The organism is Paludibacterium yongneupense DSM 18731 (assembly GCF_000422925.1).
In the GTDB taxonomy this organism is placed as follows: Bacteria; Pseudomonadota; Gammaproteobacteria; order Burkholderiales; family Chromobacteriaceae; genus Paludibacterium; species Paludibacterium yongneupense.
The window spans coordinates 57672-114285 of sequence record NZ_KE383958.1 but is presented as its reverse complement, the minus strand read 5'-3'; the positions used below and the strand labels follow the sequence as shown (position 1 = coordinate 114285).

Genomic DNA, 56614 nt, shown 5'->3' with positions numbered 1-56614 from the left:
GGTGCCTACGTCGGCGCCAGCCGCTGATCGTCAGCGGCGGCGCGGGCGGTCAGACCAACCCCGGTCTCATCCGCGTCGCCGACCTCACCCAGGTCACCCAGGACCCGCTGCTCGCGAACATGCGCTACCGCCTGCGCCGCCACTACGGCTTCAGCCGCGACGGCAGCAAGAAAATGGGGGTGAGCTGCGTTTATTCGACCGAGACTCTCATCTATCCGCAGGGCGGAGAACACTGCGACACCGCAGATCGCGGCCCGCAGGGGCTGTCGTGCGCCGGCTTCGGCGCAAGCATGGTCGTGACGGCGAGCTTCGGTCTGTTCGCCGTGGCGGAAATTCTGAAGAAACTGCTGAAAAACGCCTGACGCCCGGGCCTGGCCGGGCGTCAGGCGTCGTTCTCACACCAGCAGGCAGGACGACTGGGTATCGTCGTCGACGCGGTGCAGGGCGATGCTTTCCTGCGCGCAACGCGGCTCGGCCAGCGGGCAGCGGGTACGGAATACGCAGCCCGACGGCGGGTCGATCGGCGAAGGCAGATCCCCGGTCAGAATCTGTATCACCTTGTTGCGCTCCAGCTCCGGATCCGGAATCGGAATCGCCGACAGCAACGCGCGCGTATACGGATGCGACGGCTTGTCGTACAAGGCCTTCTTCTGCGCGAGTTCCATCTCGCGCCCCAGATACATCACCAGGATGCGGTCGGAAATATGCTTGACCACCGCCAGATCGTGCGCGATGAAGATCAGCGCCAGATTCATCTCTCGCTGCAGCTCCTTCAGCAGATTGATGATCTGGGCCTGGATCGAGACGTCGAGTGCGGACACCGGTTCGTCGCAGATCACCAGCTTGGGCTCCAGAATCAGCGCACGGGCAATGCCGATGCGCTGGCACTGACCGCCGGAAAATTCATGCGGATAGCGGTTGATCTGCTGTTCGGTCAAGCCCACCCGCCGCATCATCTTGCGCACGCGATCTTTCACCTCTGCCGCCGACATGCCGGGACGGTGCGTCTTCAGCGGCTCGGCGATGATCTGGGCGATGGTCATGCGCGGATTGAGCGATGCCAGCGGATCCTGGAAGATCATCTGAATATCGCTGCGCACCTTGTGCCAGTCGCTTTCCGAGCCTTTGCGCAGATCCTTGCCCATCCAGACGATCTCGCCCTCGGTCGCCGGGATCAAATTGAGAATGCCGCGCGACAGCGTCGACTTGCCACAGCCGGACTCGCCGACGATGCCAAGCGTTTCGCCGGGATAGAGGTCGAAGGATACGCCATCGACCGCCTTGAGGACTTTCTTCGGCGTCCACGGCCACTGCGGGCCGTGCCCGTCCACCTGAAAGTGAACCTTGATATTGCGTACGGACAGAATCGCTTGTTCAGACATGATGAATCTCCGCCTCGTTCAGCGCGATGAGTTCTTGCGAGGGCATGTGACAGGCGCGTAATACCTGCCCATCGTGGCTGGCGGGGTGCAGCAAGGGCAATTCGGACTGGCAGCGATCCTTGCGATGCGTGCAGCGCTCGGCAAACGGGCAGCCGGCCGGCATATGCGCCATATTCGGCGGATTGCCGGGAATGCTGACCAGTTCGGAACCGTCGTGGTCCAGCCGCGGCAAGGCCCCGAGCAGACCGATGGTATAGGGATGCGACGGCTGATAGAAAATGCGATCGGCGGCAGCGTACTCCATCACCCGTCCGCCATACATCACCATCACCTTGTTGCACAGCCCGGCGACGACGCCGAGATCGTGAGTGATCATGATGATGGCGGTGCCGAAATCGCGTTGCAGCTCTTTGAGCAGGGTCAGTATCTGCGCCTGCACCGTCACATCGAGCGCGGTGGTCGGCTCGTCGGCGATCAACACTTCCGGCTCGCACAACAGCGCCATCGCAATCATCACCCGCTGACGCATGCCGCCCGAGAATTCGTGCGGATACATCGTGATGCGGCGCGCGGCATCGGGAATGCGCACGGCTTCCAGCAAGTCGAGCGCGCGCTTCTTGGCCTGGCCGCGACTCATGTTCTTGTGAAGTTCCAGCACCTCGGTCATTTGCCGCTCGACCGTCAGGTAGGGATTCAGCGAGGTCATCGGATCCTGGAAGATCATCGACAGACGATCGCCGCGGATGCGATTGAGCTCGTGCGCGTCCATGGCCAGCAGGTTGCGGCCCTGGAACAGCGCTTCGCCGGTCGTACTGCCGTTTTTCGCCAGCAGGCCCATCATCGCCAGCACCGACTGGCTCTTGCCGGAGCCGGACTCGCCGACGATGCCCAGGGTCTGGCCCGGGTCCAATTCGAAATTCACGCCGTTCACGGCGGTAACAACACCATCATGGGTCGCAAACTGCACCCCGAGGTTTTTCACTTGCAGCAGAGACATCGTGTCCTCTCCCCGGTTAGCGGTCTTTCGGGTCCAGCGCATCGCGCAGCCCGTCGCCCACGTAATTGGCACAATACAGCGTCAGCGACAGCATGAAGCCCGGAATCAGCAGCAGCCACGGCATCGCTTCCATCTTGGACTGGCCCTCATCCACCAATACGCCCCAGCTCGTCATCGGCTCCTGCACCCCCATGCCGAGGAAGGACAGTACCGACTCGGTCAAGATCACATTGGGTATGGTCACCGTGGCGTACACCACGACGATGCCCAGCAGGTTGGGCACGATATGACGGAAGATGATGTGCCGACGCGGCACGCCGATGGCATGCGCGGCTTCGACGAACTCCTTGGACTTCAGCGACAGCGTCTGCCCGCGCACGATACGCGCCATGTCGAGCCAGGAAATCGCACCCAGCGCGACAAACATCAGCACCAGATTGCGGCCGAAGAAGGTCATCAACAGAATGGCAAACAGCATGAAGGGCAGCGCATACATCACGTCGACGAAGCGCATCATCAGCGCGTCGATCCTGCCGCCGAAGAAACCGGCGACCGCGCCCCATGACACGCCGATCACGACCGAGACCACCGTCCCGAGAATGCCGACCATGAAGGAGATGCGTCCGCCGATCAGCGTGCGCACCAACAGATCGCGCCCGAGGTCATCGGTGCCGAACAGGTGGAAACCCTGCAGCGTCGGTGCGAAATTCATCGCATCCATATCGGTATCGTCGAAGGCGTGCGGCAACACCCACGGGCCGGCCACGATCAGGATGCCGATCACGAGCAACACGATCAGGCTGGCCACGGCGGCCTTGTTCTTCAGGAAGCGGCGGCGTGCATCGGCCCAGGGGCTGCGGCCTTCGATGACGGCGTCGGTCGTCGCGGACAACGATTCGGCCAGGGCCTGGCGTTTGGCTTTTTGAAACAACATAGTCGCTCCCCGGTCAGTAACGGATACGCGGATCGAGCAACGCGTAGACGACATCGACGATCAGGTTGAAAAGGACGGTCGCGATCGCCACCAGCAGCACCAGACCCAGCACCAGGGTGTAGTCGCGGTTGATGGCGCCGTTGACGAGCAGACGGCCGATGCCCGGAATCGCGAACACCGACTCGGTCACCACCGCCTGGGCGATCGTCGCTACCGCCAGTGGCCCGAGCAGGGTCACGATGGGCAGCAGGGCCGGCTTGAGCGCATGGCGCAGCACGATGGTCCGCAAGGGCAGGCCCTTGGCGCGCGCCGTGCGGATATAGTTGCTGTTGAGCACCTCGATGAGGCTGCCGCGCATCACGCGACCGAGCGTCGACACATTGATCAGTGTCAGCAGGGCCACCGGCAGCAGGATGTACGCGGGTGTCAGACGGAATTCGCCGAAAGGCAGCAACGGGGTCCACAGACAGAACACCAGCACCAGCACCGGTCCGATGACGAACGAGGGCACGGCGCTGCCGAAGTTGCTGAGAAACATCACGAAATAATCGACCAGGCTGTTCTGTTTCAGTGCGGCAACGATGCCGAGCAGAACGCCGAAAAACAGCGCCAGCACCATGGACGTGCAGCCTATGGTCAGCGAAATCGGCAAGGCATTGCCGACCAGGCTGTTGACCGACCAGTCGGCATAGCGGAAGGACGCGCCCAGATCGCCGTGCAGCAGGTTGTTCAGGTAATAGCCATACTGTTTGTAGATCGGCTCGTTGAGGTGATATTTGGCCTGCAGATTGGCCAGCACCTCGGGCGAGACCTTGCGTTCGCTATCGAACGGCCCGCCCGGCGTCAGTTGCAGCATGGTAAAGCACACTGTCACCACGACGAGAATAGTGGGAACGGCGCCGCACAGGCGCCGAAAAATATAAGACAACATGAATTGGCACTCCAGAGGATCTGCCGTCGTTACCATCGTTATGGACGGTCGACCACAAACGGACCCGGCAGCACATGGCCGTCGGGCATCGGGCGGCAGGGCCGCGGTACTTCCGGTACACCCATCAACACCGAACCCGCCTCGAGAACGGGGCGGGTCCGGGTGTCGCGGCACTAGGCGCGAGGCTTAGTGCTTAACGATGTACAGCTCTTGGGTTTTGTAGATATCCATCGGGTTGGTCGTCGTCCAGCCGCCGACCCAGGTCTTGGTCATGCGCGGCTGCACGTATTGGAACAACGGAATGATCGGATAGTCTTCCATGGCCAGCTTGGTCGCGGAAGTCAGCAGCGCCTTGCGCTTGGCAGCGTCCACGGTCAGATTGCCCTTGGCGATCTCGGCGTCGACAGCCTTGTTGCAGTACTTGCTATCGTTCTGATCGCTGCCGCAACGCACGAGGTCCAGGAAGCTGTTGGCATCGTTGTAGTCGACGCTCCAGCCATTACGCGCAACCTGATAGTTGCCGTCGTGGCGGGTCTTCAGGAAGACCTTGAACTCCTGGTTTTCCATGCCGGTCACGATGCCGAGCTTCGTTTTCCATTCGGAGATCACGAACAGGCCGACCTTCTTGTGCACTTCCGAAGTGTTATACGAGAACTTCAGGTGCAGCGGCTTGTTCGGGCCATAGCCGGCGGCGGCCAGCAGTTTCTTGGCTTCTTCCACGCGCTTGGCCATCGGCAGTTTCTGCCAATCGTAGCCGGTCACGCTGGCGCCGGCGGTGCCGGCTACGATCAGGCTGTAGGCCTGCGCTTCGCCGTTGCCCATCACCTTGTTGACCAGCACATCGCGGTCGATGACCATGGACAGGGCCTGACGTACGCGCTTGTCCTTCAACACCGGGTCATTGCAGTTCAGGCCATAGTAGTAGAGGCCGAGAATCTTGTTCGGCTTCATTTCCTTCGGCAGCTGCGCCTTCATTTGCTGGAAGGTGCCGGCCGGCAGGCGGTCGATGGTGTCGGCCTCGCCAGCGCGGTAGATCTTCAATTCGGTCGCTTCGTCCTCAACCGGCAAGTAGGTCACCTTGGTGATCTTGGTGTCCTTGGCATCCCAGTAATTGGCGTTCTTGACCAGCACCAGGCGGTTGTTGACGACCCAGTCGGACAGCGTGTAGGCGCCATTGCTGACCAGCTTGCCCGGCTTGGTGTAGTCCTTGCCGAATTTTTCGTAGGACGCCTTGTGCAGCGGGGCCATCTGCGGGTTGGTCAGCAGATCGGGCAGGAAGGCGGTCGGAACATCGGTCGTCACTTCCAGCGTGTGCGCATCGACAGCCTTGACGCCGAGGGCGCTTACCGGCTTCTTGCCGGCCAGCACGTCTTTGCCGTTTTTCAGGAATTCAAAGAAAATACCGTATTTGGTCGCCGTTTTCGGGTCGGCGGTACGCTGCCAGGAGAAGACGAAATCTTGAGCGGTGAGTGCGTCGCCATTGGACCACTTGGCATCCTTGCGCAAGTGGAAGACCCAGGTCGTCGGCGAGGTTTGCTTCCAGCTTTCGGCAACCCCCGGCAGGATCTTGCTGTTGTTGTCGCGACGGGTCAGTCCTTCATACAAATCGCTGGTCACGCTGATGGCGGGGTAGGATTCAACCTGGGAAATATCCAGGGATTCGACTTCGGATCCATTGTTGCGGATCAGTTCCTGCTTGGCATCGAGCTGGACGCCAGCCGGAACCTTGGCTGCCGTGGCCACACCGGATGCGCCGGCCAGGGCCAGGGCGACAGAGGCCGCCAGAACGCTAAGCGATTTCACTTGTTTCATTTCGCCTACTCTCCTGTTTTCTATTGTCAGTCCGCGGATGCGCGGTTTTCTTATGAATAAACCCACTTGGGGGTAAAGTGGGTATGCTGGCATTATGCTCTTGCTGTTTTGGCTACTTCAAGAGGGAGTCTGGGCAGGCCACAGAATTTTCGGTCATTGGGTAAGGCTTATTGGCTAATTAATGACGTTCATATACCACTAATAGCCCCTTTTTTTAACGTCCCACATCCGTTGCGCGCTCGCGCGCGATCCGCGTTCGATGACTCCGCCCGCGACGCACCATCACACCCTCCGGCCTGAGAAGCCCGGATTTCCAGCCTGTGACAGCAAGCGGACAGTATTCTTCGCCTGCCATGGTTTCGCTTTTAGCGCACGATATTTCGTTGGCATGGGACGCCTTTACCGCGATGGCGCCGACTTGCAAACCGTCGCCCGCCACGCTGTCCGACAATCGCGATTCTGTTGCAGCTTTGTCGTGTCTATGGTCTACCACTAGCAGTCATACACACATTGACCCCAATTGCGTAGTCAATGCGCGTTAAAAGCAAAAAACAGGCCCGCTAGCGGGCCTGTTTTGCCGGGAGGGGTATCAGCCCGCCATCAAAGCACGGTCGCGATGTGCAACAGATTGGTCGCCCCCAGGGTGCCGAACGGCAGCCCGGCCGCGATCACCAGCGAATCGCCGGACTTGGCGAAACCCTCGCTTCGGGCCAGACGGGTCGCATCGGCCGTCATGCCGTCGACCGAATCGGCATCGCGGGTCACGACAGAATGCACCCCCCAGACCAGCGCCAGACGGCGCGCGGTATTGATGCGGGGCGTTACGCACAGAATCGGTGCTTCCGGACGCTGGCGCGCGACGCGCAAGGCGGTACGGCCCGAGTTGCTGTACGTCACCATCACCGGCAGCGACAGCGTGTGGGTGATCTGGCTGAGGGCCGCACTGATCGCATCCGCCGGGGTGCACGACGGTTCGCTGTGCTGAGCATTCATCATATTGCGATGCAAAGGATCCTGCTCCACTTCGACGATGATGCGGTCCATGATGGACACCGCTTCGAGCGGAAACTGGCCGGAAGCCGATTCAGCCGACAGCATGACGGCATCCGCGCCATCATAGATCGCCGTGGCGACGTCCGAGGCCTCGGCACGGGTTGGCACCGGCGCCGTCACCATGGACTCCAGCATCTGGGTTGCGACAATGACCGGAATGCCGCGGCTGCGGCAGGCGCGCACGATGCTGCGCTGAATGCGCGGCACTTGTTCCGGCGGCATTTCCACGCCCAGATCGCCGCGGGCGACCATCACGCCATCGGTCAGCGCCACGATGTCTTCCAGCCTTTCGATCGCGGCCGGTTTTTCCAGCTTGGCGATGACCCAGGCCTTGTCGCCGACCAGGTCCTTCAATTCCTGGATGTCTTCCGGGCGCTGCACGAAGGACAGGGCGATCCAGTCGACGCCGAGCGTCAGGCCGAAGGCCAGATCTTCGCGATCCTTCTTGGTCAACGGCGACAAGGGCAGCACCACGCCGGGGACGTTCACGCCCTTGCGATCGGACAGTTTGCCGCCGACGATGACGCGGGTCACGGCCGAGGTGGCGTCGCAGCTTTCGACTTCAAGCCGCAAGCGTCCGTCATCGAGCAACAGTTCGCTGCCCGGCTTCAGAGCGGCGAAAATTTCGGGGTGCGGCAGGCGGGCACGCTCGGCCGTTCCCGGCGCATCGGTCAGATCGAGGCGGAATGTGGCACCGTTCTCGAGCGTGACCGGGCCGTTCGCGAACGTGCCGACACGCAGCTTGGGGCCTTGCAAGTCGAGCAGAATGGCGATCGGGCGACCGATTTCCTGCTCGATATCGCGAATGGTGTTATAGCGTTCGGCATGATCCGCATGGGTACCATGACTGAAATTCAGGCGGAAAACATCGACGCCGGCCAAAGCCAGCTTGAGGATGGTTTCCCGATCGGAACTGGAAGGGCCAAGGGTGGCAACGATTCTAGCATTTCTATGTCGACGCATATCAGTACTCAGCCAGTCCGGCTGTCCTCAGTTAATAATCGCTCGTGTGCGAAAAGTATCGCTCCGCTCGCAAGGGCTGCACAGCCTAACGCGCCTTGTTGTTGCGCCAAACCAAGCATTTTGCCTTTCGAACGGAGGAACATTCAGATCGAAAGCCTGACACTGGTCTAGTGGTCAGGCCACCTGACATTATGCGCATCACCTTAGCCGCACACCCCGGCCCAGGTCAACTTTTTGTCGATTTATTCCCCTTCCGCTTGCAAAGCCCATTCGAGCCGACCTCCGGCGCGCAAGGGCACCAGAGTCCCGTCCGCATAAGGCCGCTGCGGTGCGACCTCGCTTGGCTGCCGGCGCAAGGTGAGCTGGCGGGTATTGCGCGGCAGGCGGTAAAAATCGGGACCGTTGAAGCTGGCGAACGCTTCGAGCCGGTCGAGTCGGCCGACCGAGTCGAAGGCTTCTGCATACAATTCAAGTGCGGCATGTGCGCTATACATGCCGGCGCAACCGCAATCGCTTTCCTTCGCATGGCGCGCATGCGGCGCGCTGTCCGTGCCGAGGAAAAAACGGGTCGAGCCGGACGTGGCCGCGGCAAGCAGGGCCTGCCGGTGGCGCTCGCGCTTGAGCACGGGCAGGCAGTAGTGGTGGGGGCGCAAGCCGCCGTTGAACAAGGCATTGCGGTTCAGCAGCAGATGATGGACGGTGATTGTCGCCGCCACATCCCCCTCCGCCGCCGCCACGAACTCGGCCGCCTCGGCCGTGGTGATATGTTCGAACACCACGCGCAGTTCGGGCAGAGCCCGATGCAGCGGCGCGAACACGGTCTCCAGAAACACCGCCTCGCGATCGAACACGTCGACCGCAGGGTCGGTCACCTCGCCATGTACGAGCAGCGGCATGCCGCATGCCGCCATGGCCTCCAACGCCGGCATGGCGCGCTCGATCGAGGTCACGCCGCTGTCCGAATTGGTGGTGGCTCCCGCCGGATAGAGTTTGACCGCGTGCACGAATCCACTCGCACGCGCGCGCCGAATTTCATCGGCCGTCGTTCCATCGGTCAGATACAGCGTCATCAACGGCTCGAACTGGCTGCCGTGCGGGCGGGCTGCCAGTATGCGCTCGCGATAGCTGGCTGCCGCGTCGACAGTGGTAACCGGAGGCTTGAGGTTGGGCATGACGATCGCGCGCCCCATCTGCCGACAGGTATCGGGGAGTACCGCCGCCAGAGCGGCGCCGTCGCGCAGATGGAGGTGCCAATCGTCGGGTTGCGTCAGCGTCAGACTATCCATTCGGTGCTCGCTCATCGTCTTTGCACCACCATGCGGAATTTGCCGGCTTCCGTGGTCTCGGACTGCAACAGGGTGTTGCCGGTCTGGCGGCAGAATGCACTGAAATCGCCTGGCGCACCGGGATCGGTGGCAATCACCTCGAGCGTCGTGCCGCTCGCCATCCCGGCCAGCGCCTTTTTCGTCCGCAGAATCGGCAGCGGGCAGTTGAGGCCGGAAAGATCTAGGGTTCTGTCGGGCTGCATCTCGGTTATCCTCAACCATTCACGTTACAATAATGATGTGTAGTTTACGATGTGTGGCTCGCCACACCCAAACCAAAGTCGGCCATAATCATGTGCGTTATTGCTTTTGCCTATAAAATGCCGTCACTCGGTCAGCTGGTTCTTATCGCCAATCGCGACGAGTATTATGCCCGTCCCAGCGCGCCGCTCGACTGGTGGGAAGACCACCCCGGGACACTGGGCGGACGCGACTTGCAGGCGGGCGGCAGCTGGCTGGCGGTCGATGTGCGCGGGCGCTTTGCCGCGGTGACGAATTTCCGCGAAGGGTATGCCCGGACCGGAGAACGCTCGCGCGGCGAACTGGTCGAACGCTTCGTGACCTCGGATATGGAGCCGCTGGCCTTTGCCGGGTGGCTCAAGGAAGAATGCGCCCATTATGCCCCATTCAATCTGTTGTTCGGACAAGTCAGCGATTTGTTCCATTTTCACAGCCGGGGAGCGCGGCTGGAACGTGTGACGCCGGGGATACATACCCTGTCCAACGCAACGCTGGACACGGCGTGGCCGAAATGCGTGCGCCTGGCCGACCACCTGCGCGACTTGCGCCGACCGCCGACTGACGATCAGGCTTTTGGCTGGCTGGAGGACACCACTGCGGTGCCTGCGCATGCGCTGCCCAATACCGGCGTCGGCTCGGCGCTGGAGCGCGCGCTGGCTCCGGTATTCGTCCAGCACCGCGATTACGGCACCTGCGCCTCCATGCTGGTCACCGTATCGGCGCGAGGGGATGTCGCCTTCGCCGAACGACGCTTCGGCCTGGCCGCACGCGAAACGGGACGCCGTCGTTTTACCCTGCGCCCGGGGCAAGCCGTCCCGGCTGCGCGTTAATTCAGGAGAGAGTTTTGAAGCGATTGCTGTTTCTTGCCGCGCTGGCGCTAGCCAGTGCGGCCCAGGCTTCGTCGGACACGATGAAGCGCTTCGTCAACCCCAACTATGTCTTCGAGGAGGACAAGGTCTGGGAAGAAGCGAGCTACGAGTTGCCGGCTTACCCGACGCAAGCGAACTGGGTCGGATTTTTCGTACCGCTGGACCAGACCTTCGATTACTCCATCGATGCCAACACCCTGGCGCTGGGTAGCGACGGCGTACTGCGCATGACCGTGCGCGCCGTCAGCAAGAAAGGCGCCGTCAACCTCAGCTACGAAGGCCTGCGCTGCGACGCGCGCACACTGCGCGTGTACGCCTTCGGCGATACCATCAATCATCGCTGGATCGAATCGCGCAAGTCGGCATGGCGCCGCCTGACCCCGGATGACACCGTCCGGGTGCGCCTGCGCTCGGACATGTGTCCGGACGGGCAAGTCCCGAGCTCGACCGAACGCGCGCTCGAACTGCTGAAGAAGTCCCCCTGGCTGTAAACCCTCGCCTGGCGTCCTTCCGCTACGGCTGTTGCCGGGCGAGCGCCGCTCGTCCGGCAGCCAGGCGCCGCCCTAGCGCGTGCGCCGGTTGCTCGACCCAACGATGGAACAGTATGGCCGCGATGAAGATCAGCGGAAGCGCCAACGCCACGCACAGCCAGGTCGGCTGTCCGTTCAGCAGATGCAACATGGCGGCCAGAACCAGGATATGCACGAGGTACAGGCTGTAGGATATCTTGCCGAGGAAGACAAACAGCCTGCGGTTCAAAAATGCGGAAACGCCCGGGTGATGCACGGCCAGCGCGATAAGGACGGCTGCCGCCAGCCCCACCCCCCAGTCTTCGATGAAGCTGCCGTAATCGGTCAGGCTCTGCCATCTCATCTTCTTCGGCAGCGAGTACAGCACGTCGGAGTAGACATACAGGGTGAGCCCCGCAACCAGCAGGTAGCCGGTCTGCCGCCTGCTCAGCGCAGCCAGCAGGGGCGCGAGCGCGGGCGCATGCCGGCACAGCAGCGCGCCGACGAGGAAAAACAGCAGGTAATGCGCACTGTATAAATAGCTGTTCTTGAATCCGATAACCGGGTCCAGCCCCGCACTGCTCGCCCCTGCGGCCGCAAGCGACAGCACGCCGCAGGCCAGCAGGGCCTGGCGCCACGACAGCGTTCGCACCATCCAGATGAAAGCGGGAAAGATCAGCGCAAAGCGCATCTCGTGCACGAGCGACCAGATCACCACATCGTAGGCATCCGTATTGAAATTGCCGAGCACGATGGCATGGCTTGCCAGCAGGCTCCAATCGACCCGCTGCGGCCACAGCTTGGCAAGAAACGGCTGGGTTGCCGCCGCTGCCGGGTCGTATACCAGCCACGACAGCAGCAGAGCGCTGGCGATGGCCGCCAGATAGGGCAGATAGATACGGCTCAGCCGCGTGAGGAGAAAGCGGCCGTAGGGCACGCCGTCCTGGCTGCGGCAGTAAGGCGCGCTGAGCACGTAGCCGCTGAGCACAAAGAACAGGATGACCGACTCGCCCCCCGCCCACAGCAGGCGCATGGGGGTCAGGTCGAGCCAGATGTGGTGGACGAAAAAGACGCCATGGATATGCGAGAAGACGACGACTGTCGCCGCCAGTCCGCGCAGGGCATCCAGAGACTTGATTCTGTTCACGCCGGCTCCCGTGAATCCGCGGCAGCGCCGCCGGGCGCTGCCGTTTCATCGAATGATTTAAACAGGTTTCACAGAAGCATAAAGGAAGGTACGTGCGGGCGGAGTAAAAAGATCAGGCAAAACGCTCAGACAAAGGACTGGTTTTCCGGTTTTGCGGGCGGCCGCTTCACTCGCGGGCCCAGTGCCCCGATTTGCCGCCGCGCTTTTCCAGCAGCCGCACGCCGCCGATTTCCATTCCCCGATCCACGGCCTTGCACATATCGTAGATCGTCAGCAGGCCGACATTGACGGCGGTCAGCGCTTCCATCTCGACCCCGGTCTGGCCCACGCATTCTGCCGTCACGCGGAGTCTGACCGCCGATTCCGCAGTCAGCACCTCGAACTCGGCGGCGACGCGGGTCAGCGCGACCGGATGGCATAACGGAATCAGCTCGGCGGTACGCTTCGACGCCATGATGGCGGCGATGCGCGCGATCCCGAGCACGTCGCCTTTCTTGTGATTGCCGGCTTCGATCAGGGCCAGGGTCGGCGCCTGCATGCGAATCAGGCCTTCGGCGACCGCGACTCGCACCGTCGCCGCCTTGGCCCCGACATCGACCATATGCGCCTGACCGGCCGCGTCGAAATGGGTGAATCCGGACATGGGCTTTCTCGCTCTCGAATCGCGTCAGTGACGCAGGCGCCACAGCGTCCACAGCAGCAGTATCGCTGCCAGCGCGATGCCGCTGCGGCGGATCTGCCGCCAGGTGCGCGGCAGAATATCGCTGGATGCATCGCGGGCATGCCGGATCAGAGCGATGCCGAATGCCAGCATTGTCGCGTACAACCAGAATTTGACCAGCCAGTACATCGTCAAATCACCTCGGGCAAGCGATGAAAACTCGACGGCACCTCGGAAGGATCCCGGAAAGACACATACTCCCAGGCATCCGGCGTCGCCAGCAACTCGCGCAGCAAGCTATTGTTCATCGCATGTCCCGACTTGTGGCCGGAAAAAGCGGCGATAAGGGGATGACCGACGATATACAGGTCGCCGATGGCATCGAGTATCTTGTGGCGCACGAACTCGTCCGGGAAGCGCAAGCCTTCCGGATTGAGGACGAACTCATCGTCGATCACGATAGCATTCTCGAGATTTCCGCCTTTGCCGAGACCATGATTGCGCATGTACTCGACTTCGTGCATGAAACCGAAGGTCCGCGCGCGACTGATTTCATCGATATAGGAATGCTTGGCAAAATCCACCGTCACGTTTTGCGGCGCGAGATTGAAGGCCGGGTGATTGAATTCGATCGACAGGTTCACGATGAAACCGTCGTACGGCTCCAGCCGCACCCACTTGTCGGCGTCCCGGACTTCGACCCTGCGCTTGACCCGGATGAAGCGCTTGGGCTGGCTCTGGTCGACGATGCCGGCCGATTGCAACAAATAGATAAAGGGGGCGGCGGACCCATCCATGATCGGTATTTCCGCCGCCGTCACTTCGACGATCAGGTTGTCTATCCCCAGACCGGCCAAAGCCGACATCAGGTGCTCGATGGTGCCGACACGCACGCCGGTCGGATCGACCAGCGTGGAGGAGAGGCGTGTATCGTTCACCAGCGAAGGTTGCGCTTTTACCGATACCGGCTCGGGCAAGTCGGTACGGCGAAAGATGATCCCGGTGTCGGGGGGCGCCGGCAGCATGGCCAGGCGTACCCTTTCCCCGGAGTGCAACCCTACACCCGTGGCGCTTATCGCGTGTTCCAGCGTGCGCTGTAAAATCATGTCGTGCTTTCAGCCAGTCGGGGACGAGCCGATTCTAGCACAGCGGCAAGGTGTGCTTTATTGAATGCTCCTGCTCCCTCTATAGCCTGTCTCTATCAGTCGGCCTGCTTGCGCAAGAAGGCGGGAATATCGAACGACTCGCTGACCTCGGGGTTCGAGAAGTCCATCGACGTGTTTCCGCGCCGCCCACGCTGACGCATGATCGCCGGCGTATCGAAATCATCGTAGTTCAACACTTCGACCGGACGGTCATCGGTGCCGGTTTTGACGATCTTGATATACTCGGGCCGCTCTTCGCCGCGTCCGCTTGGTTTTTTGCCGAGGCCGGTCGCAATGAGGGTCACGCGGATCGTGTCTTCCGGAATATCCTCGACTTCGGCGGTGCCGAACTTGATCTGCGCATCTTCGTCGGCGTACTGGCGAATGATGGACATGATCTCGCGGTACTCGCTCATTTTCAGGCAACCCGGAGCGGTGGAGATATTCACCAGGACGCCGCGTGCGCCTTCGAGCGTGATGTTGTCCAGCAACGGGCTGGCAACGGCTTGTTCCGCCGCGACGCGCGCGCGGTCGATACCGGCGGCATAAGCCGAGCCCATCATCGCCAGGCCCATCTCGCCCATCACGGTGCGGACGTCGGCAAAGTCGACATTGATCAGGCCCGGGCAGGTGATGACTTCGGCGATGCCGGCCACCGCGCCCTTGAGCACGTCGTCGGCCGCGCGGAACGCTTCGCGCATGGTCACGTCGTCGCCCAGAACTTCCATCAGCTTCTCGTTCGGGATCACGATCAGGGAATCGACATGACGCTTGAGATCGTCGATGCCGGATTGCGCGACTTTCAGGCGCTTGCCTTCATGATCGAACGGGCGCGTCACCACGCCGACGGTCAGGATGCCCATTTCCTTCGCCACTTCGGCCACCACCGGCGCCGCACCGGTACCGGTGCCGCCGCCCATGCCCGCCGTCACGAACACCATGTTCGCGCCGCGCAGCGTGTCGGCGATGCGTTCGCGATCTTCCAGCGCCGCATTGCGACCGACTTCGGGATTGGCGCCGGCGCCGAGTCCCTTGGTCAGGTTCGTCCCGAGTTGCAGCTTGATCGGAGCACGATTGCGCTTCAGCGTCTGCGCATCGGTATTGGCGCAGATGAACTCGACGCCCTGGACTTTGCCATCGATCATGTTATCGATGGCATTGCAACCGCCGCCGCCAACGCCGATGACCTTGATGACGGCTTCTTGAGCCGCATCCTGCATTACTTCGAAAACCATTCCGCTCATTTTTCTCTCCTCTATCAAAGATGAGCTTCAACCGGATTCAATCACTTCGCCCGAAACGATCGACTATCAAAAATTACCTGCAAACCACGCCTTCATGCGCGACAACAGCTGGCCCACGCCCGCCGTGTCCGCCTTGCTCGACCCGCTGCCCTGCACTTGATCCTTGCCGTACAGCAGCAAGCCGACGCCGGTTGAAAACCGCGGCGTCTTCACAACCTCGGACAGGCCTCCGACATACTTGGGTACGCCAATGCGCACCGGCATGTGGAACACCTCCTCGGCCAGTTCCGCCATGCCCGGCATCAGGCTGGCGCCACCGGTCAGAACAATCCCCGAGGACAACATTTCTTCGAAACCGCTGCGGCGCAGCTCCTGCTGCACCAGCTGGAACAATTCTTCGACCCGCGGCTCGATCACTTCGGCCAGGGTGGCGCGCGACATCTGGCGCGGACCGCGTTCCCCGACGCCGGGGACTTCAATCATCTGTCCCGGATCGGCCAGGCTGACCAGGGCGACCCCATGCTGGATCTTGATGTCCTCGGCCTCCTTGGTCGGAGTGCGCAAGGCCATCGCGATATCGTTAGTGATCTGGTCACCCGCGATCGGAATCACGGCGGTATGGCGAATAGCCCCGTTGGCATAGACCGCCAGATCGGTGGTGCCACCACCGATATCGATCAGGCATACCCCCAGATCCTTTTCGTCTTCCGACAAAACCGCGATCGCCGACGCCATCGGCTGCAGCACCAGATCGGAGACTTCCAGCCCGCAGCGTCGCACGCATTTGGTCACGTTCTGTGCAGCCGATACCGCGCCGGTCACGATGTGCACCTTCGCTTCGAGGCGGACGCCGCTCATTCCCAGCGGCTCGCGCACGCCTTCCTGACCATCGATGCTGTACTCCTGGGTCAGGATGTGCAGCACCTGGTGATCGGGCGGAATCGTCACGGCGCGCGCGGTCTCGATCACGCGGTCGATATCCATCTGCGTGACCTCGCGATCCTTGATCGCCACCATGCCGTGTGAATTCACACTCTTGATATGGCTGCCGGCAATGCCGGTGAAGACCTCGTGGATCTTGCAGTCGGCCATCAGTTCGGCCTCTTCCAGCGCGCGCTGGATGGCCTGCACCGTCGATTCGATGTTGACCACCATCCCGCGCTTGAGACCGCGCGAGGGGGCGTGCCCCATCCCGACGATATTGAGCTGACCGTCTTCGAGGACCTCCGCGACAATCGCCACGATCTTCGACGTGCCGATGTCGAGGCCAACCAGCATGTTCTTACTTTCCTTCGGTTTGCTCACCTGTCGCTCCAAAGCGATTACTTCTGACCTTGCGCCGGCGGGGCCTTGTAATCGGGCATCCGCACGGCAAATCCATTCGGGTAGCGCATATCCACGTATTCGATGTGGAAGGGCAGCGCCGCCAACTTTCCTTTCCAGTGCGTCGCGAAGCGGGTGGCGCGAAGTTCGACATTTCCGCGTCCCAGTTCGATGCGCACCCCGTTATCCAGCGCCACGCTCCACGCACGACGGTCGGACAACCAGATCGTCACCGGCTTGAGGCCGGCAACCGCAAACACCTGGCGCAGACGCGCCAGCATGTCGCTCATTTCTTTTTGTGCACCAGCCGGCCCGTACAGCAGCGGCAGCGTCTCGCCACTCGCGGCGTCGAACCACTCGCCACGTACGTCGACGAGCCCGTTTTCGCCCCAGCGCGCCAGTGCCACATGCTCATCCACCGTAATCAGCAGCGAGTCGGGCCAGCGGCGCCGGACCTGGGCTTCCCTGACCCACGGCAATTTGCCGAAAACCGCGCGGGTCTTATCTATGTCCATGGTAAAAAACGTTCCGGACAGCTCGTGCTCGGCGATGAATCTGAGCTGCTCGGGCGTTACGCGCTTCATATCTCCGCTGATCTGGATTTTCTTGACCGCAAACAGGGGCGAATGCGTGAGCCAGTACCCCGCGGAATACACCAGCATTGCCAGGGCGATGAGCAATAAAACATTCGCCACCCCCCTCAGAATTTTTGGGCTATCCCACATGCGCCATATCCAGGATGGCGAGACAGAGGTCCTCGTAGCTCATGCCTTCGGCACGCGCCGCCATGGGAACCAGACTGTGACTCGTCATACCCGGAGCCGTATTCACTTCCAGCAAATACGGCTTTCCCGCGTCATCAACCAGGAAGTCGACCCGGCCCCAGCCGGTACCGCCCAGCACGTTGAATCCGACCAGCGCTAGGCGCCGCATTTCGTCCTCTGCCTCTTTGGACAGGTCCGACGGGCAACGATATACGGTATCGTCGCGGAAATACTTGGCCTGATAGTCGTAAAACTCGGTCGCCGGCTCGATCTTGATCGTCGGCAGCGCGCGTTCGCCGATCACCGCGCAGGTATACTCGCCGCCGCCGATATAACGCTCCGCGATCACCAGCGGGTCGTAGCGACGGGCCTCGGCGAAGGCCGCCGCCAGCTCGCCCGGTGCCTTGACCTTCGTCACGCCGATACTCGAGCCCTCGGTCGCCGGCTTGACGAACAGCGGCAAGCCCAGCTCGGCCTCGATGGCGGCAAAATCGCTGTCCGCGGTCAGCAGCACGAATCCGGGTATAGGCAGGCCGGCCCCCTGCCACAGCAGCTTGCTGCGCCATTTATCCATTCCGATCGCCGAGGCCATCACGCCGCAACCGGTATACGGAATACCCATGGTTTCCAGCGCGCCCTGCAGGGTGCCATCCTCGCCGAACGGGCCATGCAGGGCGATGAATACGCGTTCGAATCCCTCCGCTTGCAACGCTGCCAGCGGTTTCTCCGACGGGTCGAAAGCATGCGCGTCGACTCCGCGGGACTGCAGCGCGCCCAGCACGCCCTGCCCGCTCATCAGCGACACTTCTCGCTCCGAGGAGCGTCCACCCATCATTACTGCGACTTTACCGTACTGCTTCATTCTTCCGTCCTTGCCCTCGGGTCAGCCCAATGCGACCACTTTGGCGGCCACGCCGCCGATCGAGCCCGCGCCCATGGTCAGTACCACGTCGCCGTCCCGCACCGTATCGATAATGCTCTGCGGCATGTCGCCGATCGCCTCGACGAATACCGGTTCCACTTTGCCGGATACCCGGATCGCCCGCGCCAGCGCGCGACTGTCGGCCGCCACGATGGGCGCTTCGCCCGCCGGATAGACTTCGCCCAGCAACAGGGCGTCGACACCGCCCAGTATTTTTACGAAATCTTCGAACAGATCCCGGGTCCGGGTGTAACGGTGCGGCTGAAAAGCCAGCACCAGCCGCCGCCCCGGAAACGCGCCGCGCGTCGCCGCCAGCGTCGCCGCCATCTCCACCGGGTGATGGCCGTAATCGTCGATCAGAGTGAAATGCCCGCCCCCCTTGACCGGAACCTCGCCGTAGCGCTGGAAACGGCGGCCGACGCCGGCGAACTGCGCCAGGCCCTGCTGGATGGCGGGCACGTCGCAACCGCACTCCAGGCCCATGGCGATGGCCGACAGGGCATTGAGCACGTTGTGCCGCCCCGGCAGGTTGAGCACCACCGGGAAGCGCTCGCCCCCCGCACGTTTCAGCACCACATCGAAGTGCATCTGCCCGGCCACCGCACGCAGATCGTCGGCGTAGATATCGGCCGAATCGTCCAGTCCGTAGGTCGTGACCGGCTTGGTGATCGCCGGCAATATTGCCCGCACGTTCGGATCGTCGACGCACAAGGCGGCACAACCGTAGAACGGCAAGCGCTGCAGGAAGTCGACAAAGGCCTGCTTCAGTTTTTCGAAATCATGACCATAGGTATCCATATGGTCGGCGTCGATATTGGTCACCACCGCCATCACCGGCGTCAGGTACAGAAACGACGCATCCGATTCGTCGGCCTCGGCCACCAGAAAGTCGCCGCGCCCGAGACGGGCATTGGTTCCCGCTGCGGTCAGACGCCCGCCGATGACGAAGGTCGGGTCCAGCCCCGCCGCAGCCAGAATCGAGGCCACCAGACTCGTGGTCGTCGTCTTGCCGTGGGTGCCGGCAATGGCGATGCCTTGCTTGAAGCGCATCAACTCGGCCAGCATCATCGCGCGCGGGATCACGGGAACATGGCGTGCCTTGGCGGCCAGCACCTCGGGGTTGTCCGCTTTCACGGCGGTCGAGGTCACCACCACATCGGCGTTTTCGATATAGGTCGCGTCATGCCCGAAATGCACGTCGGCGCCCTGCTCGACCAGACGCTTGGTCGCCACGTTATCGGCCATGTCCGAGCCCGACACACGATAGCCGAGGTTGAGCAGGACTTCAGCGATGCCGCACATGCCGACACCACCGATTCCAACAAAATGAATATGCTTGACTCTGTTTTTCATTACCGTTCACTTGGCTGGGCCACCCACCGGGCGGCCATTTCAATACTGCGTCAGCGACTCGCACACATCGGCGACGCGACTGGCGGCATCGATGATGGCGAGACTCCGTGCGCTGCGTGCCATCTGCAGGCACTCGTCGCGCGTCAAATTCAGGATCAGCTGCGCCAGGCCTTCCACCTCGAAAGCATCCTGGGCGATCAGTTTCGCCGCACCGGCATCGGCCAGATAGCGCGCATTGCCGGTCTGATGGTCGTCCACCGCGTGCGGGAACGGCACCAGAAGGCTGCCGACGCCGACGGCGGCCAGCTCCGCCACCGTCAGGGCGCCCGCGCGGCAGATCACCAGATCGGCCCGCCCGTACTCGGCGGCCATATCGTCGATGAAGGCGCGGCAATCGGCATCCACTCCCGCCGCCGCATAGTTCTCGCGCAAGGCGTCGATCTGCTTCACTCCGGCCTGGTGCACCACCAGTGGCCGCAGGTCAGGCGCTATCCGCGCCAGCGCCGCCGGCACCCTCTCGTTGAAGACTTTCGCGCCGAGACTGCCGCCGACGACCAGCAGGCGCAGGCGACCTTCGCGTCCCGCAAAGCGCTGCTCGGGCGCGGCGACGGCGGCGATTTCCGGTCGCACCGGATTGCCGACCAGGCCCTCGCGTCCGGGAAACGCGCCGGGAAAGGCAAACAGGGTCCGGCTGGCGATACGCGACATCAGGCGATTGGTCAGCCCGGCCACCGAATTTTGTTCATGCACGACCAGGGGACGGCCGAGCACGCGGCTCATCAGCCCGCCGGGAAAGCCGGTATAGCCGCCAAAACCGATCGCCACATTCGGACGATGACGCAGGATCACCGCCGTCGTGGCGCACAAGGCCCCGGTCAGCATGAACGGCAGCGACAGCCAGCGCTTGATGCCATTGCCGCGCATCCCGGCGATTTTCACGGTCTCGATGGCGTAACCATGCTGCGGCACCAGCCGGGTTTCCATGCCGCCGGCGGCGCCGAGCCAGATCACCTGCCAGCCGCGCCGGCTCAGTTCTCCGGCCACGGCGAGGCCCGGGAATATATGCCCGCCGGTACCGCCCGCCATGATCATCACCGTTTTGTTCGCCATGTCTTTCATCCTGGCGCGGAACACGCCCGCCGCCCTATCCTTCTCAGTTTTTGTAACCGCGCATGATGCGCCGGTTCTCGTAATCGACGCGCAATAACACGGCGACCGAAATCAGATTGAACATCATGGCCGAACCGCCGAACGACATCAGCGGCAGGGTCAGGCCCTTGGTCGGCAGCAAGCCCATATTCACCCCGATGTTGAAGAAGGTCTGGATACCGAGCCAGATGCCTATCCCCTGCGCCACCAGCGCCTGGTAGTAGCGCTCGAGCTTCTTCGACTCCACGCCGATATGGAACGCGCGCCGCACGATCCAGGCATACAAGCCGATCAGGATGCAGATCCCGACGAAACCGAATTCCTCGGCGATCACCGCCAGAATGAAGTCGGTATGCGCCTCGGGCAGGTAAAACAATTTTTCCACGCTCGCGCCGAGTCCGACGCCAAACCACTCGCCGCGCCCGATGGCGATCAGCGAATGCGACAGCTGGTAACCTTTGCCGTAGGGATCGTCCCACGGGTCCATGAAGCCGAGCACCCGCTTGAGCCGGTACGGCGACGATACGATCAGCAGGGCGATCGCCACGACCGCCATCGCGGCCAGGCCGGAGAAGATCCGCATATTGATGCCGCCCAGAAACAGCAAGCCCATGGCGATGCTCATCACGACCATCAGCGCGCCGAAGTCCGGTTCGCGCAGCAGCAGGAAGGCCACCACCACCATGGCGGCGAACATCGGCAAAAAGCCCTCCTTCAGGCTGTGCAGCTTATGCGTCTTGCGCACCGTGTAATCCGCCGCGTACAGCACCGTGGCCAGCTTGACGACTTCCGAGGGCTGCAAATTGATCACCACCAGCGAGATCCAGCGCCGCGAGCCGTTGACCACACGCCCGATGCCGGGAACCAACACCAGCACCAGCAATACAATGCCGAGCAGGAATACCTTGCTCGAATACTTCTGCCAGAACGCGGTCGGGATCTGGAAAGCGACATACCCGCCGCTCAGACCGATCACCAGAAACACGAGGTGGCGGATCAGATAGTAGTAACGGTTCTGCGTCGACGCATCGCCCTCGGCATAGGCGATGGACGCCGAATACACCATGACCAGGCTGATCGACAACAGCAGGGCGATGGCCCAGGCCAGCGCCTCGTCGATCGGCTTGGTCGGCGCATAGCGCTTCACGCCCGCCATATTCATTTCCCCGACTCCGCGGCCAGGGCCTTGACCGTTGCAATAAACACGTCGGCCCGCTCCTTGTAGTTGCGGAACATGTCGAGACTCGCGCACGCGGGCGACAGCAGGACGACGTCGCCTGCCTGCGCATAAGCCGCCGCCGCGCGCGTGGCCGCAGGCAGGTCGGCGCAATCGCACAGTTCGACCCCGCTATCCGCCAGCGCCGCGCGAATCTTGCCGGCGTCGCGTCCGATCAGGACCACTGCGCGCGCGATGCGGCGACAGGCCGGCGCGAGCGGAGCAAAATCCTGTCCCTTGCCGTCGCCGCCGGCGATCAGGACCACCGGCCGCGTCATGCCGTACAGCGCCGCCTCGGTCGCGCCGACATTGGTTCCCTTCGAGTCATCGATATAACGCACACCGCCGACGTCGGCGACAAATTCGACCCGGTGCGGCAAGCCGGTAAATGTTTCCAGCGCAGCCAGCAAGGTCGCCCGCTCGAGGCCGATCGCCTCGCACAACGCGAGAGCCGCCAGTGCGTTGGCGGCGTTATGCAGGCCCTGCAAGCTCATGCGGCGGATATCGAAGACCGGCTCGCCGGCTATCGTCAACCAGTGGCTGCCATCGCTCTCGACCAGGCTGTATTCGGCCGCCGCATTCAACGCAAAGCCCGTTACCGTACGGCCGGCGCGCTGCATCGCGCGCACCAGCGTGTCGTCCAGATTCAGCACTTGCACGCCGCTGCCGTTGAATACCGCGCTCTTGCTATGCGCGTAGTCCAGCAGATCCTGGTAGCGGTCGAGGTGGTCCTCTGAAATATTCAGGACCGTTGCCGCCGCCGCGTTCAGGCTGCTCGTGGTTTCCAGCTGGAAGCTGGACAATTCGAGCACCCATACGTCGGGTCGGCTGGCAGCGGCTTCGCGCAGGGACAAGGCCTCCAGCACCGGCAGGCCGATATTGCCGGCGACTTCGACGTCCAGTCCGGCGGCCGCGCACAAATGACCGACCAGCGTGGTCACGGTACTTTTGCCATTGGAACCGGAAATCGCGATCACGCGACTTCCGTCCCCCGCGATCGCTCGTGCGAGCAATTCGATATCGCCCACGACTTCCCCGCCGCGGCGACGGTAAGCCGCGATCTCGGGTGTGGCCAGCGGCACGCCCGGGCTGGTCACCAGCAGGTCGGCGTCGGCGAAGCTGGTCTCGTCGAACGGGCCTGCACGCAAGACGACACCCGGCAGCTCGCGCGCAAGCGCGTCCGCGTTTGGCGGCGACGTGCGGCTGTCGGCGACCGTGACTCGTGCCCCATGCGCCAGCAACCAGCGCGCGGCAGACAGTCCGGTGTCGCCGAGACCGACAACGACGATGTGAGCTTTATCGAATCGCATCATTTCCTCAACGCAGCTTGATGGTGGACAGGCCGGCCAGCACCAGCATCATGGTGATGATCCAGAAACGCACCACCACTTGCGTTTCCTTCCAGCCTTTCAATTCATAGTGGTGATGCAAAGGCGCCATGCGGAACACGCGCTTGCCGGTCAGCTTGAACGATGCGACCTGAATCATCACCGACAGCGCTTCCATCACGAACAGCCCACCCATGACGAACAACACGATTTCCTGGCGCACGATGACGGCCACCGCCCCCATCGATGCCCCCAGGGCCAGCGCCCCGACATCGCCCATGAACACCTGGGCCGGATAGGCGTTGAACCACAAAAAGCCGAGGCAGGAACCGCAAATCGCCGCACAGAACACCGCCACCTCGTGCGCGCCGGGAATGAACGGCAGGCCGAGGTAATGCGAGAACACCGAGTGGCCGGCGATGTAGGCGAAAATCGCCAGCGCGCCCGACACCATGACCACAGGCAGCGCCGCCAGCCCGTCCAGGCCATCGGTCAGGTTGACCGCATTGGACGTGCCGACAATGACCAGATACGTAAGCACGCAAAACCCGACAGCACCGAACGGATACACCACATGCTTGAAAAAGGGCACGATGAAGTCGGTCGATGCCGGCAGGCTGGCGGTCCCCACCAGAAACACGCCGGCGGCAATGGCGATGAAGGACTGCCAGAATATCTTCATCCGCGCCGAAATCCCCTTGGGGTCGCGATAGACCACCTTGCGCCAGTCGTCGTAAAAGCCGAGCGCACCGGTACCGAACATGACCGCCAGCAACAGCCAGATATATTTGTTGTGCAAGTCGGTCCACAGCACGGTGGTGATGCCGACCGACATCAAGATCAGGGTCCCGCCCATGGTCGGCGTCCCCGCCTTGACCAGATGAGTCTGTGGTCCATCCGAGCGAACCGCCTGTCCGACCTTCAGCTGCGTCAGCTTGCGGATGACCCATGGCCCCATGCACAGGGAGATCGCCAACGATGTCAGCGATGCCAGCACCGCGCGCAGCGTTACATAATTGAAAACATTAAAAGCGCGGACATAATGCGCAATCCACTCCGCCAACCAGACCAGCACGTCAGACTCCCTCTTTATGGCGCGTGCCAAGGTGCTCGATCACGCGCTCCATGCGCATGAAGCGCGAGCCCTTGACCAATACCGTGGCCGTTGCCGGCAAATGACCGTCCAGATAGGCGGTCAACTCTTCAATCGTCGCGAAATGCTCGGCCCCGGCTCCAAAAGCCGAGACCGCGTGCCGGCTTAGCTCGCCCAGCGCCAGCAGGCGTTCCACACCGCAGATGCGTGCGTGGGCGCCGACTTCGGCGTGCAGCGCGGGAGCCGTCTCGCCCAGCTCCCCGATATCTCCCATGACAAACCAGCGCGGCGCAGCGGCCGAGGCCAGTACATCGAGCCCGGCTTTCATCGAGTCCGGGTTGGCGTTATAGCTATCGTCGATCAACACGGCGCCGTTGGCGGCATGCGAATACTGAAGTCGTCCCTTGACCCCCTTGATCGCGGCCAGGCCGCGCGCGATGGTCGCGGCGTCGATGCCGACGGCGTGGGCGAGCGCGCTGGCGGCCAGCGCGTTGCGCACGTTGTGCACGCCCGGAGCCGGCAGCCGCACCGCGACACCGCCTGCGGGCGTCACCACGTCGAACGTGCTCTCGCGCGGGCTCAGCGTGATATCGCGGGCGTGGACATCGCCGCTGTCCAGACCGAAGGCGAGCTGGCGCTTGCCGGCGGCCAAATCGCAGAACAGCGCGTAGTTGTCATCGTCGCGGTTCAGTACCGCCACGCCGGAGGCGGACAGGTCCTCGAAAATTTCGGCCTTCGCGCGGGCGATGCCTTCGACACCGTCGAAACCGCCCAGATGGGCGCGCAGGGCATTGTTCACCACCACCGCATCGGGGCGGGCGATGCCTCCCAGATAACGGATCTCGCCGGGGTGGTTCATTCCCATTTCGATCACCGCGAAGCGATGGCGCGAGTTCAGCCGCAGCAGCGTCAGCGGCAGCCCGATATCGTTGTTGAAATTGCCCTGCGTCGCCAGCACCGCCTCGTCGCCGACGGCGGCGCGCAAAATGGCGGCCAGCATTTCCTTGACCGAGGTCTTGCCGTTGGAACCGGTCACGCCGATCAGCGGCAGGCTGAAGCGGGCGCGCCAGCCGGCGGCCAGGCGGCCGAGCGCCAGCCGCGTGTCCTCGACGCAAATCACGGATGCCCCTTCGCAAGCCGGCGAAACGGTGCTCACCATGACCGCCGCGCCGCGCGCGACGACATCGGCGACAAAATCATGGGCGTCGAAGCGTTCGCCCTTGAGGGCGACAAACAGATCGCCCGCCGCGGCGACACGGCTGTCGGTCACCACGCGCCGCAGCGCGAGGTCGGGGCCGTGTGCTTGACCGCCGGCGAGGCGGGCCGCTTCAATCAGGCTGAACATCATGTGCCTTTCCCCAATCGATCAGGGCCTGTTCGGCGACGCGGAAGTCCGAGAACGGGCGCTTCACCCCATTGATCTCCTGGTATTCCTCATGTCCCTTGCCGGCGATCAGCACGATGTCGCGCGCGCCGGCCTCGCCTATCGCCCATTGGATCGCGCGCGCGCGGTCGATTTCCACGTGCCCGGGATGGCTCATTCCTGCCAGCACATCGTCGATGATCGCTCGCGGATCTTCCGTGCGCGGGTTGTCGCTGGTCAGTACCGCTACGTCGGCGATGCGCTCGGCAATGCCGCCCATCAGCGGGCGCTTGCCGCGATCGCGGTCGCCGCCGCAACCGAATACGCAGAACAGCCGTGATTCGGCAGTGCGGATTTCGGACAGCGTGCTCAGCGCTTTCTCCAGCGAATCGGGCGTATGCGAGTAATCGATGACGATCAGCGGCTCGTGCACGCAACCGAGCTGCTGCATGCGGCCGCGCGCCGGCTGGATCTGGCCGAGCACCCGTGCGGCATCGGCCAGTGTCACGCCGTTCGCGCACAGGGTCGCCAGGCAGGCCAGCAAGTTGGACGCATTGAAACGGCCGAGCAAAGGGCTGCGCACGTCGACATCGCCCCATGGCGTCGTCACCCGCATCGCCAGCCCTTCCAGCGAAGCCGTCAGGGTCAGCGGCCGGATATCGCCCTGAAACAGGCCGTAGGCAAAAACCTGGGTTTCGCTGGTATCGATGCCAGCGGCCAGACTGCGGCCGAAGGCGTCGTCGACGTTGATTACCGCATTCTTCAGACCTTCCCAGTGGAACAGGCGGGCCTTGGCGGCGCCGTAGGCATCCATCGTCTGGTGATAGTCGAGGTGATCGCGCGTCAGATTGGTAAACAGGGCCGTCGAGAAGGAGACGCCATTGACCCGCCCCTGGTCGAGGCTGTGCGACGAGACTTCCATCGTCACCGTATAAGCGCCCTGGCGACGGTATTCGGCCAGCTTGTGCTGTATGGTCACCGGATCGGGTGTGGTATGCGAGGTCGACTTCAATTCACCGTAGAAACCGTTACCGACAGTTCCGATCAGGGCGGCCTTGCGGCCGAGCAGGGTATAGGCCTGCGCGAGCCAGTGCGAAATCGACGTCTTGCCATTGGTGCCGGTGATGCCGATGGTCAGCAATTCCTGGCTGGGATGGCCGTAGACATGGCTGGCGATCAGACCGGCGCGGTCATGCAATTGCGCCACCGCCAGATTGGGGACCTTCCAGCCATCGTTCCACACGAAGCCGCCGGCCGGATCCCACAGTACCGCCACCGCGCCATTGGCCAGCGCCATCGGAATATAGTCGCGACCATCCGCGCCAAGGCCCGGACAGGCGAGAAACACATCGCCCGCCAGCACGCGCCGGCTGTCGGACTCGACGCGCTTGATGGCGACGCCCAGTTGTTCGAGTTGCACCGGATCCCAGTCCGGCAGCGGAGTCATGCGGCTTTTCATTTCCCTGATCTTTAAAAGTCCGCTGGTACCGGCGTGGATTCCGGTAGCAAGGTGTTGTTAAAAGGTTCGTCGGGCTGCACATTCAAAATGCGCAAGGCGCCGCCGGCAACCTTGGAAAAGACGGGGGCCGCCACCGCGCCGCCGTAATACTTGCCGGCGGTAGGTTCGTCGATCATGACGGTCACAACCAGTCTGGGTGCCTTGCCCGGGGCGAAGCCCATGAACAAGGCACGGTGTTTGTCGGCGACATAGGTCCGGCCTTCGAGCTTGCGCGCGGTTCCGCTCTTGGCGCCGATGCTATAACCGATGATGCGGCCGCCGACGGCGCCGCCGCCGGGCTGGCTGTTCGCGATCAGCAGGTCGCGCATTTCGTCGGCGGTCTTTTCGCTCAGCACGCGCCGGCCGGGCATCGGGTTATTGGTCTTGTACAGCGACACCGGCAGCAGAACGCCGCCGGTCGTGAAAATGGTGTAGGCGCGCGCCATCTGCAGCAGGCTGACCGACAGACCGTAGCCAAAGGACATGGTGGCCTGCTCGATCGGCCGCCAGCTCTTCCAGTCGCGCAGGCGGCCGGCGGCTTCGCCAGGGAAGCCGGTGTCCGGGCCTCGGCCGAAGCCGAGCGAATCGAGATAGTTCCAGTAATTCTGCGGCGAAACCATGAGCGCCAGTTTGCTGGCGCCGACGTTGCTCGACTTCTGGATCACACCGAGAATGTCGAGGTGGTCGGAGTCGGCGACATCGTGAATCCGCGCCGGGCCGATGAAGTAGGGATGCGTGTCGAGCACGGTATGCGGCGTCGCCTTGCCTTCTTCCAGCGTCAGCGATATCGACAGCGGCTTCATGGTCGAACCGGGTTCGAACAGATCGATCACGCCGCGATTGCGCAACATTTCCGGCGTGGTCCCGACCCGGTTGTTCGGGTTGTACGAGGGATAGTTGGCCAGTGCCAGCAACTCGCCGCTCTTGGCGTCCAGTACGATCACGCTGCCGGCCTTGGCCTTGTTTTCTTCGACCGCCGCTTTGAGTTCGCGGTAGGCCAGATACTGTATGCGGTGATCGATGGCCAGCATCAGGGTCTGGCCATCGTGTGGCGGTTCGATGGCGCCGACGTCTTCGATGATCTGGCCGCGGCGATCCTTCAGGACCACGCGCCGGCCCTTGGACCCCGCCAGCATCTTCTCGCGCGCGAGCTCCACCCCTTCCTGTCCCTTGCCGTCGACCCCGGTGAAACCGATTATCTGCGCCACAATTTCGCCGGCCGGGTAGAAGCGCCGGTATTCCTGCTGTTTGGCAATCCCCGGGATGCCGAGCGCCATGACCTTGTCGGCGATTTCAGGATTGATCTGACGCTTGATATAGACGAATTCGCGCTTGCGCTCCGACAGCTTGCTGTCGAGCTCCTCCGGCGACATATCGAGCAGGCGCGCCAGTTCGCGCTGCTTGGCCGGCGGCACCGGATCCATATCGGCCGGGCTGGCCCAGATGGTCTGCACGGGGGTGCTGATCGCCAGCGGCTCGCCATTGCGGTCCGAGATCACGCCGCGGTTGGCTTCCAGCACCATCGCGCGGCGAAAGCGGGCATCGCCCTGATTGACGAGGAAATCCTGTTGCACGACCTGGAGATAGACGGCCCGTCCGATCAGCGCGGCAAACAGCGCGCCTATCGCTCCCAGCACCACGCGCACGCGCACCGGCGTCATGCGCAGCGCCGGGCTCGCCTGGGCGAGAGTGGAGCGACGGACCCCCGAATGGCCTCGCATCACGCACCGCCTCCGGGGCTGATCACCTGAACCTGGCGCGGATCGGGAGTGTGCATGTCGAGCCGGGTTTCCGCGGCGTGCTGGATCAGCGCATGCGCGCCCCAGGTGCTTTGCTCGAGCATCAACTGGCCGTACTCGACGTCCAGCTGCTGCTCCGATTTCTGTTCTTTCTGCAGATCGCTGTACAGCTTGCGCGAGACGTACTGCGAGGTCACCACCGACCAGGAGGCGACCACGAGAATGGCGAGCAGTACCGCGTTGAGCCGATTCATGCGGCCACCTCGCGCCACGGTCCCGGCGTACGCCGGGCCACCCGCATGATCGCGCTGCGCGCGCGCGGATTGGCGCCGAGCTCTTCGTCCCCGGCCCGCACCGGCTTGCCGACTACGGCCAGCGGGGCTTCGTCGAGATCGCTCGCCCGCACGACCACCCATGCCGGCAGCGTATCCGCCGTGCTGGCCGCGCGCAGATACTGCTTCACGATGCGGTCTTCGAGAGAATGAAAACTGATTACCGCCAGCCGCCCGTCCGTCGTCAGCCGTCGCGCCGCCTGGGGCAGTACCGCCTTCAGCTCTTCCAGTTCGCGGTTAATGAAAATACGGACGGCCTGGAAGGTCCGCGTCGCGGGGTCCTGACCTGGTTCGCGAGTACGGACGTTTTGCCCAACGAGCAGGGCGAGCTCGCGTGTGGTCGTGAGGGGAGCGAGCTCCCGTTGCGCAACAATGGCTGCTGCGATCTTGCGAGCAAACCGCTCTTCACCATAAGTCTTGATGACCTCCCTGATTTCGGCCTCGTCCGCACTGGCGAGCCATTGTGCGGCCGTGATTCCGCGCGTCGTGTCCATCCGCATGTCCAAGGGCGCGTCGAAGCGGAAGCTGAAGCCGCGACTGCCGTCGTCGATCTGCGGCGAGGACACGCCCAGATCCATCAATACACCGTCCACCCGGTCGATGCCGAGGCGGTCCAGTTCCTGGTCGAAGGTTTCGAAACCATTGTGAACCAGGGTAAAACGCGCATCTTCGCTCGCCAGGGCGCGGGCCGAGGCGATCGCTTGCGGATCCTTGTCGAAGGCGATGAGACGGCCCTGCGGGCCGAGCTCCGACAGAATGAGTCGGCTATGGCCGCCGCGTCCGAAGGTGCAGTCGACGTACACGCCATCGGACTTGATGGCGAGCGCCGCTACCGCTTCGGGCAATAGCACCGTATGGTGCACAAAGGCTGTCACAGCGTGAAATCTCCAAGGTGCGAGGCCAGATCGGCCGGATCGAGGGCGAGGGCCTCGTTGGTAACGTCGTCCCACTGCGCGGCATTCCACAACTCGAAACGGTTGCCCATGCCGACCAGCGCGACTTCATGGTCGAGCTTGACCAGTTCGCGCAGGCGGGCCGGCAGCAGAATGCGGCCGGCGGAGTCCATTTCCAGCGTATCGGCATGACCGAGCACCAGACGTTGATACCTTTTAAGCACGGGGTTGCCGCTGGGCAGTGCGAGAAGCCGGGCTTCCACCGGACGCCAGTTCGGCTCCGGATACAGCAGCAAATGATCAGGCGACTCGAGGGTGGCGACCAGCTTGTGGCCAAACGCAGACAACAGCGTCTCCCGGTGCCGGGCCGGAATGGCCAGGCGCCCCTTGCTGTCGAGAGACACGATGCTGACACCACCAATCATGATTTCCGTGCGTCGTCCTGGTTAGCGTTACTTTTCTCCACTTTCGCCCACTTTACCCCACATTCCGCCACTATAAGAAAGAAGACGAGTCGGGTCAATATCAACGACAAGCAAATCACCTTTTGCGACAAAGACTTAGGGAATGAGGGGAGGAATATTATTTCAGCCAAATCAGTGGCTTAAATTCATCACTCAAAGTGCGGTATGAATTGGGAAAAAACAGACAATTTTTCATGATGGCTTTAAAACAAAGGCGGCACTTGATAGTGCCGCCTTTGTTCATTTAAATTACAACTATCAAGCAGTTAATTTTTTCTTCAGAATCTCCAGGGCCTGAGCCGGATTGGCCTTGCCTTTGGATGCCTTCATCACCTGCCCCACCAGCGCATTGAGCGCCTTTTCCTTGCCGGCCCGGAACTCTTCCACCGAGCGCGCGTTGGCGGCAATCACTTCATCGACGATGGATTCGATCGCACCGCTGTCGGTAATCTGGCGCAAGCCCTTGGCCTCGATGATGGCATCGGCGCTGTCCGCGCTCTCCCACATCAGTTCGAACACATCCTTGGCGATCTTGCCGGAGATGGTGTTGTCGACCAGACGCGCGAGCAGGCCCGCCAGACGACCGGCATCGAGCGGGCAGGCCGCGATGGACAGGCCGGCCCGATTGAGGCGGGCGGCGATTTCGCCAGCGACCCAGTTCGCAGCCAGTTTGCCCTGCCCCGAAGCGCGGGCAACCTCCTCGAAATAGGCCGCCAGTTCGCGGCTCGAGGTCAGCAGATCGGCGTCATAGGCGGACAGGCCGTATTCGCTCATGAAGCGGCCCTTCATCGCCGACGGCAGTTCGGGCATTGCAATGCGTTCGGCCTCGATCTGCGCTTCGCTGATCCGAACCGGCAACAGATCAGGATCGGGGAAGTAGCGGTAATCGTGCGCATCTTCCTTGGAGCGCATCGAGCGCGTCTCGCCGCGATCGGGATCGTACAGGCGGGTTTCCTGCACCACGCGCCCGCCATCCTCGATCAGCTCGGTCTGACGCTGCACCTCATACTGGATGGCCGCCTCGAGGAAACGGAAGGAGTTGAGGTTCTTGATCTCGCAGCGCGTGCCGAACTCGGCCTGCCCGAACGGACGCACCGAGACATTGGCATCGACGCGAAACGACCCCTCCTGCATATTGCCATCGCAGATGCCGAGCCAGGTCACGAGCGAATGCAGGGTCCGGGCATAGGCGACGGCTTCCTCGCCGCTGCGCATGTCCGGCTCGGACACGACCTCGAGCAGGGGCGTGCCGGCGCGGTTGAGGTCGATGCCGGTCATGCCGTGAAAATCCTCGTGCAGGGATTTGCCGGCGTCTTCCTCAAGGTGGGCGCGGGTCACGCGTATCCGCTTTTCTTCATCGCCGACCTGAATGGTCAGATGGCCGCCTTCCACGATGGGCAGATCCATCTGGCTGATCTGATACCCTTTCGGCAGATCCGGATAGAAGTAATTCTTGCGCGCGAACACATTCTTGCGGTTGATATTCGACCCAAGCGCCAGCCCCAGACGGATCGCGCGGCTCACCGCCGCGCGATTGAGCACGGGCAGCACCCCCGGGTAGGCCAGTTCGACCGCCGAAGCCTGGGTATTGGGCTCGGCGCCGAACGCCGTCGACGCTCCGGAAAAAATCTTGGATACGGTGGAAAGCTGCACATGCACTTCCAGACCGATGACGACTTCCCATTTCATCGTTTGCTCACTCTCGTTCTGTTAAAGCGCCGGAACACGCCGATGCCAGTCGGTCGCCTGCTGGAAGCGATGCGCGACATTCAGCATGCGCGCTTCGTCGAAGTAGTTACCGATGATCTGCAAGCCTATCGGGCGGCCGTTGGCGGCAAAGCCGGCCGGCACACTCATGCCGGGCAGCCCGGCGAGATTGACGGACAAGGTATAGATATCGGACAGGTACATCTGCAGCGGATCGTCGGCGTTCGCCCCCAGGTCGAAGGCGGCCGTCGGCGCCACCGGGCCCAGGATGACATCGCAGGATTCGAACGCGGCCTTGAAGTCGTCCGACACCAGCCGGCGGATTTTCTGCGCTTTCAGATAATAGGCATCGTAATAGCCATGCGACAGCACATAGGTGCCGACCATGATGCGGCGCTTCACCTCGCGGCCGAAGCCCTCGGCCCGCGTGCGTTCGTACATGTCGACCAGATCCCGATACTCGGCCGCGCGGTGGCCATAGCGCACCCCGTCGTAGCGGCTGAGGTTGGTCGACGCTTCGGCCGGCGCAATCACATAGTAGGCCGGGATAGACAATTCGGTGTTCGGCAGGCTGATATCGACGACTTCGGCGCCCAGCTTTTTCAACTCGGCGACAGCCGCTTCGACGACGCGCGCCACATCGGCCGACAGTCCGTCCGCGAAGTATTCGCGCGGCAGGCCGACGCGCAGGCCGGCAAGCGAGTCGCCGAGTTTGCGGGTGTAATCCTCCCCCGTGCGCTCGACGCTGGTCGAATCGCGCTCATCGAAGCCGGCAATGGTATTGAGCATCAACGCGCAATCTTCCGCGGTCTGCGCCATCACCCCGCCCTGATCGAGCGAAGAGGCAAAAGCGACCATGCCATAGCGACTGACCACGCCGTAGGTCGGCTTGAGGCCGGTGATGCCGCAGTGCGATGCCGGCTGCCGTATCGACCCCCCCGTGTCGGTCGCGGTTGCGGCCGGTGCGAGGCGGGCCGCTACCGCGACTGCCGAACCGCCGGACGAACCGCCGGGAATGGCGTTGCGATCCCAGGGGTTGCGCGCCGGACCGTACCACGAATTTTCGGTGGACGAGCCCATGGCAAACTCGTCCATATTCGTCCGCCCCAGCGTCACCAGGCCCGCCTGTGCGCAACGCTCGATGACATGCGCGTCGTAAGGGGAAATGAAGTTGTCGAGCATGCGGGACCCGCAGGAGGTCTTCCAGCCCTGCTGGCAGAAGATATCCTTGTGCGCGACCGGCACCCCGGTCAGGAGCCCCGCTTCGCCGCGCGCGCGCACGGCATCGGCAGCGCGCGCCAGTTGCAGGCTGCGCTCGCGGTCGACGGTGATGAATGCGTTGAGCAGCGGGTTGGCCGCCTCGATGCGGTCAAGGTAGAGGCCTGCGAGCTCTTCGCTGGAAATGGCTTTGGCCGCAAGCTGCTGCGACAGCGCCTTGAGCGTGGAGTTAATCATGTCGTAATCAATTTCCGGGTAAATACGGGGACGGGATCCAACGACGCGCACCCGTCTATTCGATAACCTTGGGAACCAGGAACAGCCCGGCCTCGGCTTGCGGCGCGATGGCCATGAAGGCATCGCGACGGTCCGGTTCGGTCACGATGTCCTCGCGCAGGCGCAAGGCGCTGTCCTGCGGGTGCGTCATCGGCTCCACCCCATCGGTGTCGATGGCCTGCATTTTGGCGATCATGTCGAAGATGGTATTGAGTTGGGCACCCACGGCATCGATTTCATCGTCGGAGACATTGATTCGAGCAAGTTTGGCGATGCGCGCGACATCCTGATGCGTCAGTGACATGGCGATCTCTCTAAAACCTTTAATATTTCAAGTTTTATAGGGTATCATAGCCCGTTTGATTCACCCAAGATCGACACGCCATAACGACGGAAAATTTGCAGGGTCCGCGCCGCTAACGTTTTTAACGGCGCGCACTCGATATTATCGCGCCGGGATGGTAAAACACTGTTCACTCGGGTTTTGCGGGCCAAGGCCCGGGGATTTACGGGCTCGTGCCCGGCGCCCGAATAATGGAAACTGACCAGGATCGCCCAATGTTTCGTTCGCTAACCGGATATTTTTCGAATGACCTCGCCATTGACCTTGGCACCGCCAACACGCTGATCTACATGCGCGGCAAAGGCATCGTACTTGATGAACCCTCGGTGGTTGCCATCCACAACGATGCGCCCACCAACAAGAAGTCGATCCTCGCCGTCGGACTGGAAGCCAAGAAGATGCTGGGTCGCACCCCGGGGTCGATCCAAGCCATCCGGCCGATGAAGGATGGCGTGATCGCCGACTTCACCGTCACCGAGCAGATGCTCAAGCAGTTCATCAAGAAAGTCACCCCCAGCCGTTTCTTCTCCGCCAGCCCCCGTATCGTCATCTGCGTCCCCTGCGGTTCGACCCAGGTTGAACGTCGTGCGATCAAGGATTCGGCCCTGGCCGCCGGCGCACGCCGCGTCGAGCTGATCGAAGAACCGATGGCGGCAGCGATCGGCGCTGGCCTGCCGGTGGAAGAACCGACCGGCTCCATGGTCGTGGACATCGGCGGCGGCACGACCGAAGTCGGCGTGATCTCGCTGGGCGGCGTCGTGTATTCCAACTCGGTCCGCGTCGGTGGCGACAAGTTCGACGAAGCCATCATCAACTACATCCGTCGCAACTACGGCATGTTGATCGGCGAGACCACCGCCGAAGAGATCAAGAAGACGATAGGCTCCGCCTTTCCGGGCGCCGAAGTCCGCGAAATGGAAGTCAAGGGCCGCAATCTGGCCGAGGGCATCCCGCGCGCGTTCACCGTTTCGTCCAACGAGATCCTCGAAGCGCTGACCGAGCCGTTGAACCAGATCGTATCCGCCGTCAAGATCGCACTGGAACAGACCCCGCCGGAACTGGGCGCCGATATCGCGGAAAAGGGCATGGTCCTGACCGGTGGTGGCGCCCTGCTGAAAGATATCGATCGCCTGCTGGCCGAAGAAACCGGCCTGCCGGTCTTCGTCGGCGAAGAGCCGCTGACCTGCGTCGTACGCGGCTCGGGCAAAGCACTGGAAAAAATGGACAAGATCGGTACCATTTTCACCAACGTACCGTAATCAAACCGGATCTGGCGCCGCCCTGACAAGGGGCGGCGTATGTGTCGATGGATTTCGCCAACAATCCCAGCTTCATCCGGCAGGGGCCACGACCTGGCACCCGCCTGGCAGCCGCCGTGCTGACCTCCGTCCTGCTCCTGATCGGCGACAGCCAGTACGGACTGATGGACAAGGCGCGCGAAGCGTTGTCCGTGGTGTTCTACCCGCTGCAGCGTGCGGTCAATCTCCCGATTACCGCTGCGCGGCACGTCGACGACTTTTTCACCACTCAGACCAATCTGAAGGCGGAAAACGAAGCGATGCGCAGCCAGCATCTGGCGATGGCGGCCCGGCTGGCGCGGCTGGAAACACTGGAGCAGGACTACGCCGCGCTGCGCAGGCTGAACCAGCTCAAGTCCATGCGCCAGGATGCCGGCGGACTGGCAGAAATCCTCTACACCGGACGCGATCCCTTTTCCTATAAGATCATCATCGACAAGGGCGAGGATGCGCATTTGCGCGCCGGCCAGCCGGTGGTGGACGACCAGGGCCTGATCGGCCAGATCACGCGCGTGCAGCCGCTGACGGCCGAAGTGACGCTGGTCATAGACAAGACGCTGATGGTGCCGGTCATGGTGCAGCGCAACGGGATCCGGGCCGTGCTGTACGGCTACGGCGGAGGGGTCGAGGCCCGCTACCTGCCGGTCCATTCCGATGTGCGCACCGGCGATCTCCTCGTCACGTCCGGCATCGACGGGCTGTACCCGGCCGGTATTCCGGTAGCCCAGGTTGGCCGCGTCGAGCGCAATCCCGATGCCGCCTTCATCCGGCTCAACAGCATGCCGGTAGCCGGCGTCCAGCATGGCCGCTATGTGCTGGTGCTCAACGAAAAGACCAATGTTCCCGCCCGCCCCCCCGAACCGGTCGTGCCCGTCAAACCCAAGAGCAAGCCGTCTTCTGACGATTCGGAGTAAGCCATGTCGTTCGAACGACCGAAAGAACTGCTGAAGCCGGTTCGGCGACGTTTCATCTACACCACCTTCGCGCTGGCGGTGCTGCTGGAACTGATCCCCCTGCCCGATTTCATCGTCGGCTGGCTGCCCGACTTCATCGGCATGCTGATCCTGTACTGGGTCATCAACCAGCCGCGCCGCATCAGTGTCGGCGCCGCCTTCGCCTTCGGCCTGATCGCCGACATGGCCACTGCCGGCCTGTTCGGCCAGCACGCGCTCGCGTATTCGATCACGGCCTACCTGGCCCTGTTGCGCCAGCGCCAGCTGGTCATGTTCAACCTCGGCCAGCAGGCGCTGAGCGTGCTCGGCCTGATGATGGCCAACCAGATCATCATGGTCGTGGCGCGCATGATGACCGGCTCGGCCTTCGCCGGCTGGAGCTATTTCCTGCCCCCGCTCACCAGTGCGATTTTGTGGCCCCTGCTGACCAAGCTCCTGCTGCTGCCCTACCGCCACCACAACGTATAAGTGAACATGGACCGTCCCACCCGCCTGAAAAACGTGCAAGCCGAGGAAAGCCAGTTCCAGGTGCGACTGCTGGCGGCCTACTCGGTGATGATCATCCTGTTCGTGCTGTTGATCACGCGGTTTGTCTGGCTGCAGGTATTTCAATATCAGCACTTCTCGACGCTGGCACAGAACAACCGTATCTCGCTGGTCCCGATCCTGCCCAACCGCGGACTGATCGTCGACCGCAACGGCGTGGTGCTCGCGCAGAATTTCGCCTCCTATACGCTTGAGCTGACGCCGAGCAAGATAGAAAACCTCAACGCCACGATCGCCGAGCTGGGCAAGCTGGTCGATGTGACGGCGCGGGACATGAAACGCTTTCGCAAGCTGCTGGAAGACTCGAAGGGCTTCGAAGCCGTTCCGCTCAAGGTCAAACTCACCGACGAGGAGGCGGCGCGCGTCGCCGCCAACGGCTGGCGCTTTCCCGGAGTGGAGGTCAAGGCCCGCCTGTTCCGCGACTATCCGTACAAGGAACTGACCAGCCATGTCCTCGGCTATATCGGACGCATCAACCAGCAGGACAAGGATCAGCTCGAAGAAGACGACAAGACCACCAACTATCGGGGCACCACCTATATCGGCAAGACCGGGCTGGAGGCGATCTACGAAGACCAGCTGCACGGCAAAGTCGGCTTCGAGGAGGTCGAGACCGACTCCGGAGGCCGCGCATTGCGCTCGCTCAAGCGCACGCCTCCGGTCAACGGCGACACGCTCAAACTCGCGCTCGATATCCGGCTCCAGGAAGTGGCGGACAAGCTGTTCGGCGACCGGCGCGGGGCGCTGGTCGCGATAGACCCGAGCACGGGCGGCGTGCTGGCCTTTCTGTCCAAGCCCGGCTTCGATCCCAGCCTGTTCATCGATGGCATCGACAATCAGACCTGGGCCGCGCTCAACGGCGACCCGCGCAAACCGCTGATCAACCGCGCACTGCGCGGCGTCTACCCGCCAGGATCGACGTTCAAGCCCTTCATCTCGATGGCGGCGCTCGAAACCAAGGTCATCGGCCCCAACGACATCCGCCCCGCACCCGCCGTATTCACGCTGCCCGGCAGCTCGCACCAGTTCCGCGACGCCGACAAGAAGGGCAACGGCATGGTCAATCTGCAACGGGCGATCACCGTCTCCAGCGATACCTTTTTCTTCCGTCTGGCCTGGGACATGGGCATAGACCGCATCTCGCCGACGGTCGGGCAGTTCGGCCTCGGCTCGCGCACCGGCATCGACCTGGATGGCGAAGCCATCGGCGTACTGCCATCCAAGGCCTGGAAAGCCAAACGCTTCGCACGCCTGGGCGCGGCCTACAGCAAATGGCTGCCGGGCGACGTGGTGAGCATCGGCATCGGGCAGGGCTACAATGCCTATACCCCGCTGCAAATGGCCAACGCCACGGCCATACTCGCCAGCGACGGCGTCGCCTTCAAGCCGCATCTGGTGCAGGAAATCGTCGACACCAGCAGTGGCAAGGTCACCCTTCTCGACGCGAAGCCGGAACGCGTCCTCCCGTTCAAACGCGAGAACTTCGAGTATGTCAAACAGGGCATGGCTAGCGTATTGCAACCCGGCGGCACGGCGGCGGCCATCGGTTACGGCCTGAAATACACGATGGCGGGCAAGACCGGTACCGCACAGGTGGTGCAGATCAAGCAGGGCGCCAAGTACAACGCCTCGGCACTGGCCGAAGGCAATCGCGACCACTCGTGGTTCATCGCTTTCGCGCCCGTGGAAAATCCACGGATCGCCGTCGCCGTCATCGTCGAGAATGGCGGCTGGGGCGTCGCCGCGGCCGGTCCGATCGCACGCGGTCTGTTCGACTACTATATGACCGGCAAGATACCCGCCGCCATCATCGACCAATTGAAGACCGTTCCGCACGAGGCTCCGTCCAGCAATGCAACCCCACTTGATTAAGCATATCTGGAACCTGATCAAGGAACCGCTGGACGGCTGGCTGATGCTGTTTCTCGGCCTGATCTTCCTGCTCAGCCTGATGGTGCTGTACTCGGCGTCCAACCAGAGCTTCGGCAAGATCGACAACAAAATCGTGTATACGATGCTGTCGCTGCTGATCATGTGGACCATCTCGCGCACCCGGCCGCAACTGTTGATGCATCTGGCGCCGCCGGTCTATGGCATCGGCCTTTTGCTGCTGATCGCCGTTCACTTCAAGGGCGTAACCGTCAACGGCTCGACCCGCTGGCTGTCGCTGGGCGTCACCCGCGTGCAACCTTCGGAGATATTGAAGATTGCGCTGCCGATGATGCTGGCCTGGTTTTTCCAAAAGTATGAAACCCAGCTGCGATGGTGGCATTATGCGGTCGCCTCGGTGCTGATCGCGCTGCCGGTGGCGCTGATCCTCAAGCAGCCGGATCTCGGCACCGCCACCCTGATCATGGCGGCCGGTTTTTTCGTGCTGTTCTTTGCCGGTCTGTCATGGAAGATCATCATCGGCGGCCTGGTCGCGTTTTCCGCCAGCCTGCCCGTGATCTGGAGCATGATGCACGACTACCAGAAAAAACGCGTGCTGACCCTGTTCGACCCGATGCAGGATCCGCTGGGGGCGGGCTACCACATCATCCAGTCGATGATCGCCATCGGCTCGGGCGGCCCATGGGGAAAAGGCTGGCTCAAAGGGACGCAGACCCACCTCGACTACATACCGGAACGCACCACCGACTTCATTTTTGCCGTGTTCTCGGAAGAATTCGGCATGATAGGCAACATCATTCTGGTTGTGCTTTATCTACTAGTCATCAGCCGCGGCCTGATGATCACCGCGCGTGCACAGACTCTGTACGGACGGCTGATGGCGGGTTCGATCACCTTGTCTTTCTTTGTCTATGCCTTTGTGAACATGGGCATGGTGTCCGGCATCCTGCCTGTGGTCGGCGTGCCGCTGCCCTTCGTTTCCTACGGCGGTACGGCGACAGTGACCCTGTTTATCAGCATGGGCATGCTGATGGGAATTGCCAACCTGCGCAAGTGACGTTTACGTAAACCTCGGCTAGGATAAACGGATACCCGATCCCGGCCGAGGCACCCGATGTCCATCGCCCCCGACAGTCTGCTGCTGGCGCTCGCGCCGGTGTTTATCGCCAGCATGGCGGCCGAGTACTGGCTGTTGCGCCGCCGCGGTCTGGACGAGCGCTACGCCATGCGGGACACCGCCTGCAATATCGCGCTCGCCCTCGCGCAGCAGGCGAGCGACAAAGCCGCCTGGTTTGCCACCCTGCCCTTGTTCGCCTGCTTGCACCAGCACCGCCTCTGGCACATCGATGCCGGCTGGCCGAGCTTTATCGCCCTGTTCATCGCCCAGGATCTGCTCTACTACCTTTTCCACCGCGCCAGCCATCGCGTGCGCTGGATGTGGGCCGCGCACAGCGTGCACCACAGCTCGACGCGAATGAATTTCTCGACCGCGCTGCGACAAAGTCCGCTCTACCCGCTGGCAGCCATGTGGGCCTTCTGGCTGCCGCTGGCCTGGGTCGGCTTCGAGCCGGTCTGGATCATCACCACCGTGCTCGGTAACCTCGCACTGCAGTTTTTCGTCCACACCACCTTGTTCGACGGCTTCGGCCGCTTGAGCCTGATCCTGAACACACCCTCCGCCCACAGGGTCCACCACGCATGCAACGCACGCTACCTGGACTGCAACTACGCGGGCGTGCTGATGATCTGGGACCACCTGTTCGGGAGCTATATCGCCCAGGACCCGGCCGAGCCCTGCCGTTTCGGCACGGTCAAACCGGTTCCCGGCAACAATCCCTGGACCGTGATGCTGGCTGAATGGCGGCAGATACTGAGCGACACACGCAGGGCAAGCGGCGCGAAACAGCGCTGCCGCCGGCTGTTCGGCCCCCCCGCCGACTATACGAAGTAACGCATCGCGCCATAGACGGCGAAACTGAGCAGAATGGCCGGCAGGGTCTTGCGCGACAACGCCGCCGTGGCGCCGGCTACCAGCGTTCCCACCAGGTAGGGGTTGCCAGGGCCGATGGCGAGGCTCCCGGCCGGCGCCAGCGCCATCGGTGCGATCAGCGCACTGAGCACGGCCACCGGCACATAATGCAGCGCCCGCTGAAGCCGGGGCGGAAACCGCATATGCTGTCCGAACACCAGAAAGCTCGCGCGCGTCGCCAGGGTCAGCAGCATCATGCCGCCTATCATCCACCACTGTGTCATGCGCGTTTCTCCGTCAGCATCCCTGCCGTCACTCCGCTGAACGCGGCCAGCAGCAAGTCGAGCTTGTACGGCAAGCCCCGGCACAGCAAGGCGACTGCCGCCGCGCTCAGCGCGGCGTACAGATAGGGGCGCTTGTTCAGTTGCAAGGCGACAAGCGCGCTGAAGGTGCCGACCATGGCGAAATCCAGCCCCCATTGTGCGACTCCCGGCAGCGAGTGGCCGACAAGCAGCCCCAGCGCCGTCCACAGCAGCCAGTTGCCATACATCGCCAGGGAGGAACCAAGCTGATACCAGGGGTCGCCCCCGTGAGCGCGAAAGCGATGCTCGACCACGGCAAAGGTCTCGTCGGTCAGCCAGAACGCCAGCGGCCAGCGCCAGACCAGCGGCCACGAGCGGGCGTAGGGCAGTAACGTCGCACTATAGAGGGCATGGCGCAGATTGACGACCAGGGTGGTCAGCCAGATGACGGGCAAGCCGGCGCCGCCCGACATCAGGCTCAAGGCGATGAACTGGGCCGAACCGGCAAAAACGAAGGCCGACATGGCGAGCGTCGCGCCCGCCGTCAGCCCGGCACCGCTGGAAAGCGTGCCGAAAATCAGGCCGAACGGAGCCGCCCCGACCAGCATGGGGGTCGAATCGCGCGCGCCGGCCATGCATTGGCGCAATGATGCAGACATTTCAATTCCGTGAGTGGGGCATGTCCGATCATCCCGCAGGCGCGCGGCGTCTGTCTTGAACGAGATTGCTCCGCTCAGGAACCGGCCATGAAGCTGCGGATGCCGGACACGACAAACTGGACGCCGACGCAGATCAGCAGAAAGCCCATCAAGCGCGTCATCACTTCGCGGCCGGAACGGCCGAGCTTGTGCGAGATCAGCGTCGACGAACGCAGCACCAGCCACGTTCCGAAGCAGGTGAGCAAGATCGCGGTCAGCGTCATCGAAAAGGCGAGCACCTTGGCCGGCAGCGAAGCCTGCTCGGCGATCTCGGTCGAGATGCCGATGACGACGGCAATCGTACCCGGCCCGCTGATGCCCGGCATCGCGATGGGAAAGAAGGCGAAGTCTTCGCGCGAACCGCTGGTGCTGGGCGCCATTCCCGGATCCATCGACAAAAACAGCATGCGATAGCCGAGCACGGCCACCACGAAGCCGCCGGCGATGCGCAGCGCCCCGTAGGAGATGCCGAACACGGCCAGAATCACGTTTCCGGCGAGCAGGCAGACCACCATGATCATGGCGGCGTACAGACAGGCCCACTTGGCCTGGCTCGCGCGGCGGGCCTCGCTCATCTCCCGGGTCAGCGTGACGAACAGGGGAATCTTGGACAAAGGATTGGTGATGGTGACCAGACTGATCAGCCCACCGAACAAGAATTGTAAGGACAGCGTTTTGAACATGATACGGACCCGGGTAACGGGTCACTCCACTCCTGACAGGGCGAATGAAACGGCGGTGTCGCACACCGGCCACAACCGGCCCCGAGTGTGTCGGAAATCGTGCGCGACTGCAATCGACTAAGGTCAAGCGCCCCCTCTTTTTCGCTTCCGGCGCGCAAAGCCTGCGTCAAAATGTCGCATTTCCGGAAATGGCAGCGGCATGATAGGGTGCCAGCTTGTCAAAACCGCCGGGAACCGTACCGATGAAAACGCTTCTGCCCATCGCCGCCCTGATCCTCGCCACCGCCACCGCAAGCGCGGCGGCCGCCGCCATCAACGCCACCGCCTGGGCACGCGCCATACCCGGCGACAACGGCGCCGCCTACCTGACGCTGGAGAATACCGGCCAGCAGCCCTTGCGTCTGTTGGCCGTGCATGGAGACAGGGCGATGGACATCGCGCTGCACGAGCACGTCAACGACAATGGCGTCATGCGCATGCGCCCTTTGGCGAACGGCCTGCTGCTCGCGCCGCATCAGCGCATCGTCATGGCGCCCGGCGGCCTGCATGTGATGTTGATGGGACTGCACGCACCGCTGCAGGCGGGCGAGCACTTTCCGCTCACGCTGCACTTCGATCGTGGCGAAGACGTCAAAGTCGAGGTCAAGGTCCAGGCGCAATAGCCTGGCAACGGCCGCGGCTCAACCCAAACCGCTTTCGTTGTATAGAATGGACATCATGCATTGCAGCATCCGGCTTCGACCCGGCGCCGCGCTTTACTCGCGCGTCAGGGCGGGGCAGACTGGGTTCAGGCATTTAGCCTAGAACAGTCGTTCATATGCTGACACCGGTTCCCGTTACGTCGCGCCAGGTTTCACCTTGACACATAATAACGATGGAGGAGCGGCTTAGCCGCACACCGCGACCAGGGAACCGGTGGTTTCTTCACCTCGTATTGCCTTATGCTGTCGCTTTACCGTCCCGGCTTTCATCATGACCGATATCGCTCCCCTCCCCCGGCTTGCCATTCATTACTGCACCGGCTGCCGCTGGCTGCTGCGCGCCGCCTGGATGGCGCAGGAACTGCTGACCACCTTCGAGCAAGAGTTGGGCGAAGTCGCACTGCTTCCCGGACACGGCGGCGTTTTCCGCATCGAACTCGACGGGAAAGTCCTGTGGGACCGCAAAATCGATGACGGCTTTCCCGAACTGAAACTCCTCAAGCAGAGGCTGCGCGACTGCATCGCGCCGGAAAAACCCCTTGGACACAGCGACCGCCCCTGAACGGCTGGCGGCATCCGTGCGCAAAATCATTCACGTCGACTGCGACTGTTTTTTCGCCGCCGTCGAAATGCGCGACCGTCCCGAACTGCGCGATGTCCCGCTGGCCGTCGGCGGCAGCCCGGACAGGCGCGGAGTCATCTCGACCTGCAACTATATTGCCCGCCGCTTTGGCATCCACTCGGCGATGCCGTCCAGCCACGCCCGGCGCCTGTGCCGCGAACTGATCATCCTGCCTCCCGATTTCACCCGCTACAAGACGGCCAGCGACACCATTCTCGACATCTATCGCGACTTCACCCCGCTGGTAGAACCTCTGTCGCTGGACGAGGCCTATCTCGATGTCAGCGGCCGGCCCCACTGCCAGGGCAGCGCAACGCTGATGGCGAGCGCCATTCGTGCCCGCATCGCGGACGAAGTCGGCATTACGGCCTCGGCCGGCATCGCTCCCAGCAAGTTTCTGGCCAAGGTTGCCAGCGACTGGAACAAACCCGACGGCCAGTTTCTGATTCGTCCGCAGGATGTGGATGCTTTTGTCGCACAGCTGGAAGTCAAAAAGATACCGGGCGTGGGCAAGGTCACCGCGGCGCAGCTGAATCGTGCCGGGGTTGTGACCTGCGGGGACCTGCGGGAATGGGAACTGGCCAAACTCGTCAACGCTTTCGGACGCTTCGGCGCGCGCCTGTACGATCTGGTGCGCGGCGTGGATACGCGCGAAGTCACGCCCGAGCGGGAGCGCAAATCGATCAGCGTGGAGGAAACCTTCGATCGCGATCTGCCGGACCTGGCCGCCGTGCTCGCGGCGCTCGCGCCCTTGATCGAGCGCCTGACACGCCGCATCGAGCGGGCGGGCACACCGCCGTTTCGCGGCCTGTCGGTGAAAATCAAGTTTGCCGATTTCACCCAGACCACGGTGGAACACGCCGGAACGCGGATCGATCTGGAGGCGTTGACGGAGCTGACCGCGACCGGCTACGCGCGGGGCAGCAAAGCGGTGCGTCTGCTCGGCGTTGGCGTTCGGCTGGCCGAAACCGGTCCCGCTGCCCCGCCACGCCAACTGGGCTTGTGGGACTAGGCCTTGTCCATCCCCGCAAGGAAGGCATCTTTGTCGTCCCAGGTCCTGGCGATGCTGTGGCGCTTCCGCAGCAAGGCCAGATAGTCGTCTGCGCCGGGCAGCAGCTCGAGCAGATTCTGTCCGAGCAGCGCTTGTGTCGCATGTGCAATCTGCGGCAGCGCCGAGGCGGCGCTGATATCGGCGAAGCTGAAATACTCGCCGACCAGCCACGGGCCGAAATCGGCCAGCCTCTCTAGCGCCGCCAGTCCACGCCTCAGCGCGGCGTCGGCTTCCGCACGCGCGGAGTCGCTCAACTCGCGGCCGAACACCAGATGCCGGGTCAGCGGCGCACAGGCCGGCACCAGGTACAAGTCGATGACCAGCATCGACTCGCGCGCCCGCGCCCGGCCGTTGGGCGTCGGCGGCAACAGCGCCGCCGTCGGATACGCATCTTCCAGCCATTCGAGAATGGCGGTCGACTCCGAGATCGCATGGCCGTTGACTTCGACAAAGGGGATTTTTCCCATCGGACTGCGGGCCAGCACATCGGGCTCTTGCGACGGCCGCTGCAACACTTCCTCGAACTTCACCCCCTTTTCCAGCAGGGCGATCTTGACCTTGTTGAAATACGGTGACATCGGGGCGCCGTAGAGTTTAATCATGCAACGTCTCTCCTGAATCAGTGCCACACACTGCGGCAGAGAGGGATTATGCCATTATCTGGCCATTGCCTGCTCTTTCTGCATCAACAGCGAGCGGATCACCGGCACGGCCTGCAGCGCCGCTTTCTCGCCGGCGGCCATCGCTTCGCGCCGGGCGTCGAAAGAGGTCGACCCGATATTCTGGACTTGCGGCCGTATCACCACGTCGGCTTGCTTGAGCTCCTGCCCCAACGCCGCCACGCTCATGATATTCACGCTCTGATCGAGGATGGACAGATAGCCGGTGGCGCTGCCGGCGCGCGGGCGCGCCGAGATATCGACCGCAATGACGAAATCGGCCCCCATTTCACGCGCGGCACTGACCGGAACCGGGCTGACCAGCCCCCCGTCGACGTAGCGCTTGCCGGCAATCACCGTCGGCAGGAATACATTCGGGATACTGGCCGAGGCACGCACCGCCTGCCCGGTGTTCCCGACCCTGAACACGACGCGACGGCCGGTGTCCAGTTCGGTCGCTACGGCACCGAAGGGCTTGGCCAGCTTCTCCAGCGGACGATTGCCGACTTGGGCATTGATGAAATCGGCCAGCTTCTGCCCCTTGATGAAGCCGCGCGTCGACAAGGTGAAATCGGCGAGATCGGTTTCATCGAGACGGTTTGCCCGTTTCAGCAGCTCGTTGCCGTTCATGCCAGAAGCATACATGCTGCCGACCACGCTGCCGGCACTCGTTCCCGTCACGAGATCGGGGACGATGCCATTTGCTTCCAGCACGCGGATGACACCGATATGGGCGAAGCCCTTGGCGGCGCCACCGCCGAGCGCGAGGCCGATGCGGACATGGATGGGCGGGTGTGTTTTCGGCGTCTGCGCGACCGCAGCAGAACCGCTACCGGCGGTCGATTTGGGCGCCACGATGGAAGAACAGGCCACCAGGCTGCCGATGGCAGCCAGGGATACGACTGTACGTATTAAGGTTTTCATGCAGAAATCACGCTGACGTTGTAACGCCGCCGATACGGGCGGCTTCACTTTGGTTTGATAAACTCGATAATCTGGCGGCCGTCCGGCAAGGTCTGTCCTTTGCCCTGGCCTGCAACCTTCCAGGCGTGCCCATAGACCACTTCGTAGCTTGCCGGCAACACGCCATCGCGGCGCCATGTCTCGTAGTTTTGCTCGATCCGGCGCCACGCTTCCTTACCCATCAGACCGCGACGGCGGCCTGCCGTTGCATTATGCGCGCCAAGCGCCTTCAGGTCGCGCATCACGTCGCGAACCGTGTCATAGGTCAACACGATGCGGTCGGTGTCCATTACCGGCTCGGTAAAACCGGCCAGCAGCAGGGCATCGCCCAGGTCGTGCATGTCGATGAAGCGGTTCACATGGGTCGCCTCATCAAGACCGCCGAAGGACGCATTGAGTTCCTTCAGCGTGTCCGGCCCGAGCGTGGAGAACATGAGCAGCCCCCCCTCCTTGAGGACACGGCGGAACTCGCGGAACATGGCGTCCGGGATATTGACCCACTGGATGGCAAGATTGGACCAGATCATGTCGACGCTGGCATCCGCCAGCGGCAGGCGCTCGATATCGCCACATATCTGCCACGGCCGCGCAGGGCGCAGCCAGCGCCGCACCCTGCCGCCGCTCGCGCGCTGCTTGCCGCGCGACTCGAGCAGCATCCCCGGTGCCAGATCCAGCTCCAGCACACGCGCATCCGGATAACGGCGCCGCAGCTCGGCAGCCCCGAAACCGGTGCCGCTGCCTGCGTCCAGAATCAGGGACGGCGCATGCCGCACATAGTCGAGGCGCGATGCCATGCGGGTGGAAACCTCGCGCTGCAGCACGGCGGCCGAATCGTAGCTGCCGGCGGCGCGATCGAAGGAACGGCGAACCCGTTCTTTGTCGGTATAAAACACTTCACTCATGCATGACTATCCAGAAAATTACCGATCTCCTGCAAAAACTCCTTTTCGTGCGACAAAAAAGGCGCATGCGAAGCTCGGGGGAAAGAATAAAGAGTGGCATCCGCCAAGTGCTCGGCAAGCCACCTCCCGGCGCCGATCGGGGTGATCACGTCCCGCTCGCCGAAAAAAAGACCGACCGGGCAGCGAATGCGCGCGGCCAGCGCACGCGCGTCGGTACTCAACAGTAAATGCAGCGCCGCCAACAGCCCTTGCGGTCGCCCGTGCGAAAAAAGATCCTCGCGCACGGCCTTCAGCGTGTCGCGCGCCCCCGGAGCGCCCAGCATCTGCAGGGCGAGAAAACGCTCGAGCGTCGCCTCGAACTCTCGCTCGAGGCTGGCACCGACCGCTTCGATCGCCGTTCGGCTCTGCGCGTGCGGCCAGTCCTCGCGTTCGACAAAGCACGGACTGCTGGCAACGAGCGCCAGGCTGGAGACAGCATGCGGATGTCGCGCCGCCCAGTACTGCGCGATCAGGCCACCCAGCGACCAGCCGATCACATGCACCGGGATCGGAAACGCGGCGGCCAGCGCATCGGCCACGGCATCGGCGTCAAACCGTGCAAGGCAGGGCGTCGCGCCGTGGCCAGGCAGGTCGACTCGATGCACGCACCAGTGCCGCGACAGCGCAGCGGCAACGTTGGAGAAAATGCCGCCGTGCAAGCCCCAGCCGTGCAGCATGACCAGGTCGGGGCCACGCCCCGACGTTTCAATATACAAGTTCATTCCAGGCAACTCTCGACCGCCGTGCGGGCCTTCTCACGCGGCACAGGAAAAATCCCCGCGGATGCGGGCCAGATGCGGCCAATCGATCTCATCGGCAGGCGCGGGCGGGGCAAAATAAAAGCCTTGCAGCTTCGCGCATCCCATTTTGCGCAAGTGCTCGACCTGGGACGCCGTCTCGACGCCTTCCGCCACGACGTCCAGGCCGAGAGCCGCTGCCAGCGCCAGGATCGCACGCACGATGGCGGCCGACTCCTCCTTGCTGTCCACATCGGCGACAAACGACTGGTCGATCTTGAGAACGTCGAAACGATAGCGATGCAGATAGGACAACGCCGAATAACCGGTGCCGAAGTCGTCCAGCGCAAGACGCACGCCGAGGGCATGCAGGGACTGCATGATCGAGGCCGCGATTTCCGGCACATCGATCAGCGCGCTTTCGGTGATTTCCAGATGCAGCATGCTCGGCGGAAACTGCCAGGTTTCGATCTGCTCGGCGATCCATGACACCAGCTCGGGGTCGTGGAAATTCGCCGAAGACAAATTGATATGCAGGGTGATGCCGTCTCCGATTCGTCCCTGCTCCCGCCATTGCCGCAACTGGCGGCAGGCCGCATGAATCATATAGCGGTCCAGCCGCATGATCAGCCCGCTTTCTTCGGCGACAGACAAAAACTGCCCGGGCCCGATCAGCCCCCGTGTCGGATGCTGCCAGCGGACCAGCGTCTCGAAACCGACCAGTTCCCCGCTGCCCGAATGAATGAACGGCTGGAAGTAGGGGATCAGCTGACCGGTTTCATCCAGCGCCCGGCGCAACTCGGTTTCCAGCGCCAGCTGGTCGGCCTGGTTTTCGCGCAACTCATGATTGAACAGGGTGTAGCCATGCCGCCCCTGTTGCTTGGTGCAATACATGGCATGGTCGGCATCGCGCAGCAGATCATCCGATTTGTGATAGTAATCGCGATCGGCCAGTACCACGCCGATGCTGGCAGTCGTGAACACCTCCCGGCCGGCCAGTACGATAGGGCGCTCGAATTCGCTGACCATGCGCTGCGCGATCTGTTCGCAGCCTTCCACGCCGTCGATTCCGAACAACAGGACGGCGAACTCGTCCCCCCCCAGCCGCGCCATGAAATCATAATGGCGCAGACAACTGCGTATGCGCGCCCCCGCCTCGAACAGCAGGTGGTCGCCGGCCAGATGGCCGAGGGTATCGTTGACCAGTTTGAAGCGATCCAGGTCGATGAAAAAGACCGCGAAGCGCTCGCCGCTGCCCGCCAGGTAATTTTCCCAGCTGCGGCGCAGGGTGCGTGCGAAGAACACGCGATTGGGCAGGTGAGTCAACGCATCGTGCTGGCTGTCGAACTGCAGCTGCGCATTGGCGGCGTCCAGCTCGCTGGTCCGCTCGCGCACCCGCGACTCGAGTTCGTCATAGGCATGCTGCAACTCGTCCAGCGCACGCACGCGGGCCAGAGCCGAACCGATGTTGTTCGCGACGAATTCCAGCACTTCCTGATCGTGAAAGCTGAACTCGGCCTGATCGCCGCTGCGCTGCACCGACAACACGCCGAGCAATTCATGCCCGCTGTATAAAGGTACGCCCAGCCAGGCGCACGAATCGGCATCGTCTCCGCCCGGGTGCCCGTGTCGCTGCGCGCACCCGCTGTGCAAGACGTGCCCGATATACGTCTTGTCCAGCCGGGACGGCAGCATCGGCGCAAAAAAGGCATTTGCACAGTAAGTAAAATCGAGCGCACCGCTATCTGCGCCGCATAGTGCCATCGTGCAATTGCGGGCCGGCACCAGCTCGACCAGCAAGCGATGCAAGCCGCAGAGAAAAGCCTGCAAGGACAGGCTGGTATTGACCAGCTCGGCAATGGAAAACAAGACGGATTGCAGCTTCTGCGCGCGTTTGCGGTCGTCTATCTCGGCCTGCATCCTGGCCTGCATGCCCTCCAGCTCGCGGTATCGCAGCTGGATCTGCTGTTCCAGCTGCCGCTGGAAACGGTCGCGCTCGAGCGCGAAACCGATATGACGCGCGGCACACAGGAATATCCGCTGTTCGGTCGCATTGTAGGGCTGCCCCCCGGCCTCGCGCCGCGCAACAACGGCACCGATGCCCTGTCCGCCGCAATCGCTCAGGGGCACGCCCAGCCAGCCGGGGATGGCCCGCGCCTGGCCGCTCAGACGTTCTACCCCCTGCGCGTCCAGCGCCAGGGGCCTGCGCTCGCGCAGCAGCTGAGCGATCAAGACAGCGTCCTCTCCCCCCGTCTGTGCTGGCCTATCGGCCTCGCCGCCGGCGCCGATCGTCGCAAGAGCTTGCCCATCGCTCTGCAGCACGCCGAACTGCGAGTGTGGCAACAACCGTGACAGCAGACGGCGCAACCGGGGCAAACTGGCCCCCAGATCCGGCCCTTCTCCCGCCGTCTGGCTGATTTCAAGCAAGGTATCCTGCTCCACGCGGGCGGCGGATTGCTCTGAACGCAGCCGCGCGGCCAGCACATGCCCACTCAAGAGCTCGGCCACTGCCTCGGCCGCAACGGCCGGAACCCCACGCCACACCAGCCAGCCCACCACCGTCGCACCATCCTGCAGCGCGAGGGCGCCACCTTCCGGCCCCGGCAGTCGCCCCTGCTCCAGGGCCGCGACTTCAGGCAGGATCTCCGCCGCGCCGTAATCGGCCAGCCGATGCCATACCGAGCCGACTCGGCTCCACACGGCGGCGGCGACGAGCGTCCCCGTCGCAGACAGCAGCCGAAGGGCTCGCGCCGCTGCCGACTCGGGTACACACAGGTATTCAGCCGAGCTGTTCATCTTGTCATCTATGGTAGGGTTAGCCGCTGCCCGGCCCGACATCATCGCGATCGCCCGCCGTACCATGACCGCCGTCCCCCAGGGCCGCGATCAAGCGCGACACCATGTCATCGTCATGAGCTGCGGACAAAGATATGCGCAATCGCGCACGTCCTTCCGCCACGGTAGGAGGCCTGATCGCGGGAACCCAGATTCCCTGGGCACGCAATCGCTCGGACAAGCTCGATGTCTGTTCACTGTTTCCTATAATAAGTGGCTGAATCGGCATCCGGGAAGGGGGATGTTCAAATTCCCCCACGGCAAGAGCCGCACCAAGGCGGCGCACGTGCGCGAAGACACGATCGCGGCGCCAACTTTCCCCGGCGATCAGCCTCAGACTCGCGCGCACCGCCTCCGCCAGCATGGGCGGTGCCGCTGTCGTATATATATAGTCGCGTGCCGTATTGACCAGCCATTCGATCAATTCGCCGCCGCCGGCGACAAAAGCGCCGCTGACCCCCGCCGCCTTGCCGAGCGTTGCCATATAGATGAGCCTATCGTCAGCCAGCCCGCTTGCGCATGCGCTGCCGTGCCCCTCGCCCAGCAGCCCGAAGCCATGTGCGTCATCGACATAGAGCCACGCATCATAGCGACGCGCCAGGCCCAGCAAGTCGGCCAGCGGCGCCTCGTCGCCATCCATGCTGTACACCGCATCGACCGCGATCAGCCTCGTTCGCGCAGGGGTCGCCTCCAGCAGGCTGGCGAGATGGTCGAGGTCGTTGTGACGGAAGCGGCGGAAGGTCGCGCGCGACAACAGGCAACCATCGTTGAGCGATGCATGATTCAGCCGGTCGCCGAATACGGCGTCGCCACGGCCGAGCAGACTGCCCAGCACCGACTGGTTGGCGGCATAGCCGGAAGTAAACAGCAAGGCCGCGTCCCGACCGACAAAGGCAGCCAATTCGCGCTCGGCCTGACAGTGTGCATCATAATAGCCACTGACCAGAGCCGATGCTCCGCTACCCACGCCCCAGCGCCGCGCGCCCGCGATGCAGGCGTCGACCAGCACCGGGTGCCCGGCCAGCCCCAGATAATCGTTGGCGGCAAAATTCAGGCAGGGCTGGCCCTCGCACTCTGCCAGCGCACCTTGCGCTACCTGCATGACCATCCGCTTGCGCCGCCGGTGTTGCACGGACAATTCTGCCAGTCCATTCGCGAGTTCGTCGGGTCCCATCCGCGGCCTCCTGTGAAAAACGCCCGTTCCGTAACAGAATCGGGCGTCTTCATGATTTATAATTCAGCAACTTCGGTCAAAATATCACAATGTCTGCAAATCCAGCTTGGCCATCAGCGCGCGGTCGGCGTCGACGTCGGGATTTCCCGTAGTCAGCAGCTTGTCACCATAGAATATCGAATTGGCACCTGCCATGAAGCACAAGGCCTGTACCGCTTCCGACATGCCGCGGCGTCCGGCCGACAGGCGGACATAACTCGATGGCATCGTCAGGCGGGCCACGGCGATGGTGCGGACGAATTCGGTCCAGTCCAGATCGGGGGCATCCTCCAGCGGAGTGCCGTCGACCTTGACCAGATTATTGATCGGGACGGATTCCGGCTGCGGCTCAAGATTGGCGAGTTGCACGATCAGGCCCGCGCGATCGCGGCGGGTCTCGTTCAGTCCCACAATGCCGCCGCAACAGACCGACAATCCCGCCTGGCGGACTTTGCCCAGGGTATCGAGCCGGTCTTCGTAAGCACGCGTCTGAATGATATCGCCGTATTTTTCGGGCGCCGTATCCAGATTATGGTTGTAATAGTCGAGGCCGGCATCCTTCAGCTTTTCCGCCTGGCCATCGCGCAGCAAACCGAAGGTCGCACAGGTTTCAAGTCCCAGCTCTTTCACGCGCCGCACCATGTCCAGCGTCTTTTCCAGATCGGCATCCTTGGGACCGCGCCAGGCGGCACCCATGCAGAAACGACCGGCGCCGTTGGCGCGCGCCTGCTTCGCCAGGCCGACGACTTCGTCCACGCTCAGCATCGGCTGGTCTTCGACCGCGGTTTCATGGTGCGTCGACTGCGGACAGTAGCCGCAATCCTCGGAACAGCCGCCGGTCTTGATCGACAGCAAGGTCGACAGCTGGATTTTGCTTGGATCGAAGAACTGGCGATGGGCTTCGGCGGCGCGGAACACCAGCTCCATGAACGGCAGATTATAGAGCGCCTCGACGTCTTCGACGCTCCACGCCGCGTTTTCGGGATGCAAGGTTGCGCCCTTGCTGAATTCAACAGTCTTTTGCATACGACATCCTCGCCTCGGCCTTCGGAACGAAGGGCAGGCGCCGCGCCTTGCCATTTCGTCCGGAAAAATGGATAAACAAGCAGGGCTGCATCTTTGCGCGTGCCGGCTATGCTGTCAAACATTTTACACAAAATAATTGACAATTGCTCAATATTTAATCAGCAATGCCAACTTTGCGGGCTTGTCTCATGCGCACACGGGATCTGCCCCGCCTGTCTGCGCCTGTTAACCCCTTTACCACCCGATAGCCGCTGCATCCGCTGCGCGCTCCCCCTGAGCGCCGCCGGTCTGTGCGGTGCCTGTTTGCAACACCCCCCCGCCTTCGATGCATTACACGCACCCTATGTCTTTTGCTACCCTCTCGACGTTTTGATTCACCGCTTCAAGTACGGCAGACACATCGAGCTGGCAAGCGCTCTCGGTCATTTGCTATGCCACGGCGTTACATCAGACACGAGTGGAATCGACGTTGTCATACCCGTTCCTTTGGCAAAAGAACGACTTGCCGAAAGAGGCTTTAACCAAAGTGCCGAGCTTGCCCGTTCACTCGCTGGTACAATACGCTCTCGATTCGACCCGACGCTGTGTGGGCGAAAACGCAACACTGCCGCTCAGGCCGGTCTCGACCTCGCCGCCCGGCGCCGGAATCTGCGCGATGCATTTTGCGTAGATCCCGCCGTGGCAGGCCTCTCCATCGCCATCGTCGACGACGTGGCGACAACGGGCGAGACCCTCTCGGAGATGGCTGCAACCCTCAAAAAAGGGGGGCCAAACCGGGTCCTTGCCTGGGCACTATCCCGGGCCGTAGCAATAAAAACTTGACCAACTTTTTGATTTTTTGGAACAATCCATCCTGCCAACGATGTTCACTGTTGTTTTATACCAGCCGGAAATACCGCCTAATACAGGCAACGTGATTCGTTTATGTGCCAATACCGGCTGTGAACTGCATCTGGTCAAACCGCTGGGCTTCCCGCTGGACGACGCAAAATTGCGGCGTGCCGGTCTGGATTACCACGAGTACGCTCGTCTCGTCGTGCACGAGAATTGGGAAGCTTGTCAGGCAGTACTCAAGGGGCGGCGTCTTTTCGCCGCTACCACCAAAGGCGCAACGCGCCATGACCAGATTGAATTCCGACCCGGGGATGTATTCGTATTCGGTCCGGAGTCGCGTGGACTGCCTCAGGAAGTGCTGGACGCCTTCCCGGCCACGCGCAGGATGCGATTACCGATGCAAGCCCAGTCGCGCAGCATGAATTTATCCAATGCTGTGGCCGTCACCGTTTATGAGGCGTGGCGGCAACTAGACTTCGCGGGAGGAATCTAGCGGTTCACGTATTGGCCCAACAGCATCAAGGGAGGTCTATGAAACCTGCATACCGATGGCTGTGGCTAGTGTTCGTCAGTCTAGTGCTAGTGGCCTGTTCCACCGTCAAGACCGCAAGCGCCATCAGTCAAACGCCGCTAAAAACGGCGAGCAAAGCAACGGTCAAGTCCGGTGCCTTTTTCCAGAACGATGGTCCGGCAGACCATATACCCGTTAATCTGGATCTGGTCCCGAACGCCGTACCTCAGGATGAGCCGCTGATCAAGGCAGCCAATCTGCCTTACTCAGCCCTGGGCATGAACTTCCGCCCGGATACCAGCGACAGCCCCTATAAGGTAAAGGGCAAGGCGTCCTGGTACGGCAAGCAGTTCCATGGTCGTCGTACCACATCGGGCGAACGCTACGACATGTTCGCGATGACCGCCGCTCACCCGACGTTGCCGATTCCGAGCTACGTCAAGGTGACCAACCTGAAAAACGGCAAGACCGTAGTAGTACGCATCAACGATAGAGGGCCGTTTCACCGCGGGCGCATCCTCGACCTGTCCTTCGCTGCCGCGCATCGCCTCGGCTTTGTCGGACAAGGCAGCGCCAGCGTGATGGTCGAACGCGTATGGCCTGATGCCGGCGGCGAGCATGTCGCGGCGGCCACGGCGCCTCGCGCCGCCCCTATCGCTGCTGCCGCGCCCAAGTACTTGCAACTGGGCGCGTTCAACAAACTGGCCAGCGCCGAAGCGATGTTGAAGAAGATGGTCGACGAACTCGACCAGCGCTACGACACCAAGCTTGGCATCGTCAACCAGCAAGGGGTATACACGGTCCGCCTCGGACCTTTCCCTTCGGCTGACGAAGTCCGCACGGCGGCGGAAAGCCTCAACGTTGAAAACATCGTCATGAACTGACGGCAAGACTGACTGACTGACACACTGCCACACAGGGCGAAGGACTACGGTCCTTCGCCCTGTTTCGTTTCTGGCGCACAGGCGATAAAAAACCCCGGCACATCGAAATGCCGGGGCGGAAAAGCCTTAAGTATCAGCAAAAGGCACCCGCTCAGGGAGGTAAGCGGGAGGCGCATGAAGCGTCTGCATTCTTAGTCAGGCTGCGGCGGACAAAGTTCCTCGTCCTCGCCGGCGGACGACTCGTCGAACCAGCGGGCCATGACCGCTTCCACTTCATCGCAACCCGATTTCTTCAGACTTGAAAAAAGTTGCACCGACACATCGGGATAATCCGTCATCGCCCTTTTTACCGAAGCCAGCGTCCTTTGCTGTTCCTGCCGGTTCATCTTGTCCGACTTGGACAGCAGAATATGTACAGGACGTTGCTGCGAACGGAAAAAATCGAGCATCTTGATATCCAGCTCCCGCAGCGGATGGCGCGCATCCATGATCAGCAGCAAGCCGATCAGGCTCTGCCGCGTCTGCAGATAGCGCCCGAGCAGCTCGATCCAGTGCGCGCGCACCGCTTCGGGGACCTCGGCGTAGCCATACCCGGGCAAATCGACCAGATAGCGTTCATCCCCCAGGTCGAAAAAATTGATATGCTGAGTACGTCCAGGCGTTTTAGATACATACGCCAATCGCGTACGACGGCACAATGTATTGATGGCACTGGATTTGCCCGCATTCGAACGGCCGACGAAAGCCACTTCGGCGCGCGTGGCGGGCAAATCTCGCAGATGGTTGACGGTGGTATAAAACTGCGCGTTCTGGAATAGTGTCATGGTAGTAAGGGCGAAATCAGTTGGTATAGAATAACAGGTTTGAAATTGCCACTATTGCAGATATTTACGAAATACAAAGTCAAGGAGTGACCATGAAACGTAAGATGCTGTTGGCGATGGCAAGCGCGGCACTGGCTGGCACCGTACTGGCCCAGGGCACGACCGACATAGGGGACGCAGCGCAAGGCAAATTGCTGGCGGATAAAGTGTGCGCCGCCTGCCACGGCGTCGACGGCAATAGCGTGGCGTCCATAAACCCGTCGCTCGCCGGGCAGCATCCG

56 protein-coding genes (2 of these 56 only partly in view) are annotated in these 56614 nt (G+C 62.5%); 15 read left to right on the top strand and 41 right to left on the bottom strand.

Annotation, left to right across the window (positions count from 1 at the left end; translation table 11 throughout):
- Window positions 1-362, top strand: partial view of a tRNA cyclic N6-threonylcarbamoyladenosine(37) synthase TcdA gene (tcdA, locus tag G520_RS0117210; protein WP_028536734.1) — the 3' portion only. 418 nt of this gene lie to the left of the window's left edge; only the last 362 of its 780 coding nucleotides appear in the window; its start codon lies off the left edge, out of view; its stop codon occupies window positions 360-362.
- A 33-nt stretch (window positions 363-395) separates the two neighbouring features.
- Here the strand turns inward: tcdA and oppF are convergent, their stop codons facing one another.
- From oppF to G520_RS0117170, 8 genes are all read right to left on the bottom strand, one after another.
- On the bottom strand, window positions 396-1382 hold the full coding sequence (oppF, locus tag G520_RS0117205; RefSeq protein WP_028536733.1) for a murein tripeptide/oligopeptide ABC transporter ATP binding protein OppF: 987 nt from the start codon (window positions 1380-1382) through the stop codon (window positions 396-398).
- Window positions 1375-2379, bottom strand: coding sequence for an oligopeptide/dipeptide ABC transporter ATP-binding protein (locus G520_RS0117200; RefSeq protein WP_028536732.1), 1005 nt, complete (start codon window positions 2377-2379; stop codon window positions 1375-1377). Before G520_RS0117200 ends, oppF begins: the two co-directional genes overlap by 8 nt.
- A 16-nt stretch (window positions 2380-2395) precedes the next feature.
- Window positions 2396-3313, bottom strand: coding sequence for an ABC transporter permease subunit (locus G520_RS0117195; protein ID WP_028536731.1), 918 nt, complete (start codon window positions 3311-3313; stop codon window positions 2396-2398).
- 13 nt (window positions 3314-3326) lie between these two features.
- Complete coding sequence (locus tag G520_RS0117190) at window positions 3327-4244, bottom strand: ABC transporter permease subunit (RefSeq protein WP_028536730.1); 918 nt, start codon at window positions 4242-4244, stop codon at window positions 3327-3329.
- A 186-nt stretch (window positions 4245-4430) separates the two neighbouring features.
- Window positions 4431-6056: a peptide ABC transporter substrate-binding protein gene (locus G520_RS0117185; protein WP_028536729.1), complete on the bottom strand. Its 1626-nt coding sequence runs from the start codon at window positions 6054-6056 to the stop codon at window positions 4431-4433.
- A 600-nt stretch (window positions 6057-6656) separates the two neighbouring features.
- Window positions 6657-8072, bottom strand: coding sequence for a pyruvate kinase (gene pyk / locus G520_RS0117180; RefSeq protein WP_028536728.1), 1416 nt, complete (start codon window positions 8070-8072; stop codon window positions 6657-6659).
- A gap of 242 nt (window positions 8073-8314) precedes the next feature.
- On the bottom strand, window positions 8315-9358 hold the full coding sequence (gene pyrC / locus G520_RS0117175; protein ID WP_028536727.1) for a dihydroorotase: 1044 nt from the start codon (window positions 9356-9358) through the stop codon (window positions 8315-8317).
- Between the two features lie 11 nt (window positions 9359-9369).
- Window positions 9370-9600, bottom strand: coding sequence for a sulfurtransferase TusA family protein (locus G520_RS0117170; RefSeq protein WP_028536726.1), 231 nt, complete (start codon window positions 9598-9600; stop codon window positions 9370-9372).
- Window positions 9601-9690: 90 nt separating this feature from the next.
- Here G520_RS0117170 and G520_RS0117165 point away from each other — a divergent pair, with 90 nt between their 5' ends.
- Both G520_RS0117165 and G520_RS0117160 read left to right on the top strand, forming a co-directional pair.
- Complete coding sequence (locus tag G520_RS0117165) at window positions 9691-10467, top strand: NRDE family protein (RefSeq protein ID WP_028536725.1); 777 nt, start codon at window positions 9691-9693, stop codon at window positions 10465-10467.
- 14 nt (window positions 10468-10481) lie between these two features.
- Window positions 10482-10997, top strand: a complete 516-nt coding sequence (locus G520_RS0117160; RefSeq protein WP_028536724.1) for a CNP1-like family protein — start codon at window positions 10482-10484, stop codon at window positions 10995-10997.
- A 22-nt stretch (window positions 10998-11019) separates the two neighbouring features.
- Here the strand turns inward: G520_RS0117160 and G520_RS0117155 are convergent, their stop codons facing one another.
- The 22 genes from G520_RS0117155 to gatC form a co-directional block, all read right to left on the bottom strand.
- Window positions 11020-12162 carry an acyltransferase family protein gene (locus G520_RS0117155; RefSeq protein ID WP_028536723.1) on the bottom strand — a complete coding sequence of 381 codons (1143 nt, stop codon included), beginning with the start codon at window positions 12160-12162 and terminating at the stop codon, window positions 11020-11022.
- Window positions 12163-12328: 166 nt separating this feature from the next.
- Window positions 12329-12805: a cyclic pyranopterin monophosphate synthase MoaC gene (gene moaC / locus G520_RS0117150; protein WP_028536722.1), complete on the bottom strand. Its 477-nt coding sequence runs from the start codon at window positions 12803-12805 to the stop codon at window positions 12329-12331.
- A gap of 24 nt (window positions 12806-12829) precedes the next feature.
- Window positions 12830-13018 (bottom strand): hypothetical protein, encoded by a 189-nt coding sequence (locus G520_RS0117145; protein ID WP_156877010.1) that lies wholly within the window; start codon window positions 13016-13018, stop codon window positions 12830-12832.
- Complete coding sequence (lpxC, locus tag G520_RS0117140; protein ID WP_028536720.1) at window positions 13015-13926, bottom strand: UDP-3-O-acyl-N-acetylglucosamine deacetylase; 912 nt, start codon at window positions 13924-13926, stop codon at window positions 13015-13017. Before lpxC ends, G520_RS0117145 begins: the two co-directional genes overlap by 4 nt.
- Before the next feature lie 98 nt (window positions 13927-14024).
- Window positions 14025-15212 carry a cell division protein FtsZ gene (ftsZ, locus tag G520_RS0117135; RefSeq protein ID WP_028536719.1) on the bottom strand — a complete coding sequence of 396 codons (1188 nt, stop codon included), beginning with the start codon at window positions 15210-15212 and terminating at the stop codon, window positions 14025-14027.
- 66 nt (window positions 15213-15278) lie between these two features.
- Entirely contained in the window at window positions 15279-16490 is a 1212-nt protein-coding gene (gene ftsA / locus G520_RS0117130; protein ID WP_211222867.1) for a cell division protein FtsA, read from the bottom strand.
- Window positions 16491-16534: 44 nt separating this feature from the next.
- Window positions 16535-17260 (bottom strand): cell division protein FtsQ/DivIB, encoded by a 726-nt coding sequence (locus G520_RS0117125; protein ID WP_028536717.1) that lies wholly within the window; start codon window positions 17258-17260, stop codon window positions 16535-16537.
- The gene (locus G520_RS0117120; protein WP_028536716.1) at window positions 17250-18161 is read right to left on the bottom strand and encodes a D-alanine--D-alanine ligase; all 912 of its coding nucleotides are present in this window, start codon (window positions 18159-18161) and stop codon (window positions 17250-17252) included. Before G520_RS0117120 ends, G520_RS0117125 begins: the two co-directional genes overlap by 11 nt.
- Before the next feature lie 21 nt (window positions 18162-18182).
- Window positions 18183-19574: a UDP-N-acetylmuramate--L-alanine ligase gene (gene murC / locus G520_RS0117115; protein WP_028536715.1), complete on the bottom strand. Its 1392-nt coding sequence runs from the start codon at window positions 19572-19574 to the stop codon at window positions 18183-18185.
- A 39-nt stretch (window positions 19575-19613) separates the two neighbouring features.
- The gene (murG, locus tag G520_RS0117110) at window positions 19614-20684 is read right to left on the bottom strand and encodes an undecaprenyldiphospho-muramoylpentapeptide beta-N-acetylglucosaminyltransferase (protein WP_246542700.1); all 1071 of its coding nucleotides are present in this window, start codon (window positions 20682-20684) and stop codon (window positions 19614-19616) included.
- Window positions 20685-20727: 43 nt separating this feature from the next.
- Complete coding sequence (gene ftsW, locus G520_RS0117105; RefSeq protein ID WP_211222866.1) at window positions 20728-21885, bottom strand: putative lipid II flippase FtsW; 1158 nt, start codon at window positions 21883-21885, stop codon at window positions 20728-20730.
- On the bottom strand, window positions 21882-23249 hold the full coding sequence (gene murD / locus G520_RS0117100) for a UDP-N-acetylmuramoyl-L-alanine--D-glutamate ligase (protein ID WP_028536712.1): 1368 nt from the start codon (window positions 23247-23249) through the stop codon (window positions 21882-21884). Before murD ends, ftsW begins: the two co-directional genes overlap by 4 nt.
- 7 nt (window positions 23250-23256) lie before the next feature.
- Window positions 23257-24342 carry a phospho-N-acetylmuramoyl-pentapeptide-transferase gene (gene mraY / locus G520_RS0117095; RefSeq protein WP_028536711.1) on the bottom strand — a complete coding sequence of 362 codons (1086 nt, stop codon included), beginning with the start codon at window positions 24340-24342 and terminating at the stop codon, window positions 23257-23259.
- Between the two features lies 1 nt (window position 24343).
- Window positions 24344-25705 carry a UDP-N-acetylmuramoyl-tripeptide--D-alanyl-D-alanine ligase gene (locus G520_RS0117090; RefSeq protein WP_028536710.1) on the bottom strand — a complete coding sequence of 454 codons (1362 nt, stop codon included), beginning with the start codon at window positions 25703-25705 and terminating at the stop codon, window positions 24344-24346.
- Window positions 25689-27182, bottom strand: a complete 1494-nt coding sequence (locus G520_RS0117085; RefSeq protein WP_028536709.1) for a UDP-N-acetylmuramoyl-L-alanyl-D-glutamate--2,6-diaminopimelate ligase — start codon at window positions 27180-27182, stop codon at window positions 25689-25691. Before G520_RS0117085 ends, G520_RS0117090 begins: the two co-directional genes overlap by 17 nt.
- Window positions 27183-27193: 11 nt before the next feature.
- Complete coding sequence (locus G520_RS0117080) at window positions 27194-28942, bottom strand: peptidoglycan D,D-transpeptidase FtsI family protein (RefSeq protein ID WP_028536708.1); 1749 nt, start codon at window positions 28940-28942, stop codon at window positions 27194-27196.
- Window positions 28942-29214, bottom strand: a complete 273-nt coding sequence (ftsL, locus tag G520_RS0117075) for a cell division protein FtsL (protein WP_028536707.1) — start codon at window positions 29212-29214, stop codon at window positions 28942-28944. Before ftsL ends, G520_RS0117080 begins: the two co-directional genes overlap by 1 nt.
- The gene (rsmH, locus tag G520_RS0117070) at window positions 29211-30167 is read right to left on the bottom strand and encodes a 16S rRNA (cytosine(1402)-N(4))-methyltransferase RsmH (protein WP_028536706.1); all 957 of its coding nucleotides are present in this window, start codon (window positions 30165-30167) and stop codon (window positions 29211-29213) included. Before rsmH ends, ftsL begins: the two co-directional genes overlap by 4 nt.
- Entirely contained in the window at window positions 30164-30610 is a 447-nt protein-coding gene (gene mraZ, locus G520_RS0117065) for a division/cell wall cluster transcriptional repressor MraZ (protein WP_028536705.1), read from the bottom strand. The genes rsmH and mraZ overlap by 4 nt, the downstream gene beginning before the upstream one ends.
- Window positions 30611-30907: 297 nt before the next feature.
- On the bottom strand, window positions 30908-32338 hold the full coding sequence (gatB, locus tag G520_RS0117060) for an Asp-tRNA(Asn)/Glu-tRNA(Gln) amidotransferase subunit GatB (protein WP_028536704.1): 1431 nt from the start codon (window positions 32336-32338) through the stop codon (window positions 30908-30910).
- A gap of 21 nt (window positions 32339-32359) precedes the next feature.
- Entirely contained in the window at window positions 32360-33811 is a 1452-nt protein-coding gene (gene gatA, locus G520_RS0117055) for an Asp-tRNA(Asn)/Glu-tRNA(Gln) amidotransferase subunit GatA (protein WP_028536703.1), read from the bottom strand.
- A gap of 55 nt (window positions 33812-33866) precedes the next feature.
- Complete coding sequence (gatC, locus tag G520_RS0117050) at window positions 33867-34154, bottom strand: Asp-tRNA(Asn)/Glu-tRNA(Gln) amidotransferase subunit GatC (RefSeq protein ID WP_028536702.1); 288 nt, start codon at window positions 34152-34154, stop codon at window positions 33867-33869.
- A 254-nt stretch (window positions 34155-34408) separates the two neighbouring features.
- Here gatC and G520_RS0117045 point away from each other — a divergent pair, with 254 nt between their 5' ends.
- The 6 genes from G520_RS0117045 to G520_RS23320 are packed head-to-tail and all read left to right on the top strand — an operon-like array spanning window position 34409 to window position 40831.
- Entirely contained in the window at window positions 34409-35452 is a 1044-nt protein-coding gene (locus G520_RS0117045) for a rod shape-determining protein (RefSeq protein WP_028536701.1), read from the top strand.
- 47 nt (window positions 35453-35499) lie between these two features.
- Entirely contained in the window at window positions 35500-36405 is a 906-nt protein-coding gene (gene mreC / locus G520_RS0117040) for a rod shape-determining protein MreC (protein ID WP_028536700.1), read from the top strand.
- Window positions 36406-36408: 3 nt separating this feature from the next.
- On the top strand, window positions 36409-36912 hold the full coding sequence (gene mreD, locus G520_RS0117035) for a rod shape-determining protein MreD (protein ID WP_028536699.1): 504 nt from the start codon (window positions 36409-36411) through the stop codon (window positions 36910-36912).
- A 6-nt stretch (window positions 36913-36918) separates the two neighbouring features.
- Window positions 36919-38862, top strand: a complete 1944-nt coding sequence (gene mrdA, locus G520_RS0117030) for a penicillin-binding protein 2 (protein WP_028536698.1) — start codon at window positions 36919-36921, stop codon at window positions 38860-38862.
- Window positions 38843-39937, top strand: a complete 1095-nt coding sequence (gene rodA, locus G520_RS0117025; protein ID WP_028536697.1) for a rod shape-determining protein RodA — start codon at window positions 38843-38845, stop codon at window positions 39935-39937. Before mrdA ends, rodA begins: the two co-directional genes overlap by 20 nt.
- 57 nt (window positions 39938-39994) lie before the next feature.
- The gene (locus G520_RS23320) at window positions 39995-40831 is read left to right on the top strand and encodes a sterol desaturase family protein (protein WP_051229496.1); all 837 of its coding nucleotides are present in this window, start codon (window positions 39995-39997) and stop codon (window positions 40829-40831) included.
- Here G520_RS23320 and G520_RS0117015 read toward each other — a convergent pair.
- The 3 genes from G520_RS0117015 to G520_RS0117005 form a co-directional block, all read right to left on the bottom strand.
- Window positions 40819-41133, bottom strand: coding sequence for an AzlD domain-containing protein (locus tag G520_RS0117015; protein WP_028536696.1), 315 nt, complete (start codon window positions 41131-41133; stop codon window positions 40819-40821). The two genes, G520_RS23320 and G520_RS0117015, sit on opposite strands and share 13 nt — an antisense overlap.
- Window positions 41130-41810: an AzlC family ABC transporter permease gene (locus tag G520_RS0117010; RefSeq protein WP_028536695.1), complete on the bottom strand. Its 681-nt coding sequence runs from the start codon at window positions 41808-41810 to the stop codon at window positions 41130-41132. Before G520_RS0117010 ends, G520_RS0117015 begins: the two co-directional genes overlap by 4 nt.
- Window positions 41811-41884: 74 nt before the next feature.
- The gene (locus G520_RS0117005) at window positions 41885-42532 is read right to left on the bottom strand and encodes a MarC family NAAT transporter (protein WP_028536694.1); all 648 of its coding nucleotides are present in this window, start codon (window positions 42530-42532) and stop codon (window positions 41885-41887) included.
- A gap of 242 nt (window positions 42533-42774) precedes the next feature.
- On the opposite strand from G520_RS0117005, the gene G520_RS23315 reads away from it, so the two are divergent.
- From G520_RS23315 to dinB, 3 genes are all read left to right on the top strand, one after another.
- Window positions 42775-43194, top strand: a complete 420-nt coding sequence (locus G520_RS23315) for a copper chaperone PCu(A)C (RefSeq protein ID WP_051229495.1) — start codon at window positions 42775-42777, stop codon at window positions 43192-43194.
- Window positions 43195-43504: 310 nt separating this feature from the next.
- The gene (locus G520_RS0116995; RefSeq protein ID WP_028536693.1) at window positions 43505-43795 is read left to right on the top strand and encodes an Rdx family protein; all 291 of its coding nucleotides are present in this window, start codon (window positions 43505-43507) and stop codon (window positions 43793-43795) included.
- Window positions 43773-44867, top strand: a complete 1095-nt coding sequence (gene dinB, locus G520_RS0116990) for a DNA polymerase IV (RefSeq protein WP_246542702.1) — start codon at window positions 43773-43775, stop codon at window positions 44865-44867. Before G520_RS0116995 ends, dinB begins: the two co-directional genes overlap by 23 nt.
- On the opposite strand, the gene G520_RS0116985 is transcribed toward dinB, so the two are convergent.
- The 7 genes from G520_RS0116985 to bioB all read right to left on the bottom strand — a co-directional run bounded on the left by G520_RS0116985 (window position 44864) and on the right by bioB (window position 53280).
- Window positions 44864-45508: a glutathione S-transferase family protein gene (locus tag G520_RS0116985; protein WP_028536691.1), complete on the bottom strand. Its 645-nt coding sequence runs from the start codon at window positions 45506-45508 to the stop codon at window positions 44864-44866. The genes dinB and G520_RS0116985 overlap by 4 nt on opposite strands.
- Before the next feature lie 54 nt (window positions 45509-45562).
- A complete protein-coding gene (locus G520_RS0116980; RefSeq protein WP_028536690.1) occupies window positions 45563-46489 on the bottom strand; it encodes a patatin-like phospholipase family protein in 927 nt (308 codons plus the stop codon).
- Between the two features lie 44 nt (window positions 46490-46533).
- A complete protein-coding gene (bioC, locus tag G520_RS0116975) occupies window positions 46534-47430 on the bottom strand; it encodes a malonyl-ACP O-methyltransferase BioC (protein ID WP_028536689.1) in 897 nt (298 codons plus the stop codon).
- Entirely contained in the window at window positions 47427-48191 is a 765-nt protein-coding gene (bioH, locus tag G520_RS0116970) for a pimeloyl-ACP methyl ester esterase BioH (RefSeq protein WP_028536688.1), read from the bottom strand. The genes bioC and bioH overlap by 4 nt, the downstream gene beginning before the upstream one ends.
- 33 nt (window positions 48192-48224) lie before the next feature.
- Entirely contained in the window at window positions 48225-51002 is a 2778-nt protein-coding gene (locus G520_RS0116965) for a putative bifunctional diguanylate cyclase/phosphodiesterase (protein ID WP_084637693.1), read from the bottom strand.
- Window positions 51003-51021: 19 nt separating this feature from the next.
- On the bottom strand, window positions 51022-52215 hold the full coding sequence (gene bioF / locus G520_RS23310) for an 8-amino-7-oxononanoate synthase (RefSeq protein ID WP_051229494.1): 1194 nt from the start codon (window positions 52213-52215) through the stop codon (window positions 51022-51024).
- Between the two features lie 84 nt (window positions 52216-52299).
- On the bottom strand, window positions 52300-53280 hold the full coding sequence (gene bioB, locus G520_RS0116955) for a biotin synthase BioB (protein WP_028536686.1): 981 nt from the start codon (window positions 53278-53280) through the stop codon (window positions 52300-52302).
- Between the two features lie 862 nt (window positions 53281-54142).
- Here bioB and trmL point away from each other — a divergent pair.
- Together trmL and G520_RS0116945 are read left to right on the top strand one after the other, a co-directional pair.
- Complete coding sequence (gene trmL, locus G520_RS0116950; protein ID WP_028536685.1) at window positions 54143-54607, top strand: tRNA (uridine(34)/cytosine(34)/5-carboxymethylaminomethyluridine(34)-2'-O)-methyltransferase TrmL; 465 nt, start codon at window positions 54143-54145, stop codon at window positions 54605-54607.
- A 38-nt stretch (window positions 54608-54645) separates the two neighbouring features.
- Complete coding sequence (locus tag G520_RS0116945; protein ID WP_028536684.1) at window positions 54646-55509, top strand: septal ring lytic transglycosylase RlpA family protein; 864 nt, start codon at window positions 54646-54648, stop codon at window positions 55507-55509.
- Between the two features lie 191 nt (window positions 55510-55700).
- Here the strand turns inward: G520_RS0116945 and yihA are convergent, their stop codons facing one another.
- Window positions 55701-56333 (bottom strand): ribosome biogenesis GTP-binding protein YihA/YsxC, encoded by a 633-nt coding sequence (gene yihA / locus G520_RS0116940; RefSeq protein WP_028536683.1) that lies wholly within the window; start codon window positions 56331-56333, stop codon window positions 55701-55703.
- Between the two features lie 92 nt (window positions 56334-56425).
- Here yihA and G520_RS0116935 point away from each other — a divergent pair, with 92 nt between their 5' ends.
- Window positions 56426-56614 carry the 5' portion of a c-type cytochrome gene (locus tag G520_RS0116935; protein WP_028536682.1) on the top strand. It continues 438 nt past the right edge of the window, so the window shows 189 of its 627 coding nt (coding positions 1-189); its start codon is at window positions 56426-56428; the stop codon falls past the right edge of the window.

Excerpts from the sequence above, each read along its gene's own strand:
- oppF (WP_028536733.1), bottom strand. The coding sequence starts at position 1,382 with ATGTCTGAACAAGCGATTCTGTCCGTACGCAATATCAAGGTTCACTTT.
- G520_RS0117200 (WP_028536732.1), bottom strand. The coding sequence starts at position 2,379 with ATGTCTCTGCTGCAAGTGAAAAACCTCGGGGTGCAGTTTGCGACCCAT.
- G520_RS0117195 (WP_028536731.1), bottom strand. The coding sequence starts at position 3,313 with ATGTTGTTTCAAAAAGCCAAACGCCAGGCCCTGGCCGAATCGTTGTCC.
- G520_RS0117190 (WP_028536730.1), bottom strand. The coding sequence starts at position 4,244 with ATGTTGTCTTATATTTTTCGGCGCCTGTGCGGCGCCGTTCCCACTATT.
- G520_RS0117185 (WP_028536729.1), bottom strand. The coding sequence starts at position 6,056 with ATGAAACAAGTGAAATCGCTTAGCGTTCTGGCGGCCTCTGTCGCCCTG.
- pyk (WP_028536728.1), bottom strand. The coding sequence starts at position 8,072 with ATGCGTCGACATAGAAATGCTAGAATCGTTGCCACCCTTGGCCCTTCC.
- pyrC (WP_028536727.1), bottom strand. The coding sequence starts at position 9,358 with ATGGATAGTCTGACGCTGACGCAACCCGACGATTGGCACCTCCATCTG.
- G520_RS0117170 (WP_028536726.1), bottom strand. The coding sequence starts at position 9,600 with ATGCAGCCCGACAGAACCCTAGATCTTTCCGGCCTCAACTGCCCGCTG.
- G520_RS0117165 (WP_028536725.1), top strand. The coding sequence starts at position 9,691 with ATGTGCGTTATTGCTTTTGCCTATAAAATGCCGTCACTCGGTCAGCTG.
- moaC (WP_028536722.1), bottom strand. The coding sequence starts at position 12,805 with ATGTCCGGATTCACCCATTTCGACGCGGCCGGTCAGGCGCATATGGTC.
- ftsZ (WP_028536719.1), bottom strand. The coding sequence starts at position 15,212 with ATGAGCGGAATGGTTTTCGAAGTAATGCAGGATGCGGCTCAAGAAGCC.
- ftsA (WP_211222867.1), bottom strand. The coding sequence starts at position 16,490 with ATGCTGGTTGGCCTCGACATCGGCACGTCGAAGATCGTGGCGATTGTC.
- G520_RS0117125 (WP_028536717.1), bottom strand. The coding sequence starts at position 17,260 with ATGTGGGATAGCCCAAAAATTCTGAGGGGGGTGGCGAATGTTTTATTG.
- G520_RS0117120 (WP_028536716.1), bottom strand. The coding sequence starts at position 18,161 with ATGAAGCAGTACGGTAAAGTCGCAGTAATGATGGGTGGACGCTCCTCG.
- murC (WP_028536715.1), bottom strand. The coding sequence starts at position 19,574 with ATGAAAAACAGAGTCAAGCATATTCATTTTGTTGGAATCGGTGGTGTC.
- murG (WP_246542700.1), bottom strand. The coding sequence starts at position 20,684 with ATGGCGAACAAAACGGTGATGATCATGGCGGGCGGTACCGGCGGGCAT.
- ftsW (WP_211222866.1), bottom strand. The coding sequence starts at position 21,885 with ATGAATATGGCGGGCGTGAAGCGCTATGCGCCGACCAAGCCGATCGAC.
- murD (WP_028536712.1), bottom strand. The coding sequence starts at position 23,249 with ATGCGATTCGATAAAGCTCACATCGTCGTTGTCGGTCTCGGCGACACC.
- G520_RS0117090 (WP_028536710.1), bottom strand. The coding sequence starts at position 25,705 with ATGTTCAGCCTGATTGAAGCGGCCCGCCTCGCCGGCGGTCAAGCACAC.
- G520_RS0117085 (WP_028536709.1), bottom strand. The coding sequence starts at position 27,182 with ATGAAAAGCCGCATGACTCCGCTGCCGGACTGGGATCCGGTGCAACTC.
- G520_RS0117080 (WP_028536708.1), bottom strand. The coding sequence starts at position 28,942 with ATGCGAGGCCATTCGGGGGTCCGTCGCTCCACTCTCGCCCAGGCGAGC.
- ftsL (WP_028536707.1), bottom strand. The coding sequence starts at position 29,214 with ATGAATCGGCTCAACGCGGTACTGCTCGCCATTCTCGTGGTCGCCTCC.
- mraZ (WP_028536705.1), bottom strand. The coding sequence starts at position 30,610 with ATGATTGGTGGTGTCAGCATCGTGTCTCTCGACAGCAAGGGGCGCCTG.
- gatB (WP_028536704.1), bottom strand. The coding sequence starts at position 32,338 with ATGAAATGGGAAGTCGTCATCGGTCTGGAAGTGCATGTGCAGCTTTCC.
- gatA (WP_028536703.1), bottom strand. The coding sequence starts at position 33,811 with ATGATTAACTCCACGCTCAAGGCGCTGTCGCAGCAGCTTGCGGCCAAA.
- gatC (WP_028536702.1), bottom strand. The coding sequence starts at position 34,154 with ATGTCACTGACGCATCAGGATGTCGCGCGCATCGCCAAACTTGCTCGA.
- G520_RS0117045 (WP_028536701.1), top strand. The coding sequence starts at position 34,409 with ATGTTTCGTTCGCTAACCGGATATTTTTCGAATGACCTCGCCATTGAC.
- mreC (WP_028536700.1), top strand. The coding sequence starts at position 35,500 with ATGGATTTCGCCAACAATCCCAGCTTCATCCGGCAGGGGCCACGACCT.
- mreD (WP_028536699.1), top strand. The coding sequence starts at position 36,409 with ATGTCGTTCGAACGACCGAAAGAACTGCTGAAGCCGGTTCGGCGACGT.
- mrdA (WP_028536698.1), top strand. The coding sequence starts at position 36,919 with ATGGACCGTCCCACCCGCCTGAAAAACGTGCAAGCCGAGGAAAGCCAG.
- rodA (WP_028536697.1), top strand. The coding sequence starts at position 38,843 with ATGCAACCCCACTTGATTAAGCATATCTGGAACCTGATCAAGGAACCG.
- G520_RS23320 (WP_051229496.1), top strand. The coding sequence starts at position 39,995 with ATGTCCATCGCCCCCGACAGTCTGCTGCTGGCGCTCGCGCCGGTGTTT.
- G520_RS0117015 (WP_028536696.1), bottom strand. The coding sequence starts at position 41,133 with ATGACACAGTGGTGGATGATAGGCGGCATGATGCTGCTGACCCTGGCG.
- G520_RS0117010 (WP_028536695.1), bottom strand. The coding sequence starts at position 41,810 with ATGTCTGCATCATTGCGCCAATGCATGGCCGGCGCGCGCGATTCGACC.
- G520_RS0117005 (WP_028536694.1), bottom strand. The coding sequence starts at position 42,532 with ATGTTCAAAACGCTGTCCTTACAATTCTTGTTCGGTGGGCTGATCAGT.
- G520_RS23315 (WP_051229495.1), top strand. The coding sequence starts at position 42,775 with ATGAAAACGCTTCTGCCCATCGCCGCCCTGATCCTCGCCACCGCCACC.
- G520_RS0116995 (WP_028536693.1), top strand. The coding sequence starts at position 43,505 with ATGACCGATATCGCTCCCCTCCCCCGGCTTGCCATTCATTACTGCACC.
- G520_RS0116985 (WP_028536691.1), bottom strand. The coding sequence starts at position 45,508 with ATGATTAAACTCTACGGCGCCCCGATGTCACCGTATTTCAACAAGGTC.
- G520_RS0116980 (WP_028536690.1), bottom strand. The coding sequence starts at position 46,489 with ATGAAAACCTTAATACGTACAGTCGTATCCCTGGCTGCCATCGGCAGC.
- bioC (WP_028536689.1), bottom strand. The coding sequence starts at position 47,430 with ATGAGTGAAGTGTTTTATACCGACAAAGAACGGGTTCGCCGTTCCTTC.
- bioH (WP_028536688.1), bottom strand. The coding sequence starts at position 48,191 with ATGAACTTGTATATTGAAACGTCGGGGCGTGGCCCCGACCTGGTCATG.
- G520_RS0116965 (WP_084637693.1), bottom strand. The coding sequence starts at position 51,002 with ATGAACAGCTCGGCTGAATACCTGTGTGTACCCGAGTCGGCAGCGGCG.
- bioF (WP_051229494.1), bottom strand. The coding sequence starts at position 52,215 with ATGGGACCCGACGAACTCGCGAATGGACTGGCAGAATTGTCCGTGCAA.
- bioB (WP_028536686.1), bottom strand. The coding sequence starts at position 53,280 with ATGCAAAAGACTGTTGAATTCAGCAAGGGCGCAACCTTGCATCCCGAA.
- trmL (WP_028536685.1), top strand. The coding sequence starts at position 54,143 with ATGTTCACTGTTGTTTTATACCAGCCGGAAATACCGCCTAATACAGGC.
- G520_RS0116945 (WP_028536684.1), top strand. The coding sequence starts at position 54,646 with ATGAAACCTGCATACCGATGGCTGTGGCTAGTGTTCGTCAGTCTAGTG.
- yihA (WP_028536683.1), bottom strand. The coding sequence starts at position 56,333 with ATGACACTATTCCAGAACGCGCAGTTTTATACCACCGTCAACCATCTG.